Consider the following 57216-nt stretch of genomic DNA (forward strand, 5'->3'; position numbering starts at 1 on the left):
GAGTCCGATTCCTCCCCGGCCTGAAGGCCGGGGCATCCTCGGAGGTTCCAGGTGACCAGGAAACGGGTCGGGCAACCGGGGCCTGTCGGCCTTCACCCCGCGCCTTCCCCGGCACTCACCTCTACCTCCACGAACCCGGTGACGCCTCGGACGGTGCGTTCCCACGCCTCTCACCGTGGCGTCATTCGCGCCGCAGCCACCGGTCGAGGTACCCGCTCAGTCCGTCCACACCGGCGCCGCGCGCGACATAGCCGAGGTGGCCGTCGGGGCGTACGAGCCCGTGAGCAACGCCCGGCCAGGGGCTCTGCTCGCCGAGTCGGTGAACGGTGAGCACATCGGCACGGCCCGTCAGGACCGCGGCGAGCCGCCCGTCGGGCCAGAGGTGCGGCGGGCCGGCCAGCAGCAGGTGCCAGCCCGGCCCCGCGGTCCGTGCCTGGAGCCCGCGCGGCAGGTCGGGCAGCCGGTCACCGGCATGTGGACCGTGTCCCGGGGGCCGCGAGCCCGAAGCGGAGGCAGGACTGCGCCGGTAGTGGATGCCCAGCTCCGACACCGTACGGAAGACCCGCCCGCGAGGCCCCCTCGCGCGCACCGCCAGCGGCACCAGACGCGGAGCGAGACGCGTGCGGGCGAGGCGGACGGCCGGGTTGCCGCTGGTGGCGACGGTGAAGGCACGGTCGGTGAAGCGCAGCACGCTGCGGCCGACCGGGGCGCGCTCGGCCTCGTACGTCTCCAGCAGTTCCTCCGACGCGCGGCCCTGGCACACGAGGGCGAGCTTCCAGCCCAGGTTGAGGGCGTCCTGGATGCCGGTGTTCATGCCCTGAGCGCCGGCCGGGCTGTGGATGTGGGCCGCGTCCCCGGCGAGGAAGAAGGGCCCCGAGCGGTAGTGGGTGGCGCCGCGGTTGTGGAGCCGGAAGTCGGTCATCCACACCGGGTCGCGCAACGTGGGCCGGTCGCCGGCGTATCGGGCGGTGAGCTCCTGCAGGAGTCTGAGATTCACCTCGGTCTCCGGGGCGCCCGGCGGCCGCATCGCGAGCAGCCGCCAAGTGGCCGGTGAACCCAGGGGGAAGAAGAACAGCATCCCGGCCCCGGTCATGTACGTGTGCACCGCTCCGGGCTCCAGCCCATCGACCTCCAGGTCGGCGAGCAGGAAGGTCTGCGGGTAGGCGTACCCGTAGAAGCCGATGCCCGCCTGGGCCCGCACGGTGCTGTGCGCACCGTCGCAGCCCACGACGTACGTCGCCTCCACGGCCTCCTCGGTGCCGTCGCCGCGACGGAGGCGACAGGTGACGGCCGAGCCCGCGCGCTCCAGACGGACCAGCTCCGTGCCTCGCTCCACGTCCACGTCCTTGCCCCTCAGATGCTCCGAGAGGACGCTCTCGGTCTCCGCCTGTGAGAGGAACAACAGGAAGGGGTATGCGGTGTCGGCCAGTCCGATGTCGAACAGCGGAATATGCACCACCCGGTGCGGCAGATGCATCTTCAGCTGCATCGCGGGGTTGCCGCGCCCGACCAGTTCGTCGGTCACCCCGAATGGGGCGAGCACTTCCAGAGTGCGTGGCTGGACGGCCAACGCGCGCGACTCATGGGCCCGGTCCAGGGAGCGGTCGACGATCCGGAAAGTGGTCCCGTAGGTCCGCAGTTGCAGGGCGAGGGCCAGCCCGGTGGGTCCTGCGCCGACCACGAGCACGTCCAAAGGAGCCGTCATGGATCCACGGTAGTGCTCGGCCGGTTCGATGCCTCCCGCCCGTCGTACGGGCGCTCATGGGAAGCGACCGCGCCTGCTGAAGAGACACGGAGTCCACCCCTGACGCAGGCGGCGGGAAGGGTGCCGGCATGTCGAAGTACGAACGGGAGCTGGCCGAGGCCCAGCGCGAGCACTGGCAGCAGACCTACGGCGAGCACCCCGGCATGTACGGGGAGGAGCCGTCCGAACCGGCCGTCCACGCCGCGAAAGTGTTCCGGGCCATCGGCGCCCGTGACGTTCTGGAGCTGGGCGCCGGGCACGGCCGCGATGCCCTGTTCTTCGCCCGCGAGGGCTTCACCGTGCCGGCCACCGACTTCAGCCCGTTCGGCCTGGAACAACTGCGCGAGGCCGCCCACGCCAAGGGCGTCGCCGGACGGGTCACCGCTCAGGTGCAGGACGTCCGTCAGCCGCTCCTGCTCCCGCATGCCTCGGTGGACGCCGTCTTCGCTCACATGTTGCTCTGCATGGCGCTCTCCACTCAGGAGATCCACGCCCTGGTCGCCGAGGTCCGCCGGGTGCTACGGCCGGGTGGCGCTTTCGTCTGCACCGTCCGGCACACCGGTGACGCGCAATACCGGGCCGGTACGTGGCACGGCGACGACATCTGGGCGCACGGTGGCTTCGCCTTCCACTTCTTCCCCCGCGCCTTGGTCGACCAGCTCGGCGAGGGCTGGAACCTTCAGGAGGTCCACGCGTTCGAGGAGGGCGGCCTGCCGCGGCGGTTGTGGCGGGTTGTCCAGACCGTGCCACGGTGACTCGGAATGATGAACCAGATCACCATTCACATACGCCCTATGCCCTGGGGCGTGGTACGGCTCCTACAGCTCATACCGCAACGAGGTGGTCCGACACCGTGACCACATCCGCGATCTGTTCCACTGCCGTCCTCAGCTGCGGGATCAGCGCGGCGTCCAGCGTGCCCGTCAGCGTGACGACGCCGTTGAGGACCTGTACCTTCACGCGTGCCGGATCGATGCCCAGCTCGCCCTCGATGACCACGGCGACGACTTCCGCGCGGATGGCCGCGTCGTCCCGGACAAGAGCCTCCAGCAGCTCACTGCGGCTGACGACGCCCACCAGGCGTCCCTTGTGGTCGGTGACGAACAGCTGCCGGATCCGGGAGCGGGCCGCTGTGCGCGCCGCAACGACAACCGAAGTCCAGCTGTGGACGGTGAGCGCCGGCGCGGACATCAGCGTGGCAGCCGTCTCTGCCGCATCCACGGGACGTTGCCGTCGGTGCAGCATGCGGTCGAACGCGCCCGGGCGATCGCCCGCGGCAAGGGATGCCGCCCGGGCGAGAAGGTCGGACTCCGTGATCACGCCGATCACCCGCTGGTCGTCGTCCACCACGGGCACGGCCCCGGTCTGCCGGCGGGCCAGCATCCGGGCGACGTCCAGGAACGGTGTGTCGGCGGAAATTCCGACGACGGACCGCCGCATGACGTGACTCACCTGAAGATCCGCGATCGACTTCGCCTGCTCATGGTGGTGGGTGCTCCTGCCATTCGCCTTCTCGGCGGGGAGCGCTGACTCGGCGGTGCTCGCCGTGTGTGAGTCGGAGGCCATGGCCTGCAGGTAGCGCACCATCATGTCCTGACGGAACTCCTCGGCCGGTGCCGGGGCGAAGGCCGGCACAGCGCGCTGTGCCTCTGCCGACGCGGCCGCATGTTCGCGTGCCTCTCGGTCACTCATGGCTACCTCCCACCGTGCGTGGAGACCACAGCCCCCTGTCTTCTCACCGTCTCGCCGGCGCATCGGCCGTGAAAGGGCCGATCGGCCCCTTCCGTGAGGCAAACAGCCCTAGAGAGGCTTTCGCGACCTTCGTAACGTGAGAGTGGGCCACGGTGAACGCCGACGTCGAGCCTGGAGGTTCTCATGCTCGGGTTTCGAGAGTTCCGGATCCGTCTTCGGCCGGCCGGTTCACCCGGCCCGGCCGCACCGGGAGGTGTCCCTGCCGACCGGTCGGCCGAGTTCACGGCGGAGCTTGAACCCCTGCTCGCGCAGTGGGACGACACTTCGGCCGAGGCCGACCGGATCCGTGCCACCGCCATGCGGGACGCGGCGGAGCGACGCCGCGCCGCGGCCCTGCGAGCCGATGGCGTGGTGCGGGCCGCCCGGGAACAGGCCCTGGAAGTCAGAGGCGAGACCGCGACCCGGATCCGGCGAGAAGCCGCTGCCGAGGCCGCACGGACCGAGGTCGCGTCACGGCGGACGGTGGAAAGGCTGCGCGAGAGGGAGGGGGAGCGCGCCCCGGCCTTCGTGGCCCGCATCGTGGCGCGGGTGGCCGGTGAACTGACCGTGGTCCAAGGTCCCGAACGGCGTGGACCGGACTAGGAGGGTTGCGATGGGCGCGGGCTGGGTCGCGGGGGTGACGCGCGCCAGGTCCATGGCCGTGGGACGCCTGGGCCTGGAACGGGTGCGCGAGCTGGCGGACACGGGCACCCTGCCCGACGCCCTGCGCGCACTGGCCGGCACCCCGTACCGGCGAGCCCTCGACGTGGAGGCCGAGTCCGCCGAGGCCGGGCGGGCGGTCTTCGCCGCCCTGCTGTGGCAGCTAAGGGTGCTCGCTGGCTGGCAACCCCGCCTCGGTGTCGCCGCCCTGCGCCAGTTGGCGTCCGGCTTCGAGATTGCGAACACCAGCGATCACCTGCGTGCCCTGTCCGGAGAGCCGCGGCCCGCGCCGTACCGGCTGGGCGCACTGTCGACTGCCTGGCCCCGGCTGGCCCGGACCACGTCTCCGGGCGAGGTGAGGGCCGTACTGACAGCTTCCGCGTGGGGAGACCCCGGGGGCGAGTCGGCGTCAGCGGTGGTGACCGGGATGCGGTTGTCGGCGGCCGCCCGCCTCATGACCGACGTTCCGCAGACGGCCCGGTGGGCGGCGGGCGACGCCGCGCTGCTGGTGGCGCGCGAGACCTTCTTGCTGGGCCGTGGCCCCGCTGAACGGGCCACGGCGTATGCCGAGCGGATCCTGGGCCGGTCCGCCGTACGGGCCTCGTCCTACGGCGACTTCCGCACCCGTCTGCCGTCGGCGGCCCGCTGGGCGCTGGCGGACACCGAGCAGCCCAAGGACCTGTGGCGGGCCGAGACCCGCTGGTGGCACACCGTCGAGAAGGACGGACTGCGGATGCTGCACAGGGCGCGCCTCGACGTGACACCGGTCGTGGGCGCGACCGCAGTGCTGACCGTCGACGCGTGGCGGGTGCGTGCCGCCCTGGTGGCCGCCGCACACGAGGGCCGGGCGCGGGAGGACTTCGATGACCTCCTGGAGTGAATCCCTGACACCGGCGGCACCCGTCCGCATGCAGCGGGTGGCCGTCGTCGCCCCCCGCGACGCGCTGCGCGACGTACTGGTGCGGGTCGCCGACGCGGGCTGCGTGGAACTGGACCGCGCCGACGACGCGGCCCGGGCCACGGGCCCGGCGGCACGCGTACTTCAGACGCTGCATGCCGAGTCCGTCACGCCTCTGCTCTCCCGCACGGTGCCCGATCTCAACGTTCTCCAGAGCCAGGACCGGGCCGACCTCCTGGCGGGCGAGGCGCAACTCGAAACGTACAGCGCGACCGCGGTGCGGCACGGCGAGGTGGCCGCACTGGCCGGCTGGTGCCCACTGACCGAGGTGCCCGGGCTCGGCAGCGTTCTGGCCGCCGCAGGAGGCGCCGTCGTGCCCCTGCGCGCACCGCGCGGCATCGATCCGCCGACCCAACTGCCCACCACGGGCCCGGTACGGCGCTCCCTCGTGCCGCTGGTGCGCACCTACGGGACGGTCCCGTACGCCGACGTCGACCCCACGCTGCCCGCCGGAATCGCCTACGTCGTCATGTTCGGGATGATGTTCGGCGACGCGGGCCATGGCGCGCTGCTGCTCCTCGGCGCGCTGCTGCTGAGGCGCGGACACCCCCGCCGACTCGCGTCGCTGCGTCCTGTATGGCCTTTCGTCGCCGGGGCCGGTCTGGCGAGCACCCTGGCCGGATTCGCCTACGGGGAGTTCTTCGGCCCCACCGGCGTGCTGCCGGTGCTGTGGCTGAATCCGCTCGACGCGCCCGTGCGGCTCCTGGCGAGCGCCGTCGGATTCGGCGCGATTCTGCTCGCCCTGGCCTACGCCGCGGGTATCGCCAACCGCTGGCGGGAGAGCGGACCCGCCGGAGCACTGTACGCGCCGTCCGGCATCGCCGGTGCCGCCGTGTTCCTGGGGTTCGCACTGGTCGCCGGGGGAGTGCTCCTGCACGCGCCGGTGCTCACGGTCGGCGGCTCGGTCACCGTTCTGGCGGGGCTGCTGCTGGCCGGCACCGGGCTCTTCGCGGCATCGGGAGGCGGTGCCTCCGGCGGCCTGCAGACCGGGATCCAACTCTTCGACGTAGTGGTCCGGATCGGGTCGAACACGATCTCCTTCGCGCGGCTCGCGGCGTTCGGGCTCACGCATGCCGCGCTCGGCGGGATCGTGTGGCAGGGCACGACCGACCTGGCCCGGGGCGGGCCTGTGATGCTCGTCGCCGCGCTCCTCGTCTTCCTCCTCGGCAATGCGCTCGCCTTCGCGCTGGAGGCACTGGTCGCCGGCGTCCAGGCCCTGCGCCTGGAGTTCTACGAGCTGTTCTCCCGTGTCTTCGACACCGAGGGCCGGCCCTTCCGACCCTGGCATGTACCCACGCAAAACGCACTTCCCGTACTCCATGAAACGGAGGCGACGACATGATCGCCTGGCTGATCGCGCTACCCGTGCTCGTCGCGGCGTTCGCCGTCACCCGCCGGCTGCTGCGCCGCCGCAGTCCGGGGGTGCTGCGGTCGGTCCTCGCGGCGGACGCGGCACTGTTCACCGGAGCCCTCGTGCTCCTGCTGGTTGCGCTGAGCGGCGGTTCGGCGCAGGCCCATACCGCCGCCGAGGCCGCGCAGAGCTCCGGTTCCAATTCCGCGGCGCTCATCGGCGCCGCCATCGCGGTCGCTGGTGCCTCGATCGGAGCGGCGATCGCCGTCGCCTACACCGGCGCCGCCGCGCTGGCGGTGATGAGCGAGCGCCCCGAACTCTTCGGCCGGGCCATGGTCATCGTCGGCCTCGCCGAGGGCATTGCCATCTACGGACTGGTCGTCGCCATCATCCTGCTCGGGAAGACCTGACCATGGCACACGTCGCAGCGATCGGGGAGCGGTTGCGCATCGCCGGACTGGCGTCCGCGGGCGTCGTCCTGCGTCCCGCGGAGGAACCGGAAGCAGTGCGCACGGCCTGGCACGGTCTCACGCCGGACGTGGAACTGGTCATCGTCACGCCGACCGCGGCCGAGGCACTCGGCGAAGGACTGGTGGACGGGCAGGGCCCGCTCATCGCGGTGATGCCGCCATGAGGACCTCACTCCCCCCGGAAGCCGACGCCGCGCTCGATCCGGTCCGGACACATCTGCTGCGGGCCGCCAGAGCCGAAGCCGAGGCCCTGCTGGCCGAGGCGGACGCTCATGCCGCGGTCGTACTCGCCGACGCCGAGGGCCAGGCCGCGGCGATTCTCGCCGATGCCCGAAGGCTGGGCGAAGCCGACGCCGCGACCGCCCGCGACGCCGCCCGCACCCGCAGCCGCAGGGCTGCCCGCGCCCGTGAGCTCGCCGCCCGCCGCGCGTGCTGGGAGGAGCTGGGCCGACTGGTCGTGACCGGTGTGGAGGACCTGCGCAGGACCGATTCCTACCCGGTCCTCCGCGCCCGGCTGACCGCGCACGTCCGCGACGTGCTGGGCCCCGACGCCCGCGTCACCGAGGCCCACGGTGGAGGCGTGGTCGGCGAGGCGGGGGGACGCAGGATCGACTGCAGTCTGGCCGCGTTCGCGCGCCGGGCACTGGAGCGGATCGGCACGGAGGCGGAGGAGTTGTGGGCGCCATGACATTCGAACCGCATGGTCGCGGACGCGTGCTGCGAGTCACCGGGCCGCTCGTCGAGGCCGAGGACATCGGAGGCACGGCGATGAGCGACCTGGTCGCGCTCGGCGACGCCGGGCTGCCCGGGGAGGTCGTCGCGATCCGCGACCGGGTCGTCACCGTCCAGGCGTACGAATACACGGGCGGTCTGGCCCCTGGTGCACCGGTGCGCCCGCTCGGCAGACCGCTGTCGGCGCCGCTCGGACCGGGGCTCCTGGGCGGCATCTTCGACGGGCTGCTGCGCCCGCTGGCGGCAGCGGGCGCCTGGCTGGAGCCCGGAGGCGTCGGCCGACCGGACGGTCGGCGGCCCGAGTGGGCGTTCGTGCCGCAGGTCGCAGCGGGCGACTCCGTCGCGCAGGGGGGCGTCCTCGGTCAGATCCAGGGTGCGGGGCCGGTTCCGCTACGGGTCCTGGTGCCGCCCGGCTGTACCGGCCCGGTGGACCACATCGCGCGCGCGGGCCGCCACCCCGCGGACGCGGTCGTCGCGTCCGTGGCGGGCACCCCGGTCCGGATGGCGACCGACTGGCCCGTCCGGCGGCCCCGCCCCGTCCGGGAACGTCTGGGGTCCGGCAGGGCGCTGGGCACCGGGCAGCGGGTCCTCGACCTGCTCTTCCCGGTGGCCCTGGGCAGTACGGTCGCCGTCCCCGGCGGCTTCGGCACCGGCAAGACGGTACTGCTGCAGCAGATCGCCAAGTGGTGTGACGCGGACGTCATCGTCTACGTCGGCTGCGGTGAGCGCGGCAACGAAATGGCCGACGTCATCGACGAGTTCACCGCGCTCACCGACCCGCGCACCGGCGGCCGCCTCGCCGACCGGACCGTGATCATCGCCAACACGTCCAACATGCCGATGATGGCCCGCGAGGCGAGCATCTACACCGGCGTCACGGTCGCCGAGTACTTCCGTGACATGGGCCTGGACGTCGTCGTCATCGCCGACTCCACCTCCCGGTGGGCCGAGGCGCTGCGCGAGTTCGCCTCCCGCACCGGCGCCCTGCCCGCCGAGGAGGGCTATCCGGCGGGCCTCGCCTCGGCCCTCGCCGCGTTTTACGAACGGGCGGGAGCGGTGACCACCCTGGGCGGCCGCAACGGCTCGGTGACGGTGATCGGCGCGGTGTCCCCGCCCGGCGGGGACATGACGGAACCGGTCACCGCCCATACCCAGCGTTTCGTGCGCTGTCTGTGGACCCTGGACCGCGAACTTGCCTACGCCCGCCACTACCCGGCCGTCTCCTGGGCCGAGTCGTTCTCCCGCGACGCCGAGGCCCTCGGCGCCCGCCATGCCGCGACGGACGACCCGGACTGGCCCGCCCGCCGCGCGCGGGTGGCGGGCCTGCTCGCCGAGGCCGACCGGCTCACCGACCTGGTCGACCTGGTAGGCATCACCGCACTGCCCGCACAGGAGCGGATCAGCGTCCTGGGCGGGCGGCTCGTGCGCGAGGGCGTGCTGCAGCAGAGCGCACTGTCCGAACGTGACTCCTACAGCGGCGTGGAGAAGACGGCCGCGCTGTCCGAGGCGGTGCTGGCCGTCGTCGACCGGTGTCGCGAACTCGCCGACTCCGGGATACCGGCGGCGCACGTCGAGGCCGTCGACTTCTCTCCCGTGCTGCGCGCCCGCGAGGAGGCGGGCCCGAACGACTCGGCGACCGTGGACGGGCTGCGCCAGACCATGCTCGACCGGCTCAGGGAGGTGTCGTGAGCAGCACTGACGACCGCGGCGACTGGGGCCGCGTCGAATACACCTCGGTGCGCGAACTGCGCGGACCCCTCGCGGTCGTCGACAAGGTGGAGGGGGTCGGCTGGGACGAGTTCGTGCTGTTCACGCTCGACTCGGGGGAGCAGCGGCACGGAGTCGTCCTGGAAGTCGACCGCGGCACGGCGGTGGTGCAGGTGCTGGAGGACACCGCGGGCATCGATCCGGAACTGATCCGGGCCGCCTTCACCGGAGCGCCGCTGCGAGTGCCGGTGGGCGCCGGCTGGCTTGGCCGGGTCTGCAACGGCCGCGGTGAACCCCTCGACGGAGGCCCGCCCGTGTTCGGCGCCGCCGCCTCGGCGGTGGGCGGCCGTCCCATCAACCCGGTACGCCGCGAACCGCCCGCCGAACTGGTGCTGACCGGGATCAGCGCCGTCGACGCCCTGACCACCCTCGTACGAGGGCAGAAGCTGGCCGTGTTCTCGGCGGCCGGTCTTCCGCACCTAGAGCTGGCCGCGCAGATCGCTGCCCAGTCGACGGCCGGCGGAGAGCCGTTCTGCGTGGTCTTCGCCGCCATGGGGGTGACACACGCGGACGCCGACTTCGTACGCGACGCGCTGGAGGGACGGTCTGCCGCGGGCGAGTTGGTGCTGCTGCTCAACACCGCCGACGACCCCGTGATCGAACGTATTCTCACCCCGCGCATCGCGCTGACCGTCGCCGAGCAGCTGGCCTTCGGCGAGGGCCGGCACGTGCTGGTGGTCATGACGGACATGACGAGCTACGCCGAGGCACTGCGCGAGGTGTCCGCGGCCCGCGGTGAGATACCGGCCCGTCGCGCCTATCCCGGCTACCTCTACAGCGACCTGGCGTCCCTGTACGAACGGTGCGGGCGTATCCGGGGCCTGCCGGGATCCGTCACCTTGCTGCCGCTGCTCACCATGCCCGCGGGCGACATCACGCATCCGGTACCGGACCTCACCGGCTACATCACGGAGGGCCAGATCGTGCTCTCGCGCGAAATGCACGCCAGGGGCGTCTATCCGCCGGTGGACGCGCTGTCCTCGCTGTCCCGGCTGATGCGCAAGGGTGCCGGTCCGGGCCGTACCCGTGACGACCACCTCGACGTCGCCGCCCAGCTGCTGGCCGCCCTGGACCGGGCCAGGCAGATCAAGGAGCTGGCCGACCTCGTCGGACAGGCGGCCCTCAGCCCCACCGACCGCCGCTACCTCGATTTCGACGAGGCGTTCGCCCGGGGGCTCATGGCCCAGCAGCGGGACGAACTGCGCACGCTGGAGCAGACCCTGGAGCGCGCCTGGCAGGTACTGCTCACCCTGCCTCGCAGCCAACTGGCCATGCTGCCCGCCGAGTTCCTCGACGCGCACGGCGCGACAGAGAGCGGGTGATCCCATGGCGGACCCGCGCATCCCGCCCGGACGTGCCGGCCGGATGAGGCTGCGCCACAGCCTGGAGGTCGCGCGGCGTGGAGCGGACCTGCTCGACCAGAAACTGCGCATCCTGCGCGTCCGGCACCAGGAGCTGCTGCGCGCCGAGCACATCGCGCGGGATAACTGGCACGAGAGTCTGGGGGAGGCCGAGACCTGGCTACGGCGCGGTGTGCTCCTCGGCGGCGAAGAGTCCCTGGACCCGCTGCCCACGACGCGTCCCGCCGAGGTGGAGATCGTCTGGACGTCCACGATGGGCGTACGGCACCCGCAGACCGCGTCCTGCACGGTGCCGGAGCGGGAAGCGGACGCACCGGCGCCCGCGTACACCGCACTGATCCATGCCGAGGCCGCCTACGCAGAAGCCCTGCGGGACGCTGCCCACTACGCCGTCATCCGCGCCGCGGCACGCGCCGTCGGGGCCGAGGTACTCAGCACCAGGCAGCGCGTGCGCGCCCTGCGGCGCCACTGGATCCCGCGACTGGAGCAGGCGCTGGCCCGCGTCGACCTCGCCCTGGAACAGAGCGAGCACGAGGACGCGGTGCGCCGGCGCTGGGCCGCTCGTGTCCTTCAGGACGGTTTGTGACGGCAGCAGGCGGCAGCGCGCCCATGGCTGCGAATCTCGTCGTCGCGACCACCGGCGAAGACAAGCACAACCTCGTAGTCAGACTCCTCGCGCCTTGCTTCCGGCAGCTTCCGGTCGGCTGCCGGCACCTTGTCGACGGCGGATCGGTGACCTGCGAGGCGGCGTCGGACGTGTGCTGTTGTCCGAGCGCCGTCACGGCTTGGCGGGACTCGCCAACCGGACGATGTCGTCGGAGTGGACGTCGTGGAGCCGGATGGCGAGATCTTCCAGGGCGCGGCCGGCGGCAGGTTCCGCCGATCTCCGGAATGGAACGATCGATCGGGTTGTGGCAGGCCGTTCCCCTGACGGCACGTGCGTGCGTGTCGCCGCTTTCTTCGGTGAGGTAGATCGCATGGTCCACCGCTTGTTTCCATCGTGCTCACCCCCTGCTGGAGGGGGCGCGGGGCGGCTCCTGCCTCTGCTCGTCAGCCTGTACCCCTCCTCACGGGTGGTCCAGGGCCGAACGGCCCGCCTGTAAAGCGTCATCGTCCACACTCCCGGGCGGTGTCTCCGGCTCGTGAGGGCCGTCCGGCTGTAATGATGGAGGGTACGGCTCTCCTTGCGCAGGATGTCGGCCGGCGGCAGGTGACGGCCGTCGTCGTGCCGGGTTATGGCTGGGGGAGGGTTGTCGGAGGAGGGTCGGCCGCACCTCGGAATTCGACGGGCGGCCTGGACAGCCTGGCGGGCAGGGCGGTGAAGGCCGGCAGGACCCCGCCCGCGGCGACGCACGCTGCGACGGTGAGGCCGAGGCTCATGCCGCTGACGAAAGCCGAGCGGGTTAGCTCCGCGAGCATCCGCCCGGACGCTCCGCCCACGCCTCCGGCCAGTTCGAGTGCGGGCCGAGCGAGCCGAGCACGCTGTCCGACGCGTCGTGCGGCAGCCGGTACGGCGCCAGCGGCGGGCTCATGCGGTCCTGGTAACTGGTGGTCAGCAGCCTTCCGGCTGAGCCGCCCACCCGGCCTCTTGACCCGGTTCTGACCGGACGGCGATCGAGAATTCGCCCGTGCTTCATGCGCTCGTCCACAAGCGCGGCGGCCTCATGGGGGGGTTCCGGCCGTGGGCTGGTCACGAGGGGTGATGGTTCACACGTCCGTCGTCGGTCACCTCGTACAGGTCGATGTGCACCACTCGTCGGATGTGGGCCGGGACGCGCCGCGCATGCCACAGCGAGGATGTCGGTACGACGAGCGCGTAGCGGATGCTCGGGGAGTCGCTCGTCATGCGGCGCAGCAACTGGCCGTAGGCGATGTCGGCGTCGATTCCCTTCTCCTGGGTGCGGCCCTTCGCCTCCGCGATCAGCCGCTCTTCGCCGCGTACGGCCTCGACGTCGGTCCACTGGTCCGTGGGGCTGACTGTCGTCCAGCCGTCGGCGATCAGATGACGGCGGAAGGCATCGGTGACGCGGTCCTCGTCGCTCACCGGTGCGAGGATCGTCTGTACCGCCTGCAGGTCCGTGTCTCTGTTTCGGCGTAGGCGTCCCCTGGAGTCGGCGTCGAGGTCGGCGGGCCGGATCACCGCCAGGCGGATCCCGTGCTGTGGGATCAAGGTGTCGCGACGGACGTCGTAGAGCGCGCGCTGCTCCCCGCGGTGCACGCCGCTGACGGTGAGCCGGTCCGGCTTGTCGAAGTGCGGCACCGGCCGGTCGTGCTGGATCTCCCGGTACTCGACCACCAGGTGCTGACCGGGCCAGTACGCGTCGACCGGCAGCCTCATGCGCCGTCCGTTCGCCCCCGGGTCACCCAGCAGCCAGTCGAACCGGTGCTGGCGCAGGCCGCATTCGCCGAGCAGGTGGTCGCACAGATCGAGGACGTACGCCTCGTCGCTGTTGTCCCTTCCCATGCCGCCGAATGATGCCAGGCACGCAAGTACCGGCGAGTGGTCGCGGCACCTGGCACGGATAGGACGAGGGGAGATGGCTACCCTGGCCTGCCGGGTGCGTGCTCCCGGCGAGGCCAAGAGGGGCGGCTGTGCCCTTTGTACTGTGACCCTGCGGGAGGCGACGGGTGCCTGGCGGTTCATTCGCGGGACTCTCCGACCTGGTGGAGTCGCTGACCGGCGACGTGGTCTTCGCGATGTCGAGGGGCAGCAAGGAGCTGTTCCACAGCGACACGCTGGCCTGGTACGTGGAGCACCATCCGGTGCTGGGCGAGGCCCTGCTGGATACCTGGCTGATACCCGAGAGCGGTGACGGGTCCGGTCAGGTGCGGGTGCGGCGGGAGTGGCGGAACCTCGATCTTGTCGTGGAATACCCCGGTCGCAGTCCGCTGGTGATCGAGAACAAGGTGTTCTCGCTCCCGGACACCGACCAGTTGGACTCCTACGCCGACGGCAAGCTGCACGGGCTCGACCGTTCCGTCCTGGTGCTGCTGAGCCTGCTCGATCCCGGATGGCCGGGACAGACGTGGACGACACCGGCCGGGACGGCGTGGCACTGGCGCGGCTACGACGAGCTGTGCGCCGCGCTGCGTCCCTGCCTTCCGGAACTGCGCGGAGCGGACCGCTTCGGCGCCGACGTGTTCGAGCGCTGGCTCGGCCTGATCGGCACCCTCGTGGACCTGAGCGCCGAGGTCGGTACGCCCGCCCCGTTCTTCCGGACAGGCTCCGTACGCACGCCTGCTCACCGAGGCCATCACCCGGCTGCGCCGCGCGCTGAGGGCCTCGATCCGCACCGACTACCCGTGGGAGACCCTCCCCATGGCCCAGGTCGAACTGCTTCAGGTACTCGGCGAACACTCCCCGGCCCGCGTCAGCGATCTCGCCTCCCGTCAGCGCCTAGCCCCCAGCACTGTCAGCGGGCTGATCGGACAGATGATCACTGCGGGGCTGGTCGTACGTGACGTCGACAAGGTCGACCGCCGCGCTTCCGTGGTCACCCTCACCGACGCCGGACGGGAGCAGCTCGCCGCCTGGACCGCCGCCCACGAGCGCCGCATGGACGCCGCGCTCGCCGCCCTCGACGGCGCCGAGCGCCGGGCGATCTCGGGCGCACTTCCGGCCCTCTTCCGGCTCGCCGAGAACCTTGGCGAGCCGGAAGAGGGTGCGGCGGACGGTGCCCTTGGGGACGGCACGCTTCCGTAGGTGCTTGCGGTGCTGCGAGCCGGTCGCCACGATGACGGACTTGGCGCGGTGGACCGTACCCGCCGAGTCGGTGACGGTCTTCACCGTGCCGGTGAGGTCGACCTCGACGATGTCGTCGGGGACGAGTTCGGCGCCGAAGCATTCGACCTGGGCCCGCATGTTGTCCATCAGGTCCGGGCCCATGATGCCTTCGCGGAAGCCGGGGAAGTTCTCCACCTCGGTCGTCTGCACCAGCGCGCCGCCGGCCGTGACCGCGCCCTCGAAGACCAGCGGCTTCAGCGAGGCGCGGGCGGTGTAGAGGGCGGCCGTGTACCCGACCGGACCGGAGCCGATGACGTTGCGGACGTCCCCGGCCGTGTCGGTCGCGGTGCTCACGCCTGGGCCTCCGGCGCGATCTCTTTGATCAGGCCCTCGACTAGCACCTTGATCTCGTCGCGGATCGGGCGGACGGCCGCGACGCCCTGGCCCGCCGGGTCCTCCAACGTCCAGTCCAGGTACCGCTTGCCGGGGAAGACGGGGCAGGTGTCGCCGCAGCCCATGGTGATGCAGACGTCCGACTCCTTCACCGCGTCCACAGTGAGCATCTTCGGCACTTCGGCGGAGATGTCGATGCCCACCTCGGCCATGGCCTCGACGGCGGCCGGGTTGACGCCCGCGCCCGGGTTGGAGCCGGCGGAGCGGACCTCGACGCGATCCCCGGCCAGATGGGTCAGCCACGCGGCGGCCATCTGGGAACGGCCGGCGTTGTGGACGCAGACGAACAGCACGGAGGGCTTGTCGGACATCAGAGGTCTCTCACTTGTCTCACGACGACATCAGGCACAAATGACATCAGCACCTGGTGATGTCAGCCACCACTGATATGAAAATATCAGTCCATGCTGACGTCAGTCGACACTGATCTGATCCGGGTTCTGGCCGACCCGCTCAGGCTCCAGATCGTGACCCTGCTCGCCCAAGAGACGCTGTGCACCACCCACCTCGTGGAGGAGACCGGTGCCAAGCAGACCAATCTCTCGAACCACATGAAGGTGCTGCGCGAGGCCGGGGTCGTCGAGACAGAGCCGTGCGGCCGGTACACCTACTACCGGCTCAAGCCCGACGTCCTCGCGTCACTCGCGGGCCAGTTCGCCGAGCTGGCCGAGTCCGCGCGCGCCGCCGCCGAGAACAAGAGGGCCTGCCCATGACCGCCGCCGAAGCCGCCCTGCCCGCGCAGTCCGCGACACCCGCTCCAGCACCCAATACCGTCGGGTCCGCACCGGGTGCCACCCCGCCGCGTACTCCCCTGGTCGCCCGGGCCGCCGCCGAACTCATAGGCACCGCCCTGCTGGTGGCGGTCGTGGTCGGCTCCGGTATCCAGGCCACCGAACTCACCAAGGACGTCGGCCTGCAGCTGCTCGCCAACTCCACGGCCACCGTCTTCGGTCTCGGCATCCTGATCCTCCTTCTCGGCCCGGTCTCCGGCGCCCACTTCAACCCGGTCGTCACCCTGGCCGAGTGGTGGACCGCGCGACGCGGCGGCGCCGGGGTCACCCTGCGCGAGGTGGCCGTCTATCTGCCCGCGCAGATCGTCGGAGCGATCGCGGGCGCGATCCTGGCGGACGCGATGTTCGCCGAGCCGCTCGTGAAGTGGTCCACACACGACCGTTCGTCCGGACACCTGCTGCTCGGCGAGGTGGTCGCAACGGCGGGCCTGATCCTGCTGATCTTCGGCCTCGCCCGCGCCGACCGCCTGCAGTACGCCCCCGTGGCCGTCGCCTCCTACATCGGCGCCGCGTACTGGTTCACCTCGTCGACGTCCTTCGCCAACCCGGCGGTGACCATCGGCCGCGCCTTCACCGACACCTTCGCGGGCATCGCGCCGGGCTCGGTCCTGGGGTTCATCGGCATGCAACTCGTCGGCGCCGTGGTCGGGTTGGCGCTGGTGGCGCTCATCTTCATGCCGGGCCGGAAAGTCGCCGAGTGATACGTACTACGAGAAAAGGGCAGGCGTCGGCTGCCGGGCGTTGCGTCTAACAGAGGGTGTGACGGATCAGGCTTCTCCCGCGTTGTGGCGGTTCATCCAGGACGAGGACCCCGACGCGTTCACGCTCATCGTGGAAACCGCGAACGGGCAGTACGTCCGGCGCATACGTCCGGCACTGCCCCTGCCGTCCGGCGTGGAGCACAGCACAGGTGCCGAGGTGGCGGCGCACACCGCCGCCGCCACCTGGGGACTGTCCGACTTCGTCTTCCAGCCCGCCTACGCGAGCAAGGGCTCCGGGCGACGCGAGCTCGGCGACCGGCTGCTGCTCGCCGGCGGACGCGGAGCGGTGATCCAGGTCAAGGCACGCACGATCCGGCCCAAGGACGCGGACAGCGAGGTGGCCTGGATCCAGAAGGTGGCGACCAAAGCCGTGCGCCAAGCCAAGGGCACCGTGCGCCAGTTGCGGTTGCTGCCCGCCAACATGACCAACGGCCGTGATCGCACACTGTCCGTCGACGGCAACGCCTACGAGTGGATCGGGGTGTTCCTGCCGGACCACGAGCAGGTACCCGAGGGCACGAACTGCTCGCTGGAGCCGATCGGCATCCCCATGATCGCCCTGACCCGGCGGGACTGGGACTTCCTCTTCGACCAGCTGCGCTCCACCACCGCCGTCCTGGACTACCTTTTCCGCGCCGCCGGCGAACCTCCCGTAGCCCTGGGCGAAGAGCCCGTGCGGTACTACGAGTTCGCCGCGGCCGACGCCGCTGCACCTCCCGGCCCCCTCAACCCTGCGGTCGCCGAACTCGGCGGAACCTCCTACTCCACCCCGCTGCTCCCGCAGGCCCCGGTGGGGTCGGACCACGCGCATCGGGTCATGCGCATCATCATGGAGGACGTCGCCACCAGCGCCATCCGAACGCAGATCAGCGAGCCCAACAGGCAGCTCCTCCTCTCCGACCTGGACAAGCTGCCGGTCGGATCGCGCGCCGAGTGGGGACGACTGCTGCTGGACATGCTGGCCGACGTACGCGAGGCGCCCGACGGCGAGACCAAGTGGCGCTGGCGCCGCTCCATCGACCCGTCCGGCACCCGCCAGCTCATCCTCGGATGCACCGCGCGCTTCGGCCCCGAGGTGGAAGCCGCCTTCCAGTCGTACGTACTGCTGCGCCATCACCAGCTCCACCAGCAGACCGGCCTGGCCGAGCAAAGCTCCACCCTCGGCGTGCTGCTCACCCCGCGCCCCGATGGCAACAAGCCGTGGGACACCACCCTGGTGCGCACCGAGGGCGACAACGACCTGAGTTCCGAAGAGGTGGAGCGGTACACGCAGCTTTGGAACCCCCAGCCTGCCGAAGCCGCCTGAGTACGGTCTCCGGCGTTCAGTTGATGGTGGGACTGCGGCACTCGATGAGTACGGCGTCCCGCCACCGGCCGTGATGCCGACACGGGCGTTCGCACGTGCCGATGCCGCGGAAGCCGCCACGCTGGTGCAGCGCGACGCTGGCGGCGTTCTCGGGGAAGCTCCCGGACCGAATGGTTCGGATCCCGGCGGCCTTGGTGGAGTCGACCAACGCCTTGCAGCGCGCGGAGGCCACACCGCGCCCGCGAACGCCGGGGGGCGACGTACCGCGACGGTGCGCCCCTCTCGGCTGCCGGTCGCCTTCAGACCGAGGTCGGCACAATGGTCAGCAGTCTGCCCATCGCGGCCAGGACGGACGGCTCGACGCGGTAGTAGACCCAGGTGGCGCGCCGCTCGGAGGTGAGCAACCCGGCCTCCTTGAGCTTCTTCAGATGGTGGGAGACAGTCGGCTGCGACACGCCGACGTCGGAGATGTCGCACACGCACGCCTCGCCACCCTCGTGCGAGGCAACCAGGGAGAACAGCCGCAGCCGCACCGGATCACCGAGCGCCTTGAACATCCGCGCGGCCGTCTCGGCCTCCCCAGCCGTGAAGGGGCGCTCGGTCAGCGGAGGGCAGCACGGTGCCACGGCCTCGGAGACCTCGGGCTCCAGCAGCGGCAGCGCCTTCGTATTCGACATACATCTATGTTGACATACGTCGAACCAGCCTGGCGAGGCACCGTCGCTCGGTCAGATTCGATAAATGTCTATGTTGACGCTTGTCGATTCAGGTGTCATTCTGGCCGGGTAGAACATCGACAAACGTCGAAGTAAAGGAGAACCCGGTGAACGCGCTCACCACCGACCAGCTGCCCGTCGTGGTCATCGGCGCCGGCCCCATCGGCCTGGCTGCCGCCGCCCATCTCGTCGAGCGCGGCATCGAACCCCTGGTCCTGGAAACCGGCCCGGCCGCCGGGAGCGCCGTACGCGAGTGGTCGCACGTCCGCCTGTTCTCCACCTGGGGCGAGGTCACCGACCCGGCGGCCGAGAAGCTCCTCGCACCGACCGGCTGGGTGCGCCCCGACGCCTCCACCTACCCGACCGGCGGCGACTGGGCCGAGCGCTACCTCCAGCCCCTGGCCGACGTCCTCGGCGGCAAGGTCCGCTACGGCACGACGGTGACCGGAGTCGCTCGAGCCGGCCGCGACCGGATCGTCGACGCGGGCCGCGGCGAGCAGCCCTTCACCGTGCACATCCAGTCCGCCGACGGCCACGAGGAGCGGATCACCGCCCGCGCGGTCATCGATGCTTCCGGCACCTGGTCCACCCCCAGCCCGCTGGGAGCGGACGGCCTGCCCGCCCTCGGCGAGAAGACGGCGGCTGACCACATCGCCTATCGCGTCCCGGACCTCAAGGACCCGGCCGTGCGCGCCCGTTACGCGGGCAAGCGCACCGCCGTGGTCGGCTCCGGCGCCTCCGCCTTCACCGCCCTGGCTCTCCTCGCCGACCTGGCGAAGGACGAGGACGATACGCACGCGGTGTGGATCCTGCGCCGCGGCATCGGCTCGAACACGTACGGCGGCGGCGAAGCCGACCAGCTCCCCGCACGCGGCGCACTGGGCCTGCGCGCCAAGGCCGCCGTCGAGGCCGGTCACGCGAGCGCGGTCACGGGATTCCGTACACAGGCTGTGGAACACGACGGCGACCAGCTCGTCCTCGTCGCCGAGGACGGCCGCCGCCTCGACCCGGTCGACGAGGCCATCGTCCTGACCGGCTTCCGCCCGGATCTGTCCTTCCTCTCCGAACTCCGCCTCGGCCTCGACGAACGCCTCCAGGCCCCGACCGCGCTCGCCCCGCTCATCGACCCGAACGTCCACTCCTGCGGCACGGTCTACCCGCACGGCGTGAACGAGCTCTCCCACCCCGAACAGGGCGTCTACCTGGTCGGCATGAAGTCCTACGGCCGCGCCCCGACGTTCCTCGCCATGACCGGCTACGAGCAGGTCCGCTCCGTCACCGCCGCCCTCGCCGGAGACCAGGAGGCCGCCGAGCGCGTCGAGTTGACCCTCCCGGACACGGGTGTGTGCGGCGGCGCGGGCTTGTTCGATGAGCCGGAGAGCACCGAGCAGTCCGGGAGCGGATGCTGCGCCGCCCCGTCCACTCTCCAGATCGGCATCGGCGCCCCGGCCACCGCCGCCGGTGGCTGCTGAACTCCCCATCCACGCAAGGAGGTTCGCCATGTCCCTCCCCTCGTAGCGTGAAGGCCGTGACTGCAGGGGAAGTTGGGAGTCATGCTCCCCCGGCCGCTGCACGAGATCCAGATGAGCAGCCGGCTCGACCAGCGCACCGAGCAATGGCAGCGCCGCTACGCGATCCGCGCCGGCATCGAAGCCACTCTCTCGCAGAACGTCCGAGCCCACGGCCTGCGCCGTTCCCGCTACCGGGGCCTGGCGAAGACCCACGTCCAGCACGTTCTCACCGCCTTGGCCTGCAACGTCACCCGGGTCTCCGACTGGATATCCAGCACCACCAGAACCCGCCGCCGTACCACGCACTTTCACGCGCTATGCGCAGCCGTCGCATGACCTGGACAACATCACCAGCAGAGTCACTGGGTCTAGGACGCGCCGCCGTCGGCAGCCTCGCTGCGGTGCTGCTCCAGGCGAGCGACCGCTTGCTCGCTCCATGCCCGGATGACTGATGCCTGCTCGGGGGTCAGTGAGTCGAGGAAGTGGCGGCGGATGTTGCCGCCGTGCACGAGGATGGCGCTCTTGGCGGCGCGGCGGCCCTCGGCGGTCAGTCCGATCCCCGCGCGGCGACCATCGGCCCCGTACTGGGTGCGCTTGAGGAAGCCGCGTTTTTCCATGCGCGTCAGCTGATGTGAGACGCGGCTCTTGTCCCAGTCGAGCGACTCGGCGACCTCGCCGACACGCATCTCGCGTCCGGCGGCCTGCCACAGCGTCACCAGCACGCTGAACTCGGCCTTCGAGATGTCGCAGTCATGCTGGAGACCACGCTCCAGCTCCCTGGTGAGCAGGCGCTGCGCGCGCATCCAGGTATCCCAGAACTCCCACTCCTCAGGTTCCAGCGATTGAGTCTCCGTCATGTCGCCGAGGATATCGCGACCAGCAGAGTTGTCACTTCAACTCCCTCCAATCTAGAGTTGACGTGACAACTCTTGGAAGGAAGACCATGTCACTTCGCATCGCAGTCATCCTCGGAAGTACCCGCCCCGGACGCCGCGGCGACCAGATCGCCGCCTGGGCACTGGAGGCCGCCCGTGCCCACGGCGGCGCCGACTACGAACTCATCGACCTCGCCGACCACGACCTCGGCAACCTCGACGAGCCCGGCAACCCGAACTTCCAGCAGTACCAGCACGACCACACCCGCGCCTGGGGCGCACTCATCGACAGCTTCGACGGCTACGTCTTCCTCGTCCCCGAGTACAACCACTCCTACCCCGGAGCCCTGAAGAACGCCCTGGACTACGTCTACAGGGAATGGAACGACAAGGCCGCCGGGATCATCAGCTACGGCGGCTGGGTCGCCGGGGCACGGGCCGCCGAGGCGCTGCGGCTCGTCCTCGCCGAACTCCAGGTGGCCACGGTCCGGGCCCAGCCCACCATCTCGACACATCCCTCGTTCCACACCGGCACCTTCGTCCCCCAGGAGGGCCTCGACACCGCCGTGGGAGACATGCTCGACCAGGTGATCGCCTGGTCCGGCGCCCTGCGCGGGGTGCGCCATGCCAAGACGCAGACGCCCACGGCTGCATGAGGCCCAGTTCGTGACCGATCACGCGACAGGACGCGGCGAGCTGACGGACGCAGCATGGGAGGCGCTGAAGCCCCTGCTTCCAGCCACCGATGGACCAGGCCGTCCGTGGCGCGACCACCAGCAGGCAATCAACGGCGCGTTATGGCGGTTGCGCACCGGTGCTCCCTGGCGTGACCTGCCGGAACGCTACGGACCGTGGCAGACGGTCTATGAGCGGTTCGCCCGTTGGGAGCGGGACGGGACCTGGGCCCGCCTCCTGGAACAGATTCAGGCACGCGACGACTCCGTCGGAGCGGTGGAATGGACGGTGCCGGTGGACTCCACCATCAACCGCTCCCACCAGCACGCGGCCAGCGCCCGGAAAAGGGGGCGGGCGCGAGAGGCGGGCTGGAAGATTCGGCACGCTCGGCGGCCGACCAGGCACTGGGCCTCCCGCAGCGGGCTGACCACCAAAGTCCAGCTCGCCTGCGACGGCCGGGGCCTGCCCATGGCTGTCGTCCTCACCCCCGGCAACGTCAACGACTGCACCGTGTTCAAAGCGGTACTGGAATCTGTGCGGGTGCCTCGGGCCGGCGCCGGGCGTCTGCGGCAAAGACCCGACTCGGTCATCGCGGACAAGACATCCCACGCGGATAGGAGTCAAGCCGCAGCGGCGGAACATTCGTCCTGCGGATGGATCGGGAATGCCTTGAGCTCGTCGTAGAGTTGGCCGTGCTGGAGGCAATAGAAGAGCATGCCCATGAAGCGATTGAAGAGATTGCGTTGTGCAGCGACGTGCCGGTCGCCGGCTTCCCTGCGGCGGTCGTAATGGGCCCTGGCGCCTGCTGACTTGGTGAGCGAGACGAAGGCCCACACGTAGCCAGCGGCCGCCAGCCTCTGATTCTTTATCCTGCGGCTCATGACCGTGCGGCTCTTACCACTTGCCCGAGTAACTGGTGCACTTCCGGCGTATGCCTTGAGCGAGTCGGCGCCCGAAAATCGGGCCCGGTCGTCACCGATCTCCGGCCAGGACGCGGGCACCGGTTAAGGACTGGAGGCATGGGCCGGTGCCGACTTCGCCGAGGACATCGACCATCCGCTCCGCACGCTGGTGACGCACGGAGCGGTGGACGCCACCGAGCGGCTCCTGAACGCCCACCTCACCCGCGGCGACCTGGTCGCGATCGAGGACCCCTGCTTCCTGGCGAGCATCGGCACGCTGCGCCTCAACGGCTACCGCACCGTACCCGTCGGCGTCGACGGAGCCGGCCTGGGCCCCGACGCACTGCGGGCCGCCCTGGAAGCCGGCGCCCGCGCGGTCGTCTGCACACCCCGGGCCCACAACCCGACCGGCGCGAGCCTCACCGGGGAGCGGGCGGCCGACCTGCGCGCGATCCTCGCGGAGCACCCCCAGGTCCTTGTGATCGAGGACGACCACTTCTCGGCGGTCTCCGCGCGGCCGTACCACCGGATCACACCACCGAGCAGTACACGCTGGGCGCTGGTGCGGTCCGTGTCCAAGTTCCTCGGACCGGATCTGCGACTCGCCCTCGTCGCCGCCGACGCCGAGACCGCCGCGCGCCTGGAAGCGCGGCTGAGCGCCGGCACCACTTGGGTCAGCCGCCTGCTGCAGCACGTCACCCGGGAACTCCTCCTCGATCCCGGCGTCCACGAACTCCACGAACGGGCCCGCGAGGTGTACGCACGGCGCAGTGGCCTGCTCGTCGAGCGGCTGCACGCGCAGGGCATCGAGGTCCCGCACCGGCCCGACGGACTGAACGTATGGATCCAGTTCGACGTCGACGCACGGGCCGCGGTCGCCGCCCTGGCGCAACGGGGCTGGGCGGTGCGGCCCGGGCACCTCTTCGCGCCGGACCCGGCCGCCCACCAGGGCGCGATCCGCGTCACCTCCTCCACCGTCACCGAGCCGCAGGCCGAGGCCTTCGCCGCCGAACTCGCCGCTGTCGTCAAGGAATTGCGCTCGACGGCGGCCAACTGACCTTCACGAACGTCCCACCCACGCAAGGAGTCATCATGTTCCGCGGCCTGAGCGCCTTCCCCCTCACGCCCACCGGCGAGCAGGGCATCGACGAAACGGCGTACGCGGCGCTCGTCGCACGGCTCGCCGCCGCCGGCGTGGACTCCATCGGCGCGCTCGGCTCCACCGGCGGCTACGCCTACCTCACCCGCGAGCAGGGCGCCCACGCCGCGAAGATCGCGGTCGAGGCCGCCGACGGGGTACCTGTCATCGTCGGCATCGGCGCGCTGCGCACCTCGCACGTACGGGAGTTGGCCGAGGACGCCCAACGTGCGGGCGCCTCCGGAGTGCTGCTGGCCCCGATGACGTATCAACCGCTCACCGAGGACGAGGTGTTCGGCCTGTACGAGGACGTCACGCGTGATCTCTCCGTGCCGCTGTGCGTCTACGACAACCCCGGCACCACACACGTCCACTTCACCGACGAACTGCACGGCCGTATCGCACAGTTGCCGAACGTCGGCTCGATCAAGATCCCCGGTGTGCCCGACGACCCGCGCGAGGCCGAGCTCCGGGTCGCCGCGCTGCGCGCGCTGATCCCCGACACCGTCACCATCGGGGTGAGCGGGGACTGGACGGCAGCGCGCGGTCTGAACGCCGGGTGCGACGCCTGGTACTCGGTCATCGGCGGCACCTTCCCGCTGACCGCGCTCGACGTCACCCGCGCCGCCCAGCTGAACCACGCGGGCCCGGCGGCGGACCTCTCCGACCAACTTGAGCCGCTGTGGGCCCTGTTCCGCCGCCACGGCAGCCTGCGCGTCGTCTCCGCCGCCGCCTCCCACCTCGGCCTGACAGGAGAACCGAACCTGCCGCTTCCGCTGCGGGGACTGGACGAGACGGCCCGCCAGGAGGTCGTCGCCGCACTGGACACCCTCGGGCTCACCTCCTGAGCGTGAACGGAGTGAACTCGCCGCGCACGGCGAGCAGTTCACCGGGTTCGCGGGAGGGCTCGCCTCCGTCCGGACGGGGCGGGGGCGTGGGCGGCCTGGCGCGCTACGTCGTCGCCGCGGCCCTCGCCCGCACCGCCGACGGCGGAGCCGTGGTCGCCGTCGTGCTGCTCGTCACCTCGTCCGGCGGCTCCGGGACGCTCGCCGGGGTACTCGGCGCCTGCATCACCGCCCCGCACCTCCTCGGCCTCTTCGTCGCGCGGTCGCTGGACCTCGCCCGGGACGGCCGCAAGGTCATCGCGGCGGCCTGTCCGTCGCGGCCTACGCCCTCACCGGAATCCTCAACTCCTTCTTCTTCGCCTCCACCCTCGCGGTCCGCACGGAGTACGCGCCGAGCGGAGCGCGCGGCCAGGTCTTCATCTGGGTCGCGGCCCTGAAGATCACGTCAGGTTCCGCCGGCACGGCACTGGCCGGCTCGCTGACCGGGGTGTCCGTCAGACTGCCACTCGCCGTCGGTCTCCTGGCCTTCTCGGTTGCCGTCGTCGCCGCGACCGTTGAGACGCGCTTCGGGAAAGCCGACGACGAGCACCTGTGACCGCGCTGAGGGAATCGTCCTCGGAAACCGTCCACGGTCCAGGTATCCGCAATGCGGCGGCGGTCCTGGCAGTTCTGAGCATTTCGGATTCCGGCGCGGGCCTCGGCGTGATCGAGGATCCGTACCCGAACCGCGGAATGGGCGTCTCATGGCGTCGGGATGACCCGGTGCTGGGGGATTCTTGCCGGAACCATTGCCGCACCTACGGGTTGTACGACCGCTCCGAGAGGAACGCCGTCGACTCGACGTGTTTGCGGCCGGGTTTGCGCACAAGGGCAAGGCGGGTCGATCCGTTCCGGAAGCCGTGCATACCGCAGTAGTGCTGTCGCCGCATGCGCCTCTGTTGTGAACTTCGCTTTCAGAAAGTCCCGTTGACCTCGTTGACATGCCATCAGCGCACACGTTTCACTCGACACTCGTGCATGGCAACGTTGTCAGGCCGTCGGGGGCGACCGGAACTGTTGCCTGTCGTCGGCGTTCCGGGATCCCGGCGCGTCGGCACCTGTTGTGCCAGGCACGAATTGCTGCGGAGGCAACCGATGGTGAGACCCCGACATTCAATTGCGCCACGTGACAGCAAGAGATCCCGACGATATTCGGCCCTGTTCTGCGTCCTGGGCCTGGCGGTTCTGCCATTGCCCGCGGTTGGCGACGCCTATGCCGCGAGCGGCGCGACGCAGGCCCTGGTGACGGACCCCGCGTCCCTCGTCAACCCCCTCATCGGCACCTCCGGTGCGGTGGACACCTTCCCCGGCCCCGACATGCCGGCCGGGATGGTCCAGTGGGGCCCGGACACGACGCCCGACCGGCCCGACGGCGGCGGCTACGAGTACAACGACAAGAAGATCTCCGGCTTCAGCCTCACCCACATCTCGGGCCCGGGCTGCCCCGTCGCGGGTGACCTGCCCGTCCTGCCGGTGACCGGCGCGCTCTCGGGTGACCTCGGCACCACGTCCGCAGGTTTCAGCCACACCGACGAGCAGGCGGGGCTCGGCTACTACAGGCTCACCGACGCGAACGGCGTCAAGACCGAGCTGACCGATACCACCCGCGCCGGTCTTGGCCGCTTCACCTTCCCCGCGGGGCAGCAGGCGAACCTTCTGTTCAAGCTCAGCGGCGGTGCCACCCAGATCGACGGAACCCGCGTCCAGGTCGTGAACAACCAGGAGATCAGCGGCGCGATCGACAGCGGTCACTTCTGCGGTGCCGCCAACCGATACACGCTGCACTTCGACATCAAGTTCGACCGGCCGTTCGCCGCGAGCGGCACCTGGGTCGGCGGCACCATCACCCCCGACGCGACCTCGCTGAAGGCCGGCAAGGTCCAACCGGCCCCGCAGAAGACGAAGTCGGCGCCGCTGAAGGAGAAGCACTTCACCGTCCCGGCGAAGCCCGCACCGACGATCCACACGAGCGCGAACAAGCACTCCGGTACGCCGTCCCCGGCATCCAGCGCCGCACCGCGGACATCCGCTGCCGCTCAGCCGCCCACCACCGGCGCGAACGGCATGTATCTGACCTTCGACACCACCGCGAACCCCACGGTGAACGCCAAGGTCGGCATCTCCTACACGAGTGACGCCGGAGCGGCGAACAACCTCTCCACCGAGATCAAGAAGTGGGATCTCGCCGCCGTCGAACAGGCCAACCACGACGCCTGGAACACGGTGCTGACCAAGCTTCGGATCGGCGGCGGCAGTTCGGACCAGCAGACGCAGTTCTACACCGCGCTCTACCACGCGCTGCTGCACCCGAACGTCTTCTCCGACGACAACGGCCAGTACATGGGCATGGACAACCAGATCCACACCCTGGCCAAGGGACAGAAGGCCCAGTACGCCAACTACTCGGGCTGGGACACCTATCGCTCCCAGACGCAGCTGATGGCGCTGGTCGAGCCGAAGGTCGCCGGTGACGTCGTCACCTCGATGCTCAACGGCTATGACCAGACGGGCCTGTTGCCCAAGTGGGCCTCGAACAACGGCGAGAGCTACGTCATGGTCGGCGACCCGGCCGCCGGCATCATCGCCGACGCGTACGCCTTCGGCGCGACGAACTTCGACACGGCCAAGGCACTCGCCGCCCTCCAGCGCGAGGCCACCGTCTCGAACAACGACCGCCCCGGAGAGCCCGTACGGGACGCGAAGGGCTACCTCCCGCTCGATGAGAACGACTACAACTGCTGCAACTTCTACGGCCCCGTCTCCACCCAACTGGAGTACGACTCCGCCGACTACGCCGTCGCCGCCTTCGCGAAGTCGCTCGGCAACACGTCCGTCTACGCGAAGTTCGCCACCCGCGCGCAGGACTGGATGAACGTCTTCAACCCGCAGACCGGCTACATGCAGGCCAAGAACAAGGACGGCCAGTTCGCGGGCGGCTTCACCCCGGGCACCTCCAACGGTTTCGTGGAGGGTACGTCCGCGCAGTACACGCCGATGGTCCCCTTCAACCTGCGGCAGCTCATCCAGGCACGCGGTGGCAACGCGGCGTACTCGACCTACCTGGACAGTCTGCTCGACAACATCACCCGCCCCGGCAACACCGACGCCGACCTCAGCAACGAACCGAGCGTGGAGATCCCCTGGGAGTACGACTACACGGGCCAGCCCTGGAAGACCCAGGCAGCCGTCCGCGACGCCCAGCAGAACCTGTACTTCAACGCGCCCGTCGGCTCGTTCGGCAACGACGACCTCGGCGCGATGAGCTCCTGGTACGTCTGGTCCGAGCTCGGCATGTACCCGGAGACCCCGGGCACGGACACCCTGGCGCTCGGCAGCCCGGCGTTCCCGGTGGCCAAGGTGACTCTCGGCAACGGCAAGTCCGTGGGGATCAACGCACCGCAGGCCGCGCCCGACGCGCCGTACGTGCAGGCGCTCGCCGTCAAGGGCAAGGCGTGGAACAGCTCCTGGCTGAGCTATCAGCAGTTCCAGGGCGCGGGCACGCTCGACTTCACGCTCGGCACCGCGCCCAACAAGGCCTGGGCGTCGGACCCTTCGGCGGCGCCGCCCTCGGACACCACGGGCGGCGGCCGGGTGCTGGCCGCGACCGGTCCCTCCAGCGACGGCCTGGTGCTCCAGCCGGGCGCGTCAGGCGACGGCACACTCGATCTCACCAACCTCGGCAGTACGGCCGTCACGGTCGACTGGAAGGCGACGGCGCCCTCCGGCGTCACGCTGGACACGTCATCCGGTTCGCTGACGGTACCCGCCACCGGCAGCGCCGAGGCGAAGGTCAAGGTGACGGCGGGCGCGAGCGAGGGAACCTACCCGGTCACCTTCGCGCTCACCGACCACAGCACCGGTACGGCACTGAGCGGGGCGTCCCTCCGCGTGGCCGTGGCCAAGGCCGGCGCGCTGTGGCCGTACGCCACCAACGAGGGCATCTACCCCGACGGCACCTCCTTCTCGGGCGGGTTCGACAACGGCGGCTGGGCGTTCTCGCAGAACGCGCTGGCGGCGGCCGGCGTCACGAGTGGCTCCACCGTCACCGCCGACGGCATCTCCTACACCTGGCCGACGGTGACGTCCGGGCAGTTGGACAACCTGGAGATGGCCGGTCAGACCATCCCGATGCCGTCCGGCGCGTCCGGCGCGTCGCTCGGTCTGCTGGGCACGGCGACCAACGCGCCGACCGACGGCAGCGGGGTCTCGGGCACAGTGACCGTCTCCTACACCGACGGCACCACCTCGCAGGCCACGATCGGCTTCTCGGACTGGACGCTCAACGGCGGCGGCAGGACGCCCCTCCCGGGGGACACGACGGCCGTCACGACCGCCTACCGGAACACCGGGAGCGGGGGCCGCGACAACGTCAAGGCCTATGTCTTCGCGACGAAGGTCCCGCTGGACGCGTCCAAGCAGGTCGCGTCGATCACGCTGCCGGTGACGGGTTCGACGGGTGCCGACCACCTTTTCGCGTACGGATTCGGCCAGTAACGCGGTCAGTTGAGGCACTGGCGGTCCTGACGACGCCGGGCCGGTTCCCGGACGCGAGCCCGGGAACCGGCCCCTCAACTGTCTCCTCCCGCCCCATTGTGGTGAGCCCTGTGCACCTTTACTGTTCGGCTTTGCCTGAGTCTGTTTGATGCTGTTCGCCCAGCCGGTCTGGAGGCCGCCGTGCGGAGTAGTCGGAACGGTTCGGAAGGTGCGAGACCCGGTCGGCGCCGGTGGTGGCGGGCGGTCCTCGCGACGGCCGCGACCATCGCCCTCGCGGCGGGCATGACCGCGCCGGCCACGGCGGCGGCGCGGGACATCGGCGAGCAGACGCCCGCCGTCGGTCCGGACGCCTCCACCGCCGCTGCGCAGGCGCACACCGTGACGCTCGACGGCTACTCGTTCCTCGTCGACGGCAAACGCACCTACCTGTGGTCCGGCGAGTTCCACTACTTCCGGCTCCCGAGCCAGGACCTGTGGCGCGACATCTTCCAGAAGATGAAGGCGGCGGGCTTCAACTCCACGTCCCTGTACTTCGATTGGGGCTACCACTCGCCCAAGCCTGGCGTCTACGACTTCACCGGCGTGCGGGACGTCGACAAGCTCCTCGACATGGCCCAGGAGGCCGGGCTCTACGTCATCGCCCGTCCGGCGCCGTACATCAACGCGGAGGTCGACGGCGGCGGCCTGCCCGGCTGGCTGAGCACCAAGGCCGGGAACAACCGCAGCGACGACCCGCAGTTCCTCAAGTACGCGGACGAGTGGCTGACGCAGATCGACCGGATCATCGCCCGCCACCAACTGACCAACGGCACCGGGTCGGTGATCGCCTATCAGGTCGAGAACGAGTACTACAACGGCTCGACCGCCGGCCGCTCCTACATGCAGCACCTGGAGGACAAGGCCCGCGCCGACGGCATCACGGTCCCGCTGACCGGCAACAACAACGGCACCTTCAACTCCGGTACCGGCGCCCTGGACGTCGACGGCCCGGACTCGTACCCGCAGGGCTTCAACTGCTCCAACCCCGCGAAGTGGAACGGCGTCCCCGACATCAGCTACGACCACCCGGCCGGAAAACCGCTCTACTCACCGGAGTTCCAGGGCGGCGCCTTCGACCCCTGGGGCGGACCCGGCTACGACAAGTGCGCCCAGCTCATCAACGACCAGTTCGCCAACGTCTTCTACAAGCAGAACATCGCCGTCGGCGCCACCGCGCAGAGCTTCTACATGACCTACGGCGGCACCAACTGGGGCTGGCTCGGCATGCCGCAGAACTACACGTCGTACGACTACGGGGCCGCGATCCGCGAGACCCGCCAGCTCGACCCGAAGTACTACGAGGACAAGCTCATCGGGTACTTCACGCAGTCGGTCGCCCCGCTGACCAAGACCGAGGCGATCAGAGCGACACCGCCGGACGACTCCGCGATCGTCGACACCGCCCGGATGAACCCCGACACCAAGACCCAGTTCCACGTCCTGCGGCACGGAAACTCCACCTCCACGGCCGTCGACAGGACCCACATCTCCCTCGACTTCAACGCCGTCCCGTCCGCCGACACCACCTACACCTGGGACGACCCCGACTCCGCCCTCCAGTACGCCGGTTCGTGGTCGCACGTGGCCAACACGAGCTACACCGGCGGCGATTACAAGCACACGGAGTCGTTCTCGAAGACGGCCGGCGACTCCCTCACCGTGCCCTTCGACGGCACCGCGATCCGCTGGATCGGCTCGAAGACCAACAACCACGGCAACGCGGACGTCTACCTCGACGGCACCAAGGTGGCCACGGTCGACGACTCCGGCAGCGAGAGCCAGGCCGTGCTCTTCCAGAAGAGCGGACTGACACCCGGCGCGCACACGCTGAAGATCGTCGTCGCCGGGAACCACGGCTCGGGATCCACGGACAACTACGTGGCCGTGGACGCCATCGACGTACCGACGAGCGACTCCGCCGCGGAGCCGACCTACCCGGTCGTGCCGCAGCAGCCCGGCACCGCGATCACCCTCGACGGACGCGACTCCCACGTGATCGTGGCCAACTACCGCCTTGGCGAAGCCCAGTTGCAGTACTCGACCTCCGAGATCATGACCGGCGCGACCATCGGGGACCGGGACGTCGCCGTGCTCTACGGCGACGAGGGCAGCGACGGCGAGACGGTCCTGCGCTACGCCACCGAGCCCACCGTGACCGCCAACGGCGGGACGGTCGCGACCAGTTGGGACCCGGCCACCGGTGACCTCCGCCTGAACTACACGCACAAGGGCCTGATCCGCATCAGCATCAGTGGCGACGGCAAGCGCCCGCTCCTCCTGCTCGTCGGCGACAAGGCCACGGCGGAGACCTTCTGGCGCCAGGACACGGCGAGCGGGCCCGTACTCGTGCGCGGCACCCACCTGCTGCGCACGGCGACCAGCCTGCACGGCGGTCGCACCGTGGCGCTCACCGGCGACAACGCCGACGACAAGAACATCGAGGTGTTCACCTCCGCCGCCCACGTCACCTGGAACGGAAGGGCGTTGGGCACCCACGTCACCGACACGGGGAGCCTCACGGGGAAGATCCCGGTGGCCGCCCCGGTGCAACTGCCGACGTTGACGAACTGGAAGCACGCCGAGGAATCTCCCGAAGCGGCCCCCGGTTTCGACGACACCAGCTGGCAGGTGGCCGACAAGGCGACCACCAACAGCGTCTCCGGCGTCAACTCGCTGCCGGTGCTCTACGCGGACGACTACGGCTTCCACACCGGCAACACGTGGTACCGGGGCCGCTTCCGCGCCACCGGCAAGGAGACGGGCATCCATCTGGTCTCGGACTCGGGTGGAGACGCGCAGGCGTTCTCCGTCTGGCTCAACGGGACCTTCCTGGGCAGCTCCACCACCGGCAGCGGTGACTTCGCCTTCCCGGCCGACGCGGTGAAGTCCCAAGGGGACAACGTCATTTCAGTGCTCACCGTCAACATGGGACACGAGGAGGACTACAACTCCACCAACGGCAACAAGGCCGCGCGCGGACTGACCAGCGCCTCCCTCGTCGGCGCGCCACTGACGTCCGTCACCTGGCGCCTCCAGGGCGTCCGGGGCGGCGAGGACCTCCAGGACACGGTCCGCGGCCCGCTGTCGACGGGCGGCCTCTACGGCGAGCGGGCCGGCTGGTCCCTGCCGGGCTACCCGGACGCCGACTGGAACCGTGTGTCCCTCCCGACGACCGACACGACACCCGGTGTCTCCTGGTACCGCACCGACGCCAAGCTGGACCTGCCGCACGGTCAGGACACCTCGGTCGGGCTCACGTTCACGGACGACCCGGCACGCAAGTACCGGGCCACGATCTTCGTGAACGGCTGGCAGGTCGGCAACTACGTCAACTACCTCGGTCCGCAGCACACCTTCCCGGTCCCCAACGGGATCCTGAACCCGAACGGCCACAACAGCATCGCCATCGCCGTGTGGAACCTCGACGGCAGCACCGGCGGCCTCGGCAAGGTCTCACTGACCGACTACGGCAGCTACGCCTCCTCGCTGCGCGTCGCACAGAACGACAGCCCGCGCTACGACGCCAGTGGCTACGCCATGCCGAAGCGCCCGGGAGCGGACGTCACCCTCGACGTGCCCGACACCGCCCAGCCGGGACAGGCCTTCACCGCGCGTACGACGGTCCGGGTCCCGAAGGACGGACGGACCGCCACCGAACTGACGGCGTCGCTCGCGGCGCCGGACGGCTGGAGCGTGAGTGCCACGAGCCCCACGTCGCTCAAGCGCCTGCGACCCGGCGCATCGGCCATCTTCACCTGGCAGGTTCGGCCCCCGGTCGGAACGCTGCCGTCCGCCTCGGCACTCACCGCCACGGTGCGCTACCGGCAGAACGGACGGCAGGCCGTCGGCGCCGACGAGCGGATCGTGCGGGGGATCCCGCCGGCTCCGCCCGCCGGACAGAGCGACGTGAGCGGCCTGCCGTTCCTGTCGTCCACCAACGGGTGGGGCCCGGTGGAACGGGACACCAGCGTCGGCGAGCAGGCGGCCGGTGACGGCCGTCCGATCACCGTCGCGGGCGTCGGCTACGCCAAGGGCCTGGGCACCAACTCCGTGAGCGATGTAGAGCTGTACCTCGCCGGACAGTGCTCGCGGCTGACGGCGTACGTCGGCGTCGACGACGAGACGAACGGTGCGGGCAGCGTGACGTTCTCCGTGATCGCCGACGGCAAGACCCTGGTCACCACGCCGACGATCCTCGGCAAACAGGCCGCCGTGCCGATCGACGTCGACATCAGCGGCGCCCAGGTGCTTGACCTCAAGGTCGGCGACGCGGGCGACGGCAACGGCAACGACCACGGCGACTGGGGGACGCCCACCCTGACATGTGAATGATCGAGAGGCAGGGCGGCGTGGGCGCCTCTACGGTCGTTCATGTCCCCGCCGGGTCCGGGCCCCGCACCGCGCTGGTCAGCGGGGCCAGGACGCGCCACCCGATGCGCTCGTACAGGGCCCGGCCATCAGCCGTCGCGCCCAGCACGCCGACTGCGGGCCCCTGCCCGGCCGCGACGTCGGCGAGCGCGGCCATCACCAGGCGCCCCAGGCCGCGGCGCCGGTGGGCCGGATCGGTCTCGACCTGGTCGACGACGGCGGTGGATCCGGTGACGGCGACCTGAGCGCGCGCGGCGAAGGCGCCGTCCGCGGCGCGAACGAGGGCGCGGGTCACGCCGGCGCGGCTCCAGGTGCGCAGCCGGTAGCCGTCGGGGACCTCGGCGTGGGAGGCGCGCAGTGGGGCGGACATCAGGAAGCTGGGACCACCTGACACGGACCAGCCGGAGGCCAGCCAGGGGGTGAGCGTCTCAGGTGGTACGAACGCCTTCAACCAGACGTTCGGGGCGGCGGCCTCGGTGATCTTGCGGACGGTCGGCTCGTCGGCGTCGGTCAGGACGTGGCGCATGACGTGCTGGGGCAGGCCGACGTCGATGGTGAAACCCCAGGCGCTGGGCGCCGGTTCGGCCGCACCACGCGAAAGGGCCCAGCCATGGGCCCACGCTTCTACGGCTTCAGCCGTGTTCCTGAAAGACAAAGTCCCTCCCGATGTAAGTGATGAGGTCCTACTTCACCTATTACATCAGGTGTGATGGTGGCTTGCCAGGTGTGAACTGGGCAACCGGGACCGGCTTTCGTGGGTCTAGCCCCCGATGACACACCATCAGGTCCGGCGCTTGGGGAGCGGCGGACCCAGCGTCCCAAGGGGGGACTCATGCGTATGCGCCCGGCCGTCGCCGTCACTTTCCTGACAGCCACCCTTTCCGCAGCGATGCTTCCGGCCACCGCCCAGGCGGCGGACACGACAGCCGCCGACGACACCACCTTCTCGAACGTCGTGGTCAACGGCGGCAAGGACATCGTGCTCGGCCTGACCACCAGAAAGACCGTCACGATCACGTGGACGGCCCACGACCCTCAGGGCGTTGCCGCGTCCTGGGCCTACCTGTGGCACGGTCCCAACACGGACGACGCCGACGGAGTCATCCCGCTGTACCCGCCGACGGGAGCGTGTGCGGTGTCGTCGGCGGACCCGACCACCTCCACGTGCAAGGTGAACCTCGGCGTGGACGCCGCGCGGGACTTCGACCACAACGGCCTCGCCGGAGCCTGGAAGGTGCTCGCCGGGGCGCAGGACACCACGGACGAGTGGACGGAGATCGACGCCGCCGGCACGGCGAACTTCAAGCGGTACGCCAAGGTGACGGTCAACGCCTCGCCCGAGCCGGTGAAGAAGGGCAGGACGATCACCGTCACCGGCAAGTTGACCCGCGCCAACTGGGACAGCGGCACCTACACCGGCTACCAGGACCGGCCGGTGCAGCTGCAGTTCCGCAAGAAGGGCAGCTCCGTCTACACCACGCTGAAGACCGTCACCAGCGGAGTCGGCGGCACGCTGAAGACCACCACCAAGGCCAAGGCCGACGGCTACTTCCGCTTCGTCTTCGCCGGTACCCCTACCACCGGCCCGGCCACGGCCGCAGGCGACTTCGTCGACGTCCGGTGACGATCAGCGCCCGCGTCCGCCTGTCGGCGCGGTAGCCCGGGGCCGGTCCGGCGTCCGTCCGGGGTGGACGCCGGCCCGGCCGACGGATGCGGAATCCGCGACCGCAGGTGACGATGAGCGTCAGCGAGGGGAGGGGAGACACCCGAAAGGACACCGCAGGTCCGGAGCCGGCACCTCGTCCTCGTCCCGACGACTGACACCGGCCGCGATGATCTTCGCACTTCGTCCGGCTGGGGGTGGCCGAGGCAACCCGCTCCGTTCTCCTCGGCATGGGCGTGATCATGGCCGCCGCCTTCGTTGTCGCCCTGCTCGGCCCGCGCCGCGGAGTCCAGCAAGAACCGCCCCCGGACAAGCGGGAGTTGAAGGCGGCGCAAGCATGAGGAGAGGGCGGCTGAATCCACGCCGGGGCCCGTGGCCCGCCTGGGCGACTCGCCCGGGAATCCGCCAGGCGGTCAGGTCGCGTCCGGCGCCTCCCAAGTGGCCCGGACCAACGCCCGTTCGGTACTGGTCAGGTAGACGGCCGCGGCGAGCCAGGCGCGCGCGTACCCGTCCGGGTCGGCTTCCTCGGTACGGCCGAACACATCGCGCCCACGCCGGTCCGCCTCCGCGGCGAGCGCGTGCGACAGATCCGCGGCCGTCCGGAATCCGGCCCGCCGCAACGCTACGACGGCCCCGGCCCGGTCGCCGTCACGCGCGGGCTCGGCGGCGGCCCTGCGCCCACCGGACACGGCGACCTCGACCAACCGACGCAGCCGCCACAACGGCGCCTCTGTCACCGGATCGGACGGGACACCCGGGAGCCCGGCCGTCTCCAAGAGGGCGTCGGCGGGCGGCAGATGGCTGCCTTCGATGCGGTCGTAGCCCAGATCGGCATGGCCCTCCCACTCCGCGGGCAGCCGCAGGGTCGTCGCCGTGGTCTCATCCGTTTCCGGTATCGGGCCGACGGCGAGTGGCCGGAGTGTGGCCGCGCGATCGGGGTCGAGGCGGCCGACGACGCGCAGCCGCAGCCCGGGGCGGGAGGCCAGCCGGCGAAGGTTCGCGGTGTGGGCGAGGTCGGGGTGACCGTTGGCCGGCAGGAGGCGGATCAGGAGGCCGTCCGGGTCCGGCCGTCCGGAGGTCAACTCCTGGGCGAGCACCTGCTGTTCGACCACTCCGACGACGACCAGATCACAGCCGATCAGCTCACCGGACGTCCGCTCGGCCTCCTCCGGATCGCTCACCGGAGCATTCCCGAGCCGGGCGGCGACGGCCTCGGCGAGCGGCCGGGCGAACACCGCGGCCAACGGGCCCGAGGCCCAGGACCGGCCCGCGACCGGTGTCGCCCGGACTCCCTTGCCGGCACCGAGACGACCGTCCGAGGAGAGCGTCGCCCCCGAGATCAGCAGCCCGCCCCGGGAGAGCCCGGCATGGTCGATGCTGCCCGAACCGAGCGCGACCGTGGCCGTGGCGGCTCCGCGCGCACGGGCGGCACCCCCCGGTTTCACGTCCGCGACGGTGAACCAGCGCCCGTCGTCGGAGATGACATGGGTGACCACCCCGCCGTAACCGGTGGCGGAGATCACCGGCTCCCGGCACACGCCGTGCACGCGCAGCGCGCCCTCGGGCCGGTAGCTGCGGCGGGCGGTTCCCACCAGCGCCGGGGCCGGATCGGATGCCGCCAACTGGCCTGTGGTCAAAAGGAGTTCACGCAGATCGGTGACCAGGTCGGCCAGCCGGTGGCCGTCGTGCCGGGACCGTGCGCCCCGCAGGCCGCGGACCACCCGCAGCGCCGCCGCCTCCGCGCGGTGCAGCCCGGCGAGGCGCGCGGTGTGCGAGGCGCGCAGCACCTCGGCCTGCGCCACCGCGCCCGCAGCGGGTACCCCGGCGGCCAGAACGGCAGCCGCGGCGGCCCACAGCGAGCGTGCGGCGGTCAGTTGAGCCTCCGTGGGTCCTGTGTGCGGTGGCTGTCCGGCGGCACCCACACCGGCGACGGTTTGTACGGTGTCCTCCGCCGGCGACTCGACCTCCGCAGAGGTGTCGCCCTCCTGCGCCACGGCCGGATCCGCGTCGGCCACCGGACACGCGCCGAGCACGGCGGCGAGGTGCAGGCACCTCGGGGCCAGCAGACAACTGCACACGGCCTCCCCGGCGTCGGTGACCGCCCCGGAAGGACCAGGAGAGAGGACGACCTCCGCGTCCTCACCGCACCGCACCCGCCGCACGGCACCCTCGACGGTGACGGGTGCGGCCACGTACGTCTCGATCGCGGCGTCCAGCTTCTTGCGCAGCCGGGAGGTCAGGGCCTCCACGGCGGCAGCGGCCACCTTGGGCGCCACCGGGGGCAGTTCGGGGTTCATCGGGACTCTCCGCGAAGGCGTTCGCCCACCCAGCGGGCGAGGGCGAGAGGACTGAGGGCGGCGACGGGCATCCCGGCTCCGACGAGTTGCTGGGCCACGGGAACGGAGTAGCGCGGGGTGCCGGAGTCGTCCAGAGCCGCGCAGCCCATCAGATGGACCCCGGAACTCGCGAGCGCCCGTACCTCGCCCAGGAGTCCGCCCAGTGGGTAGCCCTCCTCGAAGTCGCTCACCACGACCACGAGGGTCCGGCTGGGTACGGTCACCAGGGATCGGGCGTGGGCCAGCCCGGCCGCGATGTGGGTGCCGCCGCCCACCCGCACCTCCAGCAGCAGGGACAGTGGGTCCTCGACCTTCTCCGTCAGGTCGATCACGTCGGTCGAGAACGCCAGGAAGTGTGTGCTGAGGGTGGGCACTCCGCCCAGTACGGCGGCGGTCAGCGCCGACCAGATGACGGAGGCCTCCATCGACCCGGACACGTCGACCACCAGGATCAGCCGCCAGTCCGCCTCCTTGCGCGAACGGGTGCTGAACACCGGCCGCTCCGGCACGACCAGAGTGCTGCCGTCGGCCCTCTTGCGGGCGTGGACCAGGTTCGCCCGCAGAGTGCGCGGCAGGTCGATCCGCCCTCCAGGACGCCGAGTCGGGCGAGGTGTGGCCAGCCCGCTCAGTGCGGGCCGCAGCCGGGTGGCCAGCTCCTTGGCCAGCTCGTCGACCAGCCTGCGCACCAGCGGGCGCAACCTGGCCAGTTGCTGCTCGGGCATTCCGCCCGCCAACGACAGCACGGACGTCAGCAGATCGACCGAGGGGCGTACGGACTTGGGGTCGAGCTCGGCCAGCACGTCGCTACGACCCTGGTCGGCGGCGCGGGCGAGCACCTCCTCACGCACTTCCGCACCGAACAGCGCCTGGAGTTCCTCCGCCCACTCGCGCGCGGTCGGGAAGGAGGCGTCCTGCCCGCCGGGGCCGCTGTCCCGGCCCAGGTCCGAGGAGCCCTCGCCGCGACCCCTGCCGTAGAGCTCGTCGAGCGCGTGCGCGTAACGGCGGGCGCCCGCAGGCAACTTGTCGCTCTCCCTGCCGAGGAGCAGCCGCCACCGGTCCGTCGGCGTGAGACGGAGTCCGTCATCGATCGAATGGTCCGGCACCGGCACGGGACGTGGGGTGGCGGCCCCGGGCTCGGGAGCCTCGGCGGGCCGGGGCGTCGGGGGTTCCGCCCGCAGGGCCTCCACCGCCGCACGGCCGGCCTCGTCCGCCGCCGCCCACAGGGCCAGCAGACGCGGGGAGGCGGACAGGGCCAGGTCGAGGCGGTCGCCCAGCCGCTCCGTGACCGTGTTCAGCAGACGGTCACGGCCTGCCGGGGACAGCGTGTCGAAGCCGCCGCGCAGGGCGGGCAGTCGGTCCAGGAACGCCTGGTCGGTCAGCGTGTCGACCCGGTCGAGCAGTGGGTCGAGCGCGGTCGGCGCCGACTGGAGCAGCGGTGCGGCCCCGGTCAGCAGCCCGGCGAGTCTGCGGGCCAGCGCGTGCCGTGCGTCGGGGCCGGTGGCAGCGTCGATCCAACCGGCGGCCCGTGCGCCGAGAGCGTCGGCGTCGTCCAGGTCGAGCAGGACCCGACAGGCGAGAGCGGCTCCCTGGACGAGTGGTGAGCCTGTCTGCGCGAGACCGCCGAGGGCCTCGTCCATGCGCAGGCCCAGGCGGTGGTCGGCGGCGCGGGTCGCCAGGGCGACGAGCGCTGCGGCCTCCTCCGGGTCGTCGCTGCCCGCCAGTCCCGGCAGGGACCGTACCGCCGACTCCAGCAGATCGACGGCGAGTACGCCCGCCGCCTGCCGGGTCCCGGATGTGGTGCCGGGCAGATGGTCCCGGCGCAACGCCTCCAACAGGTCGAGTCCGGTGAGGAGTTCGGGGAGCGTCGCGGAGGCGGGCAGCACGTCGGCGGCCTCGGCCAGCCGCTGGGCGACCAGGGCGGGCAGATCGCAGCGGGCGGCGTCCCGAAGTCCCGTCAGGACGAGGGCGCTTGTGGGGCCGCCGTCCGAGGACTCCCTGTGGAAGGTCTCCCGCAGTGTCCCCTCCGCCGCGAGTGCGGCGGTCACGCCCCGCACCCCGGCCAGGTCCAGCCGCACGGGCACGGACGGCACCCAGGCCAGCCGCCACCGGGTGGTGAGCGCGGAGGCGTCGCCCGTACCGGACACCTCGACCGGCTCGCCGTAGCCGACCCCGCACACGTCGAGCCGCCTGAGGAGGATCTCGCGCCGGTTGTCGAGGGCCGAACGGAGCGGGTCCAGACGCAGTTCACGCGCAGCGGGGTCGTCCGGGCCGGGCAGTCGCAGGGCGGTGAGTTCCGCCTCGACGGAAGGGCCGAGCCCGGAGCGCGGGGTGCCCGGAGCGACCCGGCCGCGATCGGTGCCCACGAGAACCACTTCCAGGGCCCGCGCGAGAGCACGGCCCCGGCCGAGCGGCTCGCCCTGCCCCATCACGGACGTCAGGGCCTCAAGCACCTCGCCCCGGCCCGGTGCGGGGAGCCCGCGCAACCGGGCGAGGTCGCAGGCCACCCGTAGCGTCTCGCGGGCTTCGCCGGTCCCCGCCGTGTGCCCGGCCGCGCGCAACTCCCGGCACACTCCCGTGATCGCCCGCGCGGCGGCGTCGTACCGCAGCTCGGGATCGCCCGCCGCGCCGAACACCGCCTGCTGCCAGCGTGGGTCGCGGATCCCGGCCGGATATCCGGACCGTGAGTCCAGCAGATCGAAGGCGTACGGGACCAGGGAGGTGACGACGGGCGAGGGCTCCGCGGGGAGCACCGATGCTGTCCCCTCCACCCCTGCGCCGTCCGTCAGTGCCGATGCGTGGAAGGCGCCGATCACCGCCGCGACCCGGCGTCCGCCGGCTGCCGCGAGGGCGATCGTCTCCCGCATGTGCGCCTCACGCGCCAGGTCCACCGCGGGTACACCGCCGGACGACTCGGCGTCCTGGCGCAGCGCCCAGCCGACACCCAGGGCGGCACGGCGCAGCGACTCCGGTGTGCAGCCGGGCGCGAGGACCTCCACGCTGCGGTCCCACAGGTCGTCGCCGTCACGGCCGGTCCCGGCTGCGGTGAGCGCCCGCGCGAAGGAAACGGGTGCAGGGCGGTCAGGTGCCTCGGCGCGCTCGGGCACCTCCGCGTGCCAGCGCGCGTCGGCCATCGGCAGGTCGCAGCAGACGACCTCCACCCCCCGCTCCCGAGCCCAGCGGACCGCGGCGAGTTCGGGCGAGAAGTCGGCGAACGGGTAGAAGCCGAGCCGACCGTCCGCACCGGCACCCGCGAGCGCGACCGGCGCGAGGGTGCCGGGCGCGCCGAGATGGGTCAGCCACGGCTGGAAGTCCACCGGCAGCTCCACGCAGACCACTTCGGCACCGGCCGCGTCCAGCAACGCGGGTACGGCGGCGGCGAGCGCCGGGCTGTGGTGCCGCACGCCCAGCAGATACGGCACCACGGAGTAGGCCAGGGCGTCGAGCGCGGCCCGGGGGTCCTGAGCGATCGTCACCGAAGGTTCTCCCGCAGGTCCCAGAGGCGGCGCCAGGTCGCGGAGCCGTCCTCGGCGCGGCGGCGCACCGGGCCGTCCCAGTAGCCCAACAGGCGTGCGTGGTCAGAGGGATCGTCCTTGCGGACCACGCCCAGGAGATGGCCGGGCACCAGGTCGAGGGGGTCTCCGGCGGGCAGGTAGGCGGTGGCCACCCCGAGGGAGACGGCGACCTGCACCGCCTCCGCGGTGGACATCACCGTGCCCGGACGCTCCACGTCCCAGCCCTCGGCCGAACGCCCGGCCCGCAGATCACGGAACACGGTCACCAGGACGTCGAGCACCGCGTCGTCGACGTCGAAGGCCGCGCCCGCCCGCTCGACGGCCGCCACGGCCTGTCGTTTCACGAGCGCGGTCTCGGCGTCGACGTCCGCGATCGGGTGCACCGTCTCGAAGTTGAAGCGGCGCTTGAGTGCGGCGGACATCTCCGACACACCGCGGTCGCGCAGGTTCGCGGTGGCGATGACGGTGAAACCGGGGGCCGCGGCGACCTGCGCCTCGTCCGTGCCGGACAGCTCGGGCACGCTCATCCGGCGGTCGGAGAGGATCGACACCAGCGCGTCCTGCACCTCGGGCAGACAGCGGGTGATCTCCTCGACGCGCGCCACCCGTCCCGAGCGCATCGCGCCGAGCACGGGCGAGTCCACCAGCGCCTGGGGAGTGGGCCCCTGGGCGAGGAGGAGGGCGTAGTTCCAGCCGTAGCGCAGGGCGTCCTCGGTGGTGCCCGCGGTGCCCTGTACGGTCAGCGCGCTGGTGCCGCAGACGGCCGCCGACAGTAGCTCCGAGAGCATCGACTTGGCCGTGCCGGGCTCGCCGACCAGCAGCAGTCCGCGTTCCCCGGCGAGCGTGACCACGCACCGCTCCACCAGGGCGCGTTCACCGACGAACTTGGGGGCTATGACGAGTTCGCGGGGCAGTGTCTCGTGGGGCTTGGCCAGCGTGAGCGGTTCGCCGGCGCTGCCGCACACGAAGGTGATGACGGAGCGGGGCGTCAGCCGCCAGCCGGGCGGGCGGGGCCCCTCGTCGTGGGCGGCGAGGAAGGCGAGTTCGGTGGCGTGGCGCTCTTCGGCGGGCATCGTCTGCCGGTCGGGCAGGGCCGTCGCCGTGTCGGTCGAGGTCATGAACGTCCTTGCTGGGTAGGTCTGTCGGTCGTTGTTGAGGGGGCGCCGGTGATGTTGGACGCCCCTGGTGCGGCGTCCGTCAGCGGCGGCGGCCCCGGCGTACCTTCAGCTCCTCGAACCGGGGCGCGTCGCCCTCCCGGACCCGATGCCAGGCCCTGCGGTAGAGGTCCGCGGCCGGTTCGGTCGGCACGATCACGCCGAGGGGTGCCTGATCGCCGTCGACGAGGTCGAAGAGCGGGAGCTTCCAGCGCTCCAGGGGCACGCGCGGGGAGGGCTGTTCGGCCCAGCCGCCGGGCAGGAAGAGCGAGCGGCCGGCCCTGGTCCTGGTGGCCTCGACCACGAGGTCGGTGGCGGCCAGTTCGGCGCGGGCCGCCTTGAGGCGGGCCGACTTCCAGCCCGTCCACCGGGCCGTCGTGCGGTCGGTCGGGTCGGGCATGGCGAGCAGCATCAGATACAGCGTGGCCGCGTCCTCGCCGAGGCCGTACTCCTTGGCCACCTCGACGACCAGGTCCGGCACGGAGTGGCCCGGGTGCTGGGGCCACCAGGTGCCGTCCTTGTCCCACTCGCCCGCGATCGGCTCGCCGGGGTCGGCGAGGAGGGCCGCGAACCGGCTGTCGCGGACCAGTCGCAGGGCGACCTCGGCCGGGAACGGCCGGTCGTCGACGCGGGTTGCGGGCAGGTAGGGATCCTGGCCGGCCTCGTCGAGGAGGTCGACCCGGATGCCCGGGGCCGGCTGGTCGTCGTGGGTGGCCAGGACGACGGCGCCGTAGCGCTCGAATCCCGGACCGGTCTCGGTGGGCGTGCCCGCCGTCTTCCGGAACGCGTGGAGGCTGATGTACGGGCCGAGGTCGAGCATCAGCCCGGGGGCGGCCAGGCGTTGGCGCACCGCGGTGAGCGCGGGCGGCAGCGCGGCGCGGATCGGGTCGCCGGCGGGCAGCCGATGCGCGAGCCACGCGGCGAGGCCGACCGAGCCGACCAGGGTCTGCGTGGTGAACCCGGCCGAGTCGTTGCCGACCGGCCGCACCCGGTCGCCGTTGACCTCCCACCGCAGATCCCGGCTGAGCTGTGGCGCACGGGCCGGGTCGAGCAGTGCGGGCAGTGCTTCCCGTACCGGCCAGGGCGCGTGCTTGAAGGCGCGGATGGCGTCGCTGAGCAGGTCCTCGGGGATGGCGGGACGCTTGCCGAGCCGGCTGTTCCATACCGCGGCGCCCGCCGCCACGTCCGGGCCCTCGGTCCACAGTCGGATCGGGTCGGCGGGCAGCAGCGCGGCCACGACCGCGGCGCGGACCGCACTGTCGAGGGCGCGCAGTTCGTCCTTGGCGACCGCCGCCGGGGCGACCTTCACGCCGATCATGTTGCGGGCCCCGGCGGTGAGGAAGGCCCGCTCGTAGGCGTCGACTCCCGGCAGCCCGGCGACGACGAGCCGGGCCATCGTCTCGGTGACACCGGTCAGCCGGGCGAACTCCTCGGCCGCGTCCGGGAACCACGGCGCCGGACCGCGCTCGGCGAACGCGGCGAGGAACGCACCGATCCGGCCCCGGTGTTCGTCCTCGCCGATCGGGTCACAGGCCAGGACCTTGTACGGCTCCGGAGCGGCGAACCGTCCCGCCGGGTCGTGGAACAGACCGGTGAAGTCGCAGCCGTCGTCGTCCCGGGACCCGTGCCCGGTCACCGCGACGAAGGCGCCGTCCGCCAGCGGCAGCAGCCCGTTCCAGGAGCCCTCCCGCCAGGTGCCCGAGGCCGACCGGAGCTGGAGCGCGTCCAGGTGGAGCGTCACCGTGCGCCAGCGATCGAGCTCGCCGAGCCCCAGCTGCTCGAATCCGGCGAGCAGTTGGCGAAGCACCTCGCGGTGCTCGTCGGCTGTGGTACCGGCCGCCGCCCGGAAGGCGAGGGCTGTCACCCGCCCGAGCAGGGTGTGCAACTCAGGCTGCCCGACGGGCAGTTCGGGCCCGTCGAGGTGGAGCCGGCCATCGGACGGTTCCGGTACGGCGCCGGTGGCGTCGGCGGCACGGGTCAGCACCCGCAGGGCACGGAAGACCGTGTCGGCCTGGTCGTCGCGGTTCCACCAGTAGCCGTTGGACGCACCGAGACCGCTCATCGCGTCACGCAGCACACTGTCCGTCGGACCGGCTGGACCCTCGTCCGCCACCCCGCCTTCCAGTGCCAGGGTGAGCCGGGTCGCCGCCGCGTCCAGGACCGCCTGCTGGGCCGCCGCGTACCGCACGACCCCGGCGATGCCCGCGAGCAGGGCGGGGTGGGTGACGTGCAGCAGGGCGCGGATCGTGGCGGGCAGCGACTCCGGTTCCTTGTCGCCGGCGGCCGACAGCAGGGCGGCGGTGGTGTCCCGGTCGATGCTGCGCAGTCCCGTGGAGCCCGCCGGGTCGCGCGGGGTCAGGCACTCCCAGTACTGCATCGGCGGCAGCAGCAGAGTGCCCTCGCCGAAGACGCCCGCCGTGCGGTCGGTCTTCGCCCAGGCGGTGACGACACCGTCCGCGTCGACGAGGTCGAGCTGCCAGCCGTTGTGCACGACCGCGGTGGGCCGCTCCGCTCCGGGGAACATCACCAGCGTGTAGGGGCGGCCCGCCTCGGCGGGCAGCGTGAGGCTGTGCCCGGCGAGATCCTCGACCCGCGTGGAGCCGTCGGGGAGTGCCAGCCTGCGCAGGCCCACAAGGCCGTCGACGGGTGCCGAGGCAGGGGCGGCACCGGTCGTGGGGGAGGGCCGCAGCCGACCCCCGGCGAAGGTGCTGCCCGCAGGGGCGTCGCGCAGCGCGTCGGCGAGGAAGGCGGGCCGGCTCATGCGTCCGCGCTCGTCGGTGGCCGGGTCGTACTCGTACCAGCCGCGCGCCTCGGGGTCCTCGGAATCCGCGTACCAGACCCAGTAGGTGGAGCCGTCGAAGAGCAGCGGTCGCTCCTCGGGCACGGTGGTGTCCCCGGCGTGCAGTACACCGCGGCCGGTGGTGCGGCCGCCGCCGGGCAGCGGCAGGGTGATGGGGAAGTTGCCCTTGTACCAGTCCATTTCGGTACCGCGGGTACCGCGCGGACCTTCCAGCTTCTCGACCCGGTCGGCGCGGGTGTGCCAGTAGCCGCGCAGGCCGTCGTTGCGGCTGTTCCAGTACACGAGGAGTTCGCCGTCGACGTGGTGGAAGCCGGGGTCGCCGTACCGGTCGCCCGACGGGATGCGCAGGTCGTGGGTGAGCAGGGTGCCCTCGGCGCCGATGACACGGGCCTGGGCCTCGCCGGCCACCACGAGGTGGGGCCAGGCGTCGGCGACGACCAGATCCTCCACCCGGTCCTTCGGTACGAGAGCGGCCGCCGCCTCCTCCCAGGCGGGCCAGCCGAGTTCGTCGAAGAGACCGGCCCGCAGAGTGCGCGCCAGCACGGGGGCGAGGTCGGTGGCGACCGCCTCGCGTACGCCCGCCTCGGCCAGCGCCAGCGCCTCGGCGGGCAGCCACTTCAGGCGGGCCAGCGCGTCGGGCAGCTGGGGCAGACCGACCGCCGTGAACCGCTCGACGACCGTCCGCACCCACTGGGCCAGCAGCGGACGACAGCCGGGCGACTGTGCGAGCAGCCGGATGGCCCGCAGGCCCGAGTCGTTGTCGCCGAACCGGTCCGCGCCCTTCAGGAAGGCGCCGTGGAACCGGGCGTCGGCGCCCAGGAACAGCAGGTCCCGGTGCCCGTCGCCCATCGCCCACTGCTCCAGCGGCAGGGCGTGACCCCGCTCCGGGGCCGCCACCGGTACGTCCAGGGACAGCAGCAGGTCGATCAGGTCGATGTCGTGGGTGACCTTCAACGCGCCGCCGGACGCGAGGAGTTCGGCCCGCAACCGGTCCGCGATCCGCTCCACGAGCGGGTACAGCTGAGGCATCCTGGTCGAGCCGCGCCAGGACCGGGCCCGCTCACGGAACGTCAGGAAACGCTCCAGCCACCCCGCCGTGCCGTCCCGGGGACGCTCCTCCTCGGGCAGCGCGGCATCCCACAACCCCGCCGTGGCACCGGAGTCCTCCAGCACCTGGAGCCACAGCGCGGGCATCTCGTCGTCGTGGCCCGCCGGAATCATGTCCAGCAGGGCGCCGCGCACCTGCCGCTCGCGCGCTGCCAGTGCCACCAGCGCGGCACGGTGGCCCTTCCACCAGCCGGCCGCGGCACGCAGCGTGGCCGGCAGACCGAGCAGCTCGGACAGGTAGTCCTGCTCGGCGAGGTCGGCGTCCTGCCCCGCGGCACGGGCCAGCTTGCGCAGGTCGCCCGCCATCTGCGCGGACGGCGGCAGCCCGCCCGCGGTACGCCGCAGACACAGCCGGGTGAAACGCCGCAGCGCCTCCTCGGCCGGTACCCGCGCGGCGAGCTCCTTGCCGTAGGAGGACAGCACCTTCACCGGCAGCGCGCCCGCCAGCGCGAACTCCAGGAACACCGCGTCGAGCCGGTCCTCCTCGATGACCAGCCCGTGCTCCGCCTCGGCCTTGCGGGCCCGCGTGAACAACTGGGCCGCGTAGGTGGCGTTCTCCTCGGCGAGGAACACCCGGCCCGCCTGCTCGTAGAAGGTCGGCAGGAAGTGCGGCACGGAGGCCGCCAGCCGCGCGCCGAGTTCCACGTAGGCGTCCAGCGCGGTCTTGGGCCGGGACTTCACCTGCCGGGCCGCCCGCTCCAGGTCCGGTACGACACCGAGCGCGTGGTGCCCGTCCTCGGGATGGTGCACCAGCACCCACTCCGGAAAGCCCAGCGACTGACGCGACCCGAGCCCCACCACGGCCGGTTCGGCGGCCTGCTCCAGGCCGAGGAAACCGGCGGCCAGGTCCTCCGCCGCGCCCAGTTCACCGGCGACCAGCCGCACCACCAGCCGGTCGTCCAGACCCGGATGCCGATAGGTCCGCGCCGTCAGCGGCACCGCCCGCTCACCGGCGCCCTTCGCGTCCGGCGGCAGCACCGCCCCGGCCGCGAGCATCTCCTCGTACGACACCTGCGTCCCCCCGCTCATGCGCTCTTGCCTTCCTCGATGTCACGCCCGGCGTACAGCGCCGCCGCCATCCGCATTCCCTCGGACCAGGCCACCGGCCCCACCTCCCGCAACGGCAGGGCACGGCCGTCCTGGTCCTGCCAGCTGAGACTCCCCGTCTCCACCGTGTCCTCCCAGTACGGCTCCCCGATCCACACGGAGGCCTCGACGGTGCGTCCGCCGTCGCGCACCCGGGCCGTGGAGTAGCCGCCGGAGACGCGGTAGCCCAGCGAACTGGCGCGTGCGGCGAGGGCGAAGCGGGAGCGGAACGAGCCGCCGGCGAACTCCCGCACCTCGGTGGCCTTGGGGGCGAGTTCGTCGGGGCGCTGCCAGGTCGCCCGGTGGATCTGCTCGACGCGCTGGACGATGCCCAGCTCGGCCGCGAACTCCCGGATGTCGTCGAGGTCCGGCAGCAGTACCGGGTGCGGCAGGGTCACCGTGCGCGGGGACAGCCGTACCGTCTCGCCGTCGAGGTTCACCACCCGCAGCTCGCCGTCCTCGGTGGTGCCCCGCAGGAAGCCGACCTCGTCGGGGTCGTCGCCCATCACGGCCAGGTCGCGCAGGGCGGACTGCCAGGCCTCGTCCGGCCACACCCGGACCAGCAGACCGGTCGGGACGGGGAGCGACGACACCATCCAGGAGTCGACCTGGGCGACACACCCCGCAGCGTGCCGATCCAGCCATTCGGCGAACCGCCGCAGCCGGTCCACCTCCGGGTGGTCCTTGAGCGCGCGCGGCAGGGACTTCAACTGCCGCCCCGCTGCCCGGCCCCCGGTGGCACGCGCCGCCACCCGCCCCTCCACCAGGGCGACTTCATACCCGTCACCCGCCGACAGCCAACCCACGATGCCCCCGCCTCCCACATCAACACAGCCCGAAGAAAGCACAGTTCAGCCGGGATGCCCCGACATCTGTGCGACGACGAGTGGAACGTTAGCGGCGATCACTGACAATCGGCCGGGGAAGCTGTGGACGGGCTGCGAGAAGGCGTCGGGGAAACCGGCGAACTAGGCGCCCGGCCATGCGCGTTCCGCGTATCCGCAGGGGCTGGCGGACGGTTCGCCGGGCTACGGATTCAGGCCAGACGCACGGCCCCCGCGTCGAACGGGCGGGCCGTCACAGACGCAGCACGATCAGGGCCGTGTCGTCGGTGTTGCCCTCGGCGGGGAGCAGATCGGCGAGCAGGGCGTCGGCCAGGGACTCGGGCTCCGCGTGCCGGTGGTGGGCGAGGGAGCCGGCGAGGCGGGCCAGACCGCGGTCGATGTCCTCCGTACGGCGCTCGATCAGTCCGTCGGTGTACAGCACGAGGGTGGCGCCCTCGGCGAAGGGGACGCTCGTCTGCACCCGGCCGACATGCTCGGGCATGGCGCCCAGGGGCGGGTCCGTGGCCTGGTCGAGGAAGGTGACCGTGCCGTCGGGGTCGAGCAGGGCCGGCGGCGGGTGGCCCGCGCAGCTGTAGGTGATGACGTGGTCGTCCCAGTCGATGTACGTCGTGACCGCGGTGGCCGACTCGGCGCCCTCGACGAAACGGGAGTACAGACCGAGGGCCTCCAGGGCGGACCCCGGTCCGTCGGCGACCCGGCAGGCCGCGCTCAGGGCGCTGCGCAGCTGGCCCATGGCACAGGCCGCCGCCAGACCGTGTCCGACGACGTCACCGACGGCGACCGCCATCCCGCCGTCGGGCAGGTCGACCAGGTCGTACCAGTCGCCGCAGACGTTCAGGGCGCCCACGGCGGGCCGGTAGCGGACGGCCGCCCGGTGGTGACCGACGGGTCGCGGCGGGGGCAGCATCGCCGCCTGGAGGGTCAGGGCCACCTCGCGCTCGTGGGCGTGGGCCGTGCGCAGCCGCTCGTTGACCTGCTGCAGCTCACGTGCCCGGGTATACAGCTCGGCCTCCAGCACCCGGGCCCGGCTGTCGTCGGACTGACCGCCGAAGCCCCGGACGAACTCGGTGACCTCCTCGACCCGGTGCACGATCAGCGTCACTTCGCCGTCCGGGCCGCGGACGGGCGCGTTGACCGGGCTCCAGAAGTGCTCCACCCAGCGGCCGGACAGCGGGGGATCCTCGATGTCGTAGCGGAGCAGGGCCATGGTGTCGCGCTCCCCGGTGGTCACCGCGCGGAGCATCGACTCCCGGGTCTCGCGCATGCCGGCCGCCGCCGAGTCCTTGGGGTTCTCGGGGAAGACGTCGAAGATGTACCGGCCGACCAGTTCCTCGCGCTTGCGTCCCGACAGGCGCTGGAAGTCCTCGTTGGCGTCGAGGTAGACGAGCTCGGGGCTGAGCAGCGCCACCATGCCCGGCAGGTCGCGGAAGACCGCCGCGTAGTCGATCTCCGGATCCGGATCCTGCATGGCCTGCCCGCTTCGACGCCGATGGTCACTGTGTCGCTCCACGATAAGAGGGATCTGGCCATGAAGCCCGGAAACGGCACTTTTCGGTCCGCCAAGCAGCGACGATGCCGCGGGCCGTCACCCGACCGAGTGGCCTGGTCGGGAGGGCCGTCGCGGGCGGCCGGGCGATGGTATTGCCTGCCGAGCGGCCACGCCGTTCATGATCCGGTGTCCGTCGGGCCGCCGACGCCAGTGGTGATCCGGCGGTAGGCCGCTCGGGCGTGCAGGAGGCGGGCCAGAGCGGTGCCCACCACGGCGGCGGTGAAGAGGCAGGCGAGCCAGAAGGCGTCGCGCTGTCCGGTCCAGGTAAGGGTGCCGGCGGGCGGTATGGCGAACCCATTGAGGAAGAGCCAGCACAGCACCGCGGTGCCGGGAGCCGCCGTGAAACGGGCGCACAGCCCGAGCACCACGGAGAGCAGGGACAGCGCGACCAGCGCCGGGGAGGGCCGATCGGGACCGATCAGCGCGTTGAGCAGCGCCACCAGCACCAGCGCGCCACCGGATGCCGCCGCCCAGACCAGCGGCGTGGCCATGGGCGAGGGGACGGGCCGTGCTCCGGTACGGAGAGGCACCCAGTCGATCATGCCCGAGACTCCTTCTGGTCGTCCCGCTCCTCCTGGCGACGGGGAAGTCAGCCTGCCCGAGTCCATGGCACCGGTACAACCTCGCCCCATGGCTCAAGTCCCGGTCCCCACGACCTCCTTCGGCGACCTCGTCACCAGCCGCTCGTAGAGAATCGGCCACAGGGTGATCAGGACGAGCAGCCAGACCACGGTCAGGGTGCGCACCTGGGCGCCGAACGCCGCCAGCAGCAGCGGCAGTACGCAGCAGGGGAGAGCCACCGACAGCAGCCACCGCTGTTCCCGGCCGGCTCTGCCCAGCCAGGCAAGCCCGCTGAGCAGGAAATACCCGGCGAGCGAGGAGCACAGCAGCCACCGGGTGGCGTCCGGCAGCGTGTCCAGATGCTCGGCCGCCGCTCCGAGCGCGGCGGCCAGAGCGGCGAGGCAACCGGAGACGAAACAGTGCAGGGGCAACCCCGCACGGGAGGGCAGCACGCCCGCCGTCAGATGCGGCACCCCCGCATAGCCGTGCTCGAAGGACAACGCCCACACCGTGGCCAGCAGGAAGAACGCCGCGACGGCGAGCACGCACAGCTGCTTGTCCCACTCCGCGTCCGAAGTGGCTTCGACGACCTGGGCCACGCCCTCACCCAGCACGATGAGGACGAAGAGGCTGAGCCGCTCGCTCAGGTGCTCCGTCTGCGACCGCGCGAGCGACGGGCCCCTTGCGGAGCCGCGTCGCGCGGGCCGGTCGTCGCGGCGTTCCCGGGCCTCCCGGTGCTCGACCAGGTCGCGAGCGGAGACCGCGAACGTGACGTACAGATCGAGGGCGATACCGAGGGCCCAGAGCCAGTAACGCGTCGGGTCGTGCGCCCAGAGGGAGACGATCCACGGGATCACGCCGAGCGACATCTGGGCGGCCGGCCAGTCGACGAGGATCTGGCGACGGTGCTGCCAGGCCCGGCTCGCCAGCCCCCGGATCAGGACATAGGCGAGCGCGAACACGCGCGCGTGCTGGTCGTCCCCCTCGTGCACCCCCGGTACCGCCGCGGCCATGACCGCCATGCCGAACATCGCGGCCAGCACCGTACGGACGTGGGTGTTCTCGTAGGCCACGTTCGCGTACAGGGTGAAGACGATCCAGGCCGTCCAGAAAGCCAGGAACAGCAGCGCGTACAGCCCGAGATCGGACACGTCCGGGACACCGTGCAGCAGATGCGCGATCTGTGCCACCCCCGCCACGGCGACCAGGTCGAAGAACAGTTCCAGCCAGCTGGCGTGCCGGTTCTCCGCAGTGGTCGATTCCGGTGCCGGTGCGGTCGTCTCGTCGTCGCTCACCGCATCACCCTGCCCTGTCACGGCGGCGGTCAGACCTCGGACGACGGGGGAGCCAGCATGATCGGCCACTCCTCGTCGTCGGCGAGGAGATCGTCGAGCGTGACGTCGGGTCCTCCGGTGAACACGGCCGTCGCCCCGCTCAGGTGCGCGCAGAGTTCCGGATCGACCGTCGTCCGCGCCGACAGGAGCAGCACGGCGTCCGGGTCGATCCCCGACCGGTCCGGGAAGCCGGCCAGGTCCACGCCCGCCTGCCGGAGCGGCACGGGACGGACGGCTATGCCGACCACCAGCCGTCCGGCATCGAGCGACCGCTCGGCCCAGCCGTCCGTCCGCACCAGGTAGAACGCCCCGTCGCCCGCGTAGCAGTGCCCACCGAGCCGGGCCAGCGCCCGCTCGCCCGGGGTGCCGTTCGGATCGACGACCAGGATGGGGAAGGCCGCGTCCGGAGCGTCGGGGGCGATGCCGGAGCGGACGTACAGGCGGGCCATGGGGCGGGGCCTCCGAAGCGGATCGGATCTGGGCGGGGCGGCGCGTCAGTACGGTATGTGATCGCTTCCGGCGGTACCCCCGTGATCCCGATTCCGGCCCAGCCACCGTCAGGGCGCGAAGCGGAGGACCCCGTCAGCAGGCCGCTGCCGGGGCCATGTCGTCCGACGCTACGAGCTGGTGCCGGAGCCGGTCGCGGATGATGCTCTCCGCGTCCGCCACGATGGTGCGGACCACCGTCTCGCAGCTCTCCACGCTGTCGATGAGGCCCTGGGCCTGACCGGCCCACCACATCCCGCCCTCGACATCGCCCTCACGTCCGCGGTGGCCGGCCCCGAGGCCGGACGGCCCGTCGACTACGTCGAGACGCCGGTCCGGAAAGAACCGGGTCCCGGCGCCCCCGCCGACATCGATTGGTACGAGCTTCATGAGCAGGCTCGGGGTGTCACGGCTTCCGGGCGAGGCCGCCGTGCTCGCCGATCTGTTCCGGAGCCGGGGAGGTGGATTCCGGGCGCCAGAGGGGGACCGAGACCACACCGGGGTCCACCAGTTCCAGGCCGTCGAAGTAGGCCGTGATCTCGTCGACGGTGCGCAGGTTGTAGGGGACGGCGCCGCTTTCGTTGTAGGCGTCCTGGGCCTGCTCGAAGACCGGGTCGATGCCCCGCGAACCGTCGTTGATGGAGAGGTAACTGCCGGACGGCAGCGCGTCCATCAGCCGGGTGACGATGGAGAGCGCCTGGTCGTGGGTGGCGACGTGGCCCAGGATGTTGCTGAGGATGAGCGCGGTGGGCCGGCTGAGATCCAGCGTCTTGGCGGCTTCCGCCAGGATGCGGTCCGGGTCCGTCACGTTGGCGTCCACGTAGGCGGTCACGCCCTCCGGCGTGGAGTAGAGCAGAGCGTGGGCGTGCGCGAGGACCATCGGGTCGTTGTCGACGTAGACGATCCGGGCCTCGGGGGCGATCCGCTGGGCGACCTGATGGGTGTTGTCGGCGGTCGGCAGGCCGGTGCCGACGTCCAGGAACTGGCGGATGCCCGCCTCGGAGACCAGGTACGTGATGTTGCGGCGCAGGAAGGCGCGGCTGCTGCGGGCGATGGTGACGATGCCGGGGAAGACGGCGGTGTACGCGTCGCCCGCTGCCTCGTCGACGGGGTAGTTGTCCTTGCCGCCCAGCCAGTAGTTCCAGATCCGGGCCGAGTGCGGCACCGATGTGTCGATCTTCTGGTGTTCGGCCGGTCCGGGCGTCATTGCTTGGTCTGGCATGGGTAGCGTTCGTCCTTCAGCCGGGGTGTGCGGTGTCCGCCGCTCAACATACGTCCCAACGGCCCCGCCGCGTAAGCCAGTTCATTACTCCGGAGGAGTCGATTTGCCGGTCCGTGCGCAGTGTGGGGCACAGGGGGCGCCGCCCCGTCCCGGGCGGCCCGGAAGCAGTGGTTATCCTCACAAATCGTGCCCATAGGGCCTTTTCGTGGCACTGGTCACGTCACGGAACGGCCGCCTCGTCTACGTTCGCAGCTCTGTGCCCCCGCCCCCGAACCGCCGAGGCTCCATGTCGTACCGACCGAATCCCCGACCGACCACGCCGACCGCGAGCGCGCCGGGCCGCCGCGGCAGACATGCCGGCCGCCGCGGGGCGCTCCTCACCGGTGCCGTGTCCACCCTGCTTGCGATCGCCGCGGTCGGCCCTGCCGCGGCGGCCGACACCGGCACGCCGGCGGGCTCCGCAACCGGCACCACGCAGACGACCGTGACGAGCCAGGCGCGAGTGACGACCGCGCTGCTGGACCTGGACCACCCCGCCCTGAAGCCGCAGGTGCGCGGGAAGGACGCCCCGTACGACACGGCCAGCATCATCAAGGTCGACATCCTCGCCACGCTGCTCCTCCAGGCCCAGGACGCCGGACGCGGTCTCACCCAGCAGGAGCGCACCTGGGCCACGGCGATGATCGAGCACAGCGACAACGACGCGGCGAACGCACTCTGGCGCCGGATCGGCCAGGCACCCGGCCTGGAGACGGCGAACAAGCGTCTCGGCCTCTCCGCGACCGTGGGCGGAGCCGCCGGCAGGTGGGGACTCACCCAGACCACGGCGACCGACCAGGTCCGCCTGTTGCAGGATGTCTTCGCCGACGGCGGGACCTCGTCCGCGAGCGGCTCCGCACTGACCGGGGCGTCCCGGACCTACATCCGTACGCTGATGACCCGCATCGCCGCCGACCAGTCGTGGGGCGTCTCGGCGGCCTCCGACGCCGGGTGGGCGCTCAAGAACGGCTGGCTGCAGCGCAGCACGACCGGCCTGTGGGACATCAACAGCGTCGGCGAGGTCACCTCGGGAACGCACCACTACCTCGTCGCGGTCCTCTCCTCCGGCAACGCGTCGATGGCGGGTGGCATCGCGGCGGTCGAAAGCGCCGCCCGTACGGCGGTCTCCTCGGCACGGGCGGCCGGTTGACTCGACGGTGTACCGACGTCGGCGAAGGCGAACCCGGACCAGGCGGGGCGCGTGACGACCGGCGGTGTGGTCGCGTCGGCGCAGAACATCGCCGGTGAGGAGAGCTCCGGCGTCGGACGGGAAGGAGCGTCGTCGACGGCCTTCCGGCAAGGGTCCAGCGCGGTGGTAGCGGAGGGGCCTGCTGTGCCGCCCGCGCACGGGACGCGTCAACTTTCGTACCAGGCACGGCAGTTCTGGCCCATCAACAGATCCTGTCGGGCCGTTGTTCGATCGTTCGGAGTCAGTGTCGAAGAGATACTCCGCGGGGGAGGGCCGGATGCCTACGGTCCGTGACGTCGAGGTGGGTCGGCAGTACCGGCCCGCCGCAGTCAACGGAACGCAAGGGGAGGCATCGTGGCGAGTGTGGAAGTGTCGCTGAAGGAGATGATGGCCGGCATCGAGGGGGCGATGGGGGCAGCGGTCGTCGACTACACCAGCGGTATGGCGCTGGGCACGCTGGGCGGCAGCAAGACCCTGGACCTGACGGTCGCCGCGGCCGGCAACACGGATGTCATCCGGGCCAAGGTGCGCACCATGGAACAGCTGGGCCTCAAGGGCCAGATCGAGGACATCCTGATCACGCTGGACAGCCAGTACCACCTGATCCGTCTGATCACCGGCCGTGACGGCAACGGTCTGTTCCTGTACCTCGTACTCGACAAGGCCCGCTCGAACCTGGCGATGGCCCGCCACCAACTCAAACGTGTGGAGGGACAGATCGAGATCTAGCCCGTTCCGGCATGCGGGAGTCACGTCTGCCCATGATGTGAAGACTTCTTCAACTCGCGACATCTGCATGGTCGCAATGTGCGGTTGCGCAGGGACCGAGACGTGAAGGATCGGCTTCGGAGGGCGGCCTGCGATGTGGCGGCACTCTCGGGTACCGCCACATCCCGGCGGCTGCAGTCCGAACAACCCGGCAAGGAGCGAGCGTCCATGCAGGTCCCCCTCTACCAGGTCAAGGCAGACTTCTTCCGCATGCTCGGCCACCCCGTGCGCATCAGGGTCCTGGAACTCCTCCAGCACGGTCCGGTGTCCGTACGGGACCTGCTCGCCGACATCGAGATCGAACCCTCCAGCCTGTCGCAGCAACTGGCCGTCCTGCGACGCTCCGGGATCGTCGTGTCCACACGGGAGGGCTCCACCGTCCGCTACGAACTCGCCGGCACAGACGTCGCCGACCTCCTGCGCGCCGCCCGCCGGATCCTCACCGAACTCCTCACCGGCCAGAACCAGATCCTCGCCGAACTCCAGCAGGCGGACGCCGCTCCGCATCCGCTGCCCACATCTCGGTGACGTCGGAGGCGAGGGCCGGACGAGGGAACGGCGGTGTGCCGACCGGCCGCCGGGAGGGGCGAACACTATGAACGCAATGATCGGCGGGTAGTCCCCGCACACGGCGGTTCCTAGCATCACGGTTCGCAGGGCACATCCGCACAGCGAACACACAGGAGCCGCTCCCTTGAAGATTCTTGACGCGCCCGCATCGCTACGCCGACGGCTCTCGTCCCCCCGCCCCCGCCGGGCGGCACTGGCCGCCGGCCTCGCCGCAGCACTCCTCGGCACGCTGGGCAACGCCCCTGCGCCCCGGACGGACAGCGCTCGGCCCGCGGTGGCCGCCTGTCCGTCCAGCCTGCTCGGGAAGGCGACCTGTTACACCGGCCAGGACGCCAACGGGGCGTACTACGCGATGGCCGTTCCGACGGACTGGAACGGATCACTCGTCGTGCACGCGCACGGCGGACCCGATCTCGGCGACTCTTCGGACCCGTCCCGCAGCACCGACGATCTGGGGCGTTGGGCGGTGATGGTCGAGGAGGGGTACGCCTGGGCCGGCTCGTCCTACCGCCGCGGTGGCTACGGGACCCGGATGGCCGCCGCCGACACCGAGAACGTGCGCAAACTGTTCGTCTCGGAGTTCGGCAAGCCGAAGCGGACCTATGTGCACGGCCAGTCCTGGGGCGGCGACGTCGCCGCCAAGGTCGCGGAGACCTACGGCGGACAACCCGGCGCCTACGACGGCGCGCTGCTCACGAGCGGTGTCCTCGGCGGCGGTTCACGCGGCTACGACTACCGGGTCGACCTGCGGGTGGTCTACCAGTACTACTGCCACAACCACCCCCGCCCGAGCGAGCCGCAGTACCCGCTGTGGCAGGGGCTGCGCGCCGACTCCACCATGACGAGCGCCGGGCTCCGCGCCCGTTTGCAGGAGTGCACCGGATTCGCCTCCGCCCCCGCGGAGCGGACCGCGCTCCAGCAGCGCAACCTCGACGACATCCTCGCCGTCACCCGCATCCCGGAGCGCTCACTGGAGTCGCATCTGCGGTTTGCGACCTTCACGTTCCGCGACATCGTGTCGAGCCGGCTGGGCGGCCGCAATCCCTTCAGCAACCGGGGCGTGTGGTACTCGGGTTCACACGACGACAAGGCGCTCAACACGGGCGTGGAGCGGTTCTCCGCCGACCCCACCGCACGTCGCGACCTCTCCTACGACAGCGACCTGACCGGCAGGGTCTCCATCCCCGTCCTCACCCTGCACGCGATCGACGACCCGACCGCCTTCGTCGAGCACGAGGCGGCCTACCGCGCCACTCTCCGGGGCGCTGGCCGGGGCGGCAACCTCGTCCAGACCTTCACGACGGAGACCGAGCACAGCGCGCTGAGCGACTCCGAGTACGCCAACTCGATTGCTGCGCTGGACACTTGGGTCCGCCACGGACGCAAGCCGACCCCGCGCTCGGTCGCGGCTTCGTGCGCGGCCTTCGACGAGAAGTACGGCAGCGGGTGCTTCTACGACCCTGCCTTCCGCCCCGCGCCCTACGCCTCACGGATCCGGCCCCGGCCGGGCGGGCTCGCCTGGCCCGCCATGACCGCGGCACAGGAGCGGGCGTGGAGCCGGATCGACGGCGTGGGGATCGCTCC

The 57216-nt window shown here is 71.4% G+C and carries 48 protein-coding genes and 3 pseudogenes (1 of these 51 only partly in view); 30 read left to right on the top strand and 21 right to left on the bottom strand.

Going from position 1 to position 57216, the window contains the following annotated elements:
• Window positions 1-181: 181 nt before the first annotated feature.
• Window positions 182-1705, bottom strand: coding sequence for an FAD-dependent monooxygenase (locus ACWDEW_RS44435; protein WP_450521395.1), 1524 nt, complete (start codon window positions 1703-1705; stop codon window positions 182-184).
• Window positions 1706-1833: 128 nt separating this feature from the next.
• Between ACWDEW_RS44435 and ACWDEW_RS44440 the strand changes: the two genes are divergently transcribed.
• Window positions 1834-2499 (top strand): class I SAM-dependent methyltransferase, encoded by a 666-nt coding sequence (locus tag ACWDEW_RS44440; RefSeq protein WP_450521397.1) that lies wholly within the window; start codon window positions 1834-1836, stop codon window positions 2497-2499.
• Window positions 2500-2569: 70 nt separating this feature from the next.
• On the opposite strand, the gene ACWDEW_RS44445 is transcribed toward ACWDEW_RS44440, so the two are convergent.
• Window positions 2570-3436 (bottom strand): CBS domain-containing protein, encoded by an 867-nt coding sequence (locus ACWDEW_RS44445; protein WP_450521399.1) that lies wholly within the window; start codon window positions 3434-3436, stop codon window positions 2570-2572.
• A gap of 183 nt (window positions 3437-3619) precedes the next feature.
• On the opposite strand from ACWDEW_RS44445, the gene ACWDEW_RS44450 reads away from it, so the two are divergent.
• Genes ACWDEW_RS44450 through ACWDEW_RS44490 form a run of 9 tightly spaced genes read left to right on the top strand, consistent with a single transcriptional unit; the run spans window position 3620 to window position 11360 of the window.
• Window positions 3620-4078, top strand: a complete 459-nt coding sequence (locus ACWDEW_RS44450) for a hypothetical protein (protein ID WP_450521401.1) — start codon at window positions 3620-3622, stop codon at window positions 4076-4078.
• A 10-nt stretch (window positions 4079-4088) separates the two neighbouring features.
• Entirely contained in the window at window positions 4089-5015 is a 927-nt protein-coding gene (locus tag ACWDEW_RS44455) for a hypothetical protein (protein WP_450521403.1), read from the top strand.
• Complete coding sequence (locus ACWDEW_RS44460; RefSeq protein ID WP_450521405.1) at window positions 4999-6435, top strand: V-type ATPase 116kDa subunit family protein; 1437 nt, start codon at window positions 4999-5001, stop codon at window positions 6433-6435. Before ACWDEW_RS44455 ends, ACWDEW_RS44460 begins: the two co-directional genes overlap by 17 nt.
• Window positions 6432-6854, top strand: coding sequence for an ATP synthase subunit C (locus ACWDEW_RS44465; RefSeq protein ID WP_450521407.1), 423 nt, complete (start codon window positions 6432-6434; stop codon window positions 6852-6854). The genes ACWDEW_RS44460 and ACWDEW_RS44465 overlap by 4 nt, the downstream gene beginning before the upstream one ends.
• 2 nt (window positions 6855-6856) lie before the next feature.
• Window positions 6857-7078: a hypothetical protein gene (locus tag ACWDEW_RS44470; RefSeq protein ID WP_450521409.1), complete on the top strand. Its 222-nt coding sequence runs from the start codon at window positions 6857-6859 to the stop codon at window positions 7076-7078.
• On the top strand, window positions 7075-7602 hold the full coding sequence (locus tag ACWDEW_RS44475; RefSeq protein ID WP_450521411.1) for a hypothetical protein: 528 nt from the start codon (window positions 7075-7077) through the stop codon (window positions 7600-7602). The genes ACWDEW_RS44470 and ACWDEW_RS44475 overlap by 4 nt, the downstream gene beginning before the upstream one ends.
• Window positions 7599-9335: a V-type ATP synthase subunit A gene (locus ACWDEW_RS44480; protein ID WP_450521412.1), complete on the top strand. Its 1737-nt coding sequence runs from the start codon at window positions 7599-7601 to the stop codon at window positions 9333-9335. The genes ACWDEW_RS44475 and ACWDEW_RS44480 overlap by 4 nt, the downstream gene beginning before the upstream one ends.
• Window positions 9332-10735 carry a V-type ATP synthase subunit B gene (locus ACWDEW_RS44485; RefSeq protein ID WP_450521413.1) on the top strand — a complete coding sequence of 468 codons (1404 nt, stop codon included), beginning with the start codon at window positions 9332-9334 and terminating at the stop codon, window positions 10733-10735. The genes ACWDEW_RS44480 and ACWDEW_RS44485 overlap by 4 nt, the downstream gene beginning before the upstream one ends.
• 4 nt (window positions 10736-10739) lie before the next feature.
• The gene (locus ACWDEW_RS44490) at window positions 10740-11360 is read left to right on the top strand and encodes a V-type ATP synthase subunit D (protein ID WP_450521415.1); all 621 of its coding nucleotides are present in this window, start codon (window positions 10740-10742) and stop codon (window positions 11358-11360) included.
• Window positions 11361-12177: 817 nt separating this feature from the next.
• On the opposite strand, the gene ACWDEW_RS44495 is transcribed toward ACWDEW_RS44490, so the two are convergent.
• Complete coding sequence (locus ACWDEW_RS44495; protein WP_450521417.1) at window positions 12178-12306, bottom strand: hypothetical protein; 129 nt, start codon at window positions 12304-12306, stop codon at window positions 12178-12180.
• 158 nt (window positions 12307-12464) lie between these two features.
• On the bottom strand, window positions 12465-13238 hold the full coding sequence (locus ACWDEW_RS44500) for a hypothetical protein (protein ID WP_450521419.1): 774 nt from the start codon (window positions 13236-13238) through the stop codon (window positions 12465-12467).
• A 233-nt stretch (window positions 13239-13471) separates the two neighbouring features.
• On the opposite strand from ACWDEW_RS44500, the pseudogene ACWDEW_RS44505 reads away from it, so the two are divergent.
• Both ACWDEW_RS44505 and ACWDEW_RS44510 read left to right on the top strand, forming a co-directional pair.
• Window positions 13472-13864 (top strand): annotated as a pseudogene (locus tag ACWDEW_RS44505) (PD-(D/E)XK nuclease family protein); the annotation flags it as partial.
• 229 nt (window positions 13865-14093) lie between these two features.
• Window positions 14094-14477 (top strand): MarR family winged helix-turn-helix transcriptional regulator, encoded by a 384-nt coding sequence (locus tag ACWDEW_RS44510; RefSeq protein WP_450521487.1) that lies wholly within the window; start codon window positions 14094-14096, stop codon window positions 14475-14477.
• A gap of 3 nt (window positions 14478-14480) precedes the next feature.
• Here ACWDEW_RS44510 and ACWDEW_RS44515 read toward each other — a convergent pair.
• Together ACWDEW_RS44515 and ACWDEW_RS44520 are read right to left on the bottom strand one after the other, a co-directional pair.
• A pseudogene (locus ACWDEW_RS44515) lies at window positions 14481-14852 on the bottom strand (NAD(P)/FAD-dependent oxidoreductase); the annotation flags it as partial.
• Window positions 14849-15262 carry an arsenate reductase ArsC gene (locus ACWDEW_RS44520; protein WP_450521421.1) on the bottom strand — a complete coding sequence of 138 codons (414 nt, stop codon included), beginning with the start codon at window positions 15260-15262 and terminating at the stop codon, window positions 14849-14851. The pseudogene ACWDEW_RS44515 and the gene ACWDEW_RS44520, both read right to left, overlap by 4 nt.
• Window positions 15263-15355: 93 nt before the next feature.
• Here ACWDEW_RS44520 and ACWDEW_RS44525 point away from each other — a divergent pair, with 93 nt between their 5' ends.
• Genes ACWDEW_RS44525 through ACWDEW_RS44535 form a run of 3 tightly spaced genes read left to right on the top strand, consistent with a single transcriptional unit; the run spans window position 15356 to window position 17809 of the window.
• A complete protein-coding gene (locus ACWDEW_RS44525) occupies window positions 15356-15664 on the top strand; it encodes an ArsR/SmtB family transcription factor (RefSeq protein WP_450521423.1) in 309 nt (102 codons plus the stop codon).
• Window positions 15661-16443, top strand: a complete 783-nt coding sequence (locus ACWDEW_RS44530; protein WP_450521425.1) for an aquaporin — start codon at window positions 15661-15663, stop codon at window positions 16441-16443. The genes ACWDEW_RS44525 and ACWDEW_RS44530 overlap by 4 nt, the downstream gene beginning before the upstream one ends.
• 58 nt (window positions 16444-16501) lie before the next feature.
• On the top strand, window positions 16502-17809 hold the full coding sequence (locus ACWDEW_RS44535; RefSeq protein WP_450521426.1) for a hypothetical protein: 1308 nt from the start codon (window positions 16502-16504) through the stop codon (window positions 17807-17809).
• A 299-nt stretch (window positions 17810-18108) separates the two neighbouring features.
• On the opposite strand, the gene ACWDEW_RS44540 is transcribed toward ACWDEW_RS44535, so the two are convergent.
• Window positions 18109-18486, bottom strand: a complete 378-nt coding sequence (locus tag ACWDEW_RS44540) for an ArsR/SmtB family transcription factor (protein WP_450521428.1) — start codon at window positions 18484-18486, stop codon at window positions 18109-18111.
• A gap of 146 nt (window positions 18487-18632) precedes the next feature.
• On the opposite strand from ACWDEW_RS44540, the gene ACWDEW_RS44545 reads away from it, so the two are divergent.
• Entirely contained in the window at window positions 18633-19997 is a 1365-nt protein-coding gene (locus ACWDEW_RS44545; RefSeq protein WP_450521430.1) for an NAD(P)-binding domain-containing protein, read from the top strand.
• Between the two features lie 81 nt (window positions 19998-20078).
• Window positions 20079-20372: a transposase gene (locus tag ACWDEW_RS44550; RefSeq protein WP_450521432.1), complete on the top strand. Its 294-nt coding sequence runs from the start codon at window positions 20079-20081 to the stop codon at window positions 20370-20372.
• Between the two features lie 32 nt (window positions 20373-20404).
• Here the strand turns inward: ACWDEW_RS44550 and ACWDEW_RS44555 are convergent, their stop codons facing one another.
• Complete coding sequence (locus ACWDEW_RS44555) at window positions 20405-20893, bottom strand: MarR family winged helix-turn-helix transcriptional regulator (protein WP_450521434.1); 489 nt, start codon at window positions 20891-20893, stop codon at window positions 20405-20407.
• 86 nt (window positions 20894-20979) lie between these two features.
• Between ACWDEW_RS44555 and ACWDEW_RS44560 the strand changes: the two genes are divergently transcribed.
• Complete coding sequence (locus ACWDEW_RS44560; RefSeq protein WP_450521436.1) at window positions 20980-21567, top strand: NADPH-dependent FMN reductase; 588 nt, start codon at window positions 20980-20982, stop codon at window positions 21565-21567.
• Window positions 21536-22270 carry an IS5 family transposase gene (locus ACWDEW_RS44565; RefSeq protein ID WP_450521438.1) on the top strand — a complete coding sequence of 245 codons (735 nt, stop codon included), beginning with the start codon at window positions 21536-21538 and terminating at the stop codon, window positions 22268-22270. Before ACWDEW_RS44560 ends, ACWDEW_RS44565 begins: the two co-directional genes overlap by 32 nt.
• On the opposite strand, the pseudogene ACWDEW_RS44570 reads toward ACWDEW_RS44565, so the two are convergent.
• Window positions 22207-22609 (bottom strand): annotated as a pseudogene (locus ACWDEW_RS44570) (transposase); the annotation flags it as partial. The gene ACWDEW_RS44565 and the pseudogene ACWDEW_RS44570 sit on opposite strands and share 64 nt — an antisense overlap.
• Before the next feature lie 48 nt (window positions 22610-22657).
• Here ACWDEW_RS44570 and ACWDEW_RS44575 point away from each other — a divergent pair.
• From ACWDEW_RS44575 to ACWDEW_RS44595, 5 genes are all read left to right on the top strand, one after another.
• Complete coding sequence (locus tag ACWDEW_RS44575; protein WP_450521440.1) at window positions 22658-23545, top strand: aminotransferase class I/II-fold pyridoxal phosphate-dependent enzyme; 888 nt, start codon at window positions 22658-22660, stop codon at window positions 23543-23545.
• Between the two features lie 35 nt (window positions 23546-23580).
• Window positions 23581-24474: a dihydrodipicolinate synthase family protein gene (locus ACWDEW_RS44580; RefSeq protein WP_450521442.1), complete on the top strand. Its 894-nt coding sequence runs from the start codon at window positions 23581-23583 to the stop codon at window positions 24472-24474.
• 2 nt (window positions 24475-24476) lie between these two features.
• On the top strand, window positions 24477-24908 hold the full coding sequence (locus ACWDEW_RS44585; RefSeq protein ID WP_450521444.1) for a hypothetical protein: 432 nt from the start codon (window positions 24477-24479) through the stop codon (window positions 24906-24908).
• A gap of 793 nt (window positions 24909-25701) precedes the next feature.
• Window positions 25702-29004 carry a lectin gene (locus tag ACWDEW_RS44590; RefSeq protein WP_450521445.1) on the top strand — a complete coding sequence of 1101 codons (3303 nt, stop codon included), beginning with the start codon at window positions 25702-25704 and terminating at the stop codon, window positions 29002-29004.
• Window positions 29005-29184: 180 nt separating this feature from the next.
• Complete coding sequence (locus ACWDEW_RS44595) at window positions 29185-33375, top strand: beta-galactosidase (protein WP_450521447.1); 4191 nt, start codon at window positions 29185-29187, stop codon at window positions 33373-33375.
• Between the two features lie 37 nt (window positions 33376-33412).
• Here ACWDEW_RS44595 and ACWDEW_RS44600 read toward each other — a convergent pair whose 3' ends face one another.
• Window positions 33413-34066 (bottom strand): GNAT family N-acetyltransferase, encoded by a 654-nt coding sequence (locus ACWDEW_RS44600; protein WP_450521448.1) that lies wholly within the window; start codon window positions 34064-34066, stop codon window positions 33413-33415.
• Window positions 34067-34243: 177 nt separating this feature from the next.
• Between ACWDEW_RS44600 and ACWDEW_RS44605 the strand changes: the two genes are divergently transcribed.
• Window positions 34244-35035 (top strand): hypothetical protein, encoded by a 792-nt coding sequence (locus ACWDEW_RS44605; protein ID WP_450521450.1) that lies wholly within the window; start codon window positions 34244-34246, stop codon window positions 35033-35035.
• 236 nt (window positions 35036-35271) lie between these two features.
• On the top strand, window positions 35272-35415 hold the full coding sequence (locus ACWDEW_RS44610) for a hypothetical protein (RefSeq protein WP_450521452.1): 144 nt from the start codon (window positions 35272-35274) through the stop codon (window positions 35413-35415).
• Window positions 35416-35487: 72 nt separating this feature from the next.
• Here ACWDEW_RS44610 and ACWDEW_RS44615 read toward each other — a convergent pair whose 3' ends face one another.
• The 11 genes from ACWDEW_RS44615 to ACWDEW_RS44665 form a co-directional block, all read right to left on the bottom strand.
• Window positions 35488-37371 carry a hypothetical protein gene (locus ACWDEW_RS44615; protein ID WP_450521454.1) on the bottom strand — a complete coding sequence of 628 codons (1884 nt, stop codon included), beginning with the start codon at window positions 37369-37371 and terminating at the stop codon, window positions 35488-35490.
• On the bottom strand, window positions 37368-40883 hold the full coding sequence (locus ACWDEW_RS44620) for a vWA domain-containing protein (protein ID WP_450521456.1): 3516 nt from the start codon (window positions 40881-40883) through the stop codon (window positions 37368-37370). Before ACWDEW_RS44620 ends, ACWDEW_RS44615 begins: the two co-directional genes overlap by 4 nt.
• A complete protein-coding gene (locus ACWDEW_RS44625; RefSeq protein ID WP_450521458.1) occupies window positions 40880-42040 on the bottom strand; it encodes an ATP-binding protein in 1161 nt (386 codons plus the stop codon). Before ACWDEW_RS44625 ends, ACWDEW_RS44620 begins: the two co-directional genes overlap by 4 nt.
• Before the next feature lie 79 nt (window positions 42041-42119).
• A complete protein-coding gene (locus ACWDEW_RS44630) occupies window positions 42120-47012 on the bottom strand; it encodes a DNA-binding protein (protein WP_450521460.1) in 4893 nt (1630 codons plus the stop codon).
• The gene (locus tag ACWDEW_RS44635; RefSeq protein ID WP_450521462.1) at window positions 47009-47875 is read right to left on the bottom strand and encodes a DUF4132 domain-containing protein; all 867 of its coding nucleotides are present in this window, start codon (window positions 47873-47875) and stop codon (window positions 47009-47011) included. The genes ACWDEW_RS44630 and ACWDEW_RS44635 overlap by 4 nt, the downstream gene beginning before the upstream one ends.
• 271 nt (window positions 47876-48146) lie before the next feature.
• Window positions 48147-49382 carry a PP2C family protein-serine/threonine phosphatase gene (locus ACWDEW_RS44640; protein WP_450521464.1) on the bottom strand — a complete coding sequence of 412 codons (1236 nt, stop codon included), beginning with the start codon at window positions 49380-49382 and terminating at the stop codon, window positions 48147-48149.
• A gap of 197 nt (window positions 49383-49579) precedes the next feature.
• Window positions 49580-50005, bottom strand: coding sequence for a hypothetical protein (locus ACWDEW_RS44645; protein ID WP_450521466.1), 426 nt, complete (start codon window positions 50003-50005; stop codon window positions 49580-49582).
• Between the two features lie 93 nt (window positions 50006-50098).
• Window positions 50099-51319 carry a low temperature requirement protein A gene (locus tag ACWDEW_RS44650; protein WP_450521468.1) on the bottom strand — a complete coding sequence of 407 codons (1221 nt, stop codon included), beginning with the start codon at window positions 51317-51319 and terminating at the stop codon, window positions 50099-50101.
• Between the two features lie 29 nt (window positions 51320-51348).
• Window positions 51349-51807 carry a hypothetical protein gene (locus tag ACWDEW_RS44655; protein ID WP_450521470.1) on the bottom strand — a complete coding sequence of 153 codons (459 nt, stop codon included), beginning with the start codon at window positions 51805-51807 and terminating at the stop codon, window positions 51349-51351.
• A 133-nt stretch (window positions 51808-51940) separates the two neighbouring features.
• Window positions 51941-52234, bottom strand: coding sequence for a hypothetical protein (locus tag ACWDEW_RS44660; protein WP_450521472.1), 294 nt, complete (start codon window positions 52232-52234; stop codon window positions 51941-51943).
• A gap of 16 nt (window positions 52235-52250) precedes the next feature.
• The gene (locus ACWDEW_RS44665; RefSeq protein ID WP_450521474.1) at window positions 52251-53066 is read right to left on the bottom strand and encodes an SAM-dependent methyltransferase; all 816 of its coding nucleotides are present in this window, start codon (window positions 53064-53066) and stop codon (window positions 52251-52253) included.
• 286 nt (window positions 53067-53352) lie between these two features.
• On the opposite strand from ACWDEW_RS44665, the gene ACWDEW_RS44670 reads away from it, so the two are divergent.
• The 4 genes from ACWDEW_RS44670 to ACWDEW_RS44685 all read left to right on the top strand — a co-directional run.
• On the top strand, window positions 53353-54255 hold the full coding sequence (locus ACWDEW_RS44670; RefSeq protein WP_450521476.1) for a serine hydrolase: 903 nt from the start codon (window positions 53353-53355) through the stop codon (window positions 54253-54255).
• Window positions 54256-54648: 393 nt separating this feature from the next.
• A complete protein-coding gene (locus tag ACWDEW_RS44675; RefSeq protein WP_450521478.1) occupies window positions 54649-55023 on the top strand; it encodes a hypothetical protein in 375 nt (124 codons plus the stop codon).
• Window positions 55024-55230: 207 nt separating this feature from the next.
• A complete protein-coding gene (locus ACWDEW_RS44680) occupies window positions 55231-55590 on the top strand; it encodes an ArsR/SmtB family transcription factor (protein ID WP_450521479.1) in 360 nt (119 codons plus the stop codon).
• Between the two features lie 166 nt (window positions 55591-55756).
• On the top strand, window positions 55757-57216 hold the 5' portion of the coding sequence (locus tag ACWDEW_RS44685) for a hypothetical protein (protein WP_450521481.1). The gene runs 4 nt beyond the window's last position; only the first 1460 of its 1464 coding nucleotides appear in the window; the start codon lies at window positions 55757-55759; the stop codon falls past the right edge of the window.

The sequence above is a fragment of the Streptomyces sp. NPDC001100 genome, from assembly GCF_053598575.1.

What these genes read in the sequence shown, in the direction of transcription:
- ACWDEW_RS44435 (WP_450521395.1), bottom strand. Translation starts at nt 1,705, where the DNA reads ATGACGGCTCCTTTGGACGTGCTCGTGGTCGGCGCAGGACCCACCGGG.
- ACWDEW_RS44440 (WP_450521397.1), top strand. Translation starts at nt 1,834, where the DNA reads ATGTCGAAGTACGAACGGGAGCTGGCCGAGGCCCAGCGCGAGCACTGG.
- ACWDEW_RS44445 (WP_450521399.1), bottom strand. Translation starts at nt 3,436, where the DNA reads ATGAGTGACCGAGAGGCACGCGAACATGCGGCCGCGTCGGCAGAGGCA.
- ACWDEW_RS44450 (WP_450521401.1), top strand. Translation starts at nt 3,620, where the DNA reads ATGCTCGGGTTTCGAGAGTTCCGGATCCGTCTTCGGCCGGCCGGTTCA.
- ACWDEW_RS44455 (WP_450521403.1), top strand. Translation starts at nt 4,089, where the DNA reads ATGGGCGCGGGCTGGGTCGCGGGGGTGACGCGCGCCAGGTCCATGGCC.
- ACWDEW_RS44460 (WP_450521405.1), top strand. Translation starts at nt 4,999, where the DNA reads ATGACCTCCTGGAGTGAATCCCTGACACCGGCGGCACCCGTCCGCATG.
- ACWDEW_RS44465 (WP_450521407.1), top strand. Translation starts at nt 6,432, where the DNA reads ATGATCGCCTGGCTGATCGCGCTACCCGTGCTCGTCGCGGCGTTCGCC.
- ACWDEW_RS44470 (WP_450521409.1), top strand. Translation starts at nt 6,857, where the DNA reads ATGGCACACGTCGCAGCGATCGGGGAGCGGTTGCGCATCGCCGGACTG.
- ACWDEW_RS44475 (WP_450521411.1), top strand. Translation starts at nt 7,075, where the DNA reads ATGAGGACCTCACTCCCCCCGGAAGCCGACGCCGCGCTCGATCCGGTC.
- ACWDEW_RS44480 (WP_450521412.1), top strand. Translation starts at nt 7,599, where the DNA reads ATGACATTCGAACCGCATGGTCGCGGACGCGTGCTGCGAGTCACCGGG.
- ACWDEW_RS44490 (WP_450521415.1), top strand. Translation starts at nt 10,740, where the DNA reads ATGGCGGACCCGCGCATCCCGCCCGGACGTGCCGGCCGGATGAGGCTG.
- ACWDEW_RS44495 (WP_450521417.1), bottom strand. Translation starts at nt 12,306, where the DNA reads ATGAGCCCGCCGCTGGCGCCGTACCGGCTGCCGCACGACGCGTCGGAC.
- ACWDEW_RS44500 (WP_450521419.1), bottom strand. Translation starts at nt 13,238, where the DNA reads ATGGGAAGGGACAACAGCGACGAGGCGTACGTCCTCGATCTGTGCGAC.
- ACWDEW_RS44510 (WP_450521487.1), top strand. Translation starts at nt 14,094, where the DNA reads ATGGCCCAGGTCGAACTGCTTCAGGTACTCGGCGAACACTCCCCGGCC.
- ACWDEW_RS44520 (WP_450521421.1), bottom strand. Translation starts at nt 15,262, where the DNA reads ATGTCCGACAAGCCCTCCGTGCTGTTCGTCTGCGTCCACAACGCCGGC.
- ACWDEW_RS44525 (WP_450521423.1), top strand. Translation starts at nt 15,356, where the DNA reads ATGCTGACGTCAGTCGACACTGATCTGATCCGGGTTCTGGCCGACCCG.
- ACWDEW_RS44530 (WP_450521425.1), top strand. Translation starts at nt 15,661, where the DNA reads ATGACCGCCGCCGAAGCCGCCCTGCCCGCGCAGTCCGCGACACCCGCT.
- ACWDEW_RS44540 (WP_450521428.1), bottom strand. Translation starts at nt 18,486, where the DNA reads ATGTCGAATACGAAGGCGCTGCCGCTGCTGGAGCCCGAGGTCTCCGAG.
- ACWDEW_RS44550 (WP_450521432.1), top strand. Translation starts at nt 20,079, where the DNA reads ATGCTCCCCCGGCCGCTGCACGAGATCCAGATGAGCAGCCGGCTCGAC.
- ACWDEW_RS44555 (WP_450521434.1), bottom strand. Translation starts at nt 20,893, where the DNA reads ATGACGGAGACTCAATCGCTGGAACCTGAGGAGTGGGAGTTCTGGGAT.
- ACWDEW_RS44560 (WP_450521436.1), top strand. Translation starts at nt 20,980, where the DNA reads ATGTCACTTCGCATCGCAGTCATCCTCGGAAGTACCCGCCCCGGACGC.
- ACWDEW_RS44565 (WP_450521438.1), top strand. Translation starts at nt 21,536, where the DNA reads ATGCCAAGACGCAGACGCCCACGGCTGCATGAGGCCCAGTTCGTGACC.
- ACWDEW_RS44580 (WP_450521442.1), top strand. Translation starts at nt 23,581, where the DNA reads ATGTTCCGCGGCCTGAGCGCCTTCCCCCTCACGCCCACCGGCGAGCAG.
- ACWDEW_RS44605 (WP_450521450.1), top strand. Translation starts at nt 34,244, where the DNA reads ATGCGTATGCGCCCGGCCGTCGCCGTCACTTTCCTGACAGCCACCCTT.
- ACWDEW_RS44615 (WP_450521454.1), bottom strand. Translation starts at nt 37,371, where the DNA reads ATGAACCCCGAACTGCCCCCGGTGGCGCCCAAGGTGGCCGCTGCCGCC.
- ACWDEW_RS44625 (WP_450521458.1), bottom strand. Translation starts at nt 42,040, where the DNA reads ATGACCTCGACCGACACGGCGACGGCCCTGCCCGACCGGCAGACGATG.
- ACWDEW_RS44630 (WP_450521460.1), bottom strand. Translation starts at nt 47,012, where the DNA reads ATGAGCGGGGGGACGCAGGTGTCGTACGAGGAGATGCTCGCGGCCGGG.
- ACWDEW_RS44640 (WP_450521464.1), bottom strand. Translation starts at nt 49,382, where the DNA reads ATGCAGGATCCGGATCCGGAGATCGACTACGCGGCGGTCTTCCGCGAC.
- ACWDEW_RS44645 (WP_450521466.1), bottom strand. Translation starts at nt 50,005, where the DNA reads ATGATCGACTGGGTGCCTCTCCGTACCGGAGCACGGCCCGTCCCCTCG.
- ACWDEW_RS44655 (WP_450521470.1), bottom strand. Translation starts at nt 51,807, where the DNA reads ATGGCCCGCCTGTACGTCCGCTCCGGCATCGCCCCCGACGCTCCGGAC.
- ACWDEW_RS44660 (WP_450521472.1), bottom strand. Translation starts at nt 52,234, where the DNA reads ATGAAGCTCGTACCAATCGATGTCGGCGGGGGCGCCGGGACCCGGTTC.
- ACWDEW_RS44665 (WP_450521474.1), bottom strand. Translation starts at nt 53,066, where the DNA reads ATGCCAGACCAAGCAATGACGCCCGGACCGGCCGAACACCAGAAGATC.
- ACWDEW_RS44670 (WP_450521476.1), top strand. Translation starts at nt 53,353, where the DNA reads ATGTCGTACCGACCGAATCCCCGACCGACCACGCCGACCGCGAGCGCG.
- ACWDEW_RS44680 (WP_450521479.1), top strand. Translation starts at nt 55,231, where the DNA reads ATGCAGGTCCCCCTCTACCAGGTCAAGGCAGACTTCTTCCGCATGCTC.